Annotated in this window: 37 protein-coding genes, 1 other RNA gene and 2 pseudogenes; 29 read left to right on the top strand and 11 right to left on the bottom strand. The window is 32.4% G+C overall.

Annotated elements, in window-relative coordinates; translation table 11 throughout:
• Positions 1-480: 480 nt before the first annotated feature.
• The 3 genes from P8V03_RS19165 (at position 481) to P8V03_RS16380 (ending at position 1,377) form a co-directional block, all read left to right on the top strand.
• Entirely contained in the window at positions 481-702 is a 222-nt protein-coding gene (locus P8V03_RS19165) for a LemA family protein (protein WP_346432514.1), read from the top strand.
• Positions 696-929, top strand: a complete 234-nt coding sequence (locus P8V03_RS19160; RefSeq protein ID WP_346432513.1) for a LemA family protein — start codon at positions 696-698, stop codon at positions 927-929. The genes P8V03_RS19165 and P8V03_RS19160 overlap by 7 nt, the downstream gene beginning before the upstream one ends.
• 88 nt (positions 930-1,017) lie before the next feature.
• On the top strand, positions 1,018-1,377 hold the full coding sequence (locus tag P8V03_RS16380; protein WP_318799001.1) for a hypothetical protein: 360 nt from the start codon (positions 1,018-1,020) through the stop codon (positions 1,375-1,377).
• Here the strand turns inward: P8V03_RS16380 and P8V03_RS16375 are convergent.
• A complete protein-coding gene (locus tag P8V03_RS16375) occupies positions 1,321-2,010 on the bottom strand; it encodes a Crp/Fnr family transcriptional regulator (RefSeq protein WP_318799000.1) in 690 nt (229 codons plus the stop codon). The genes P8V03_RS16380 and P8V03_RS16375 overlap by 57 nt on opposite strands.
• A 133-nt stretch (positions 2,011-2,143) precedes the next feature.
• On the opposite strand from P8V03_RS16375, the gene P8V03_RS16370 reads away from it, so the two are divergent.
• The 3 genes from P8V03_RS16370 to P8V03_RS16360 all read left to right on the top strand — a co-directional run bounded on the left by P8V03_RS16370 (position 2,144) and on the right by P8V03_RS16360 (position 4,400).
• Positions 2,144-2,611, top strand: coding sequence for a DMT family transporter (locus P8V03_RS16370; RefSeq protein WP_318798999.1), 468 nt, complete (start codon positions 2,144-2,146; stop codon positions 2,609-2,611).
• 247 nt (positions 2,612-2,858) lie between these two features.
• The gene (locus P8V03_RS16365; RefSeq protein WP_318798998.1) at positions 2,859-3,458 is read left to right on the top strand and encodes a TetR/AcrR family transcriptional regulator; all 600 of its coding nucleotides are present in this window, start codon (positions 2,859-2,861) and stop codon (positions 3,456-3,458) included.
• Between the two features lie 54 nt (positions 3,459-3,512).
• Complete coding sequence (locus tag P8V03_RS16360) at positions 3,513-4,400, top strand: Mph(B) family macrolide 2'-phosphotransferase (RefSeq protein WP_318798997.1); 888 nt, start codon at positions 3,513-3,515, stop codon at positions 4,398-4,400.
• Between the two features lie 51 nt (positions 4,401-4,451).
• On the opposite strand, the gene P8V03_RS16355 is transcribed toward P8V03_RS16360, so the two are convergent.
• Positions 4,452-6,365 carry a cell wall-binding repeat-containing protein gene (locus P8V03_RS16355; protein ID WP_318798995.1) on the bottom strand — a complete coding sequence of 638 codons (1,914 nt, stop codon included), beginning with the start codon at positions 6,363-6,365 and terminating at the stop codon, positions 4,452-4,454.
• A gap of 246 nt (positions 6,366-6,611) precedes the next feature.
• On the opposite strand from P8V03_RS16355, the gene P8V03_RS16350 reads away from it, so the two are divergent.
• The 7 genes from P8V03_RS16350 (at position 6,612) to P8V03_RS16320 (ending at position 15,443) form a co-directional block, all read left to right on the top strand.
• Positions 6,612-7,028 carry an RrF2 family transcriptional regulator gene (locus P8V03_RS16350; RefSeq protein ID WP_261669814.1) on the top strand — a complete coding sequence of 139 codons (417 nt, stop codon included), beginning with the start codon at positions 6,612-6,614 and terminating at the stop codon, positions 7,026-7,028.
• Between the two features lie 223 nt (positions 7,029-7,251).
• Entirely contained in the window at positions 7,252-7,881 is a 630-nt protein-coding gene (locus P8V03_RS16345; RefSeq protein WP_318798994.1) for a class I SAM-dependent methyltransferase, read from the top strand.
• Between the two features lie 255 nt (positions 7,882-8,136).
• A complete protein-coding gene (locus P8V03_RS16340) occupies positions 8,137-9,183 on the top strand; it encodes an alpha/beta hydrolase (protein ID WP_318798993.1) in 1,047 nt (348 codons plus the stop codon).
• Positions 9,184-9,355: 172 nt separating this feature from the next.
• Positions 9,356-9,835 carry a UPF0158 family protein gene (locus P8V03_RS16335; protein WP_261669817.1) on the top strand — a complete coding sequence of 160 codons (480 nt, stop codon included), beginning with the start codon at positions 9,356-9,358 and terminating at the stop codon, positions 9,833-9,835.
• A 24-nt stretch (positions 9,836-9,859) separates the two neighbouring features.
• Positions 9,860-10,828 carry an aromatic acid exporter family protein gene (locus tag P8V03_RS16330; RefSeq protein ID WP_261669818.1) on the top strand — a complete coding sequence of 323 codons (969 nt, stop codon included), beginning with the start codon at positions 9,860-9,862 and terminating at the stop codon, positions 10,826-10,828.
• Positions 10,829-10,903: 75 nt separating this feature from the next.
• On the top strand, positions 10,904-11,119 hold the full coding sequence (locus P8V03_RS16325) for a hypothetical protein (RefSeq protein ID WP_261669819.1): 216 nt from the start codon (positions 10,904-10,906) through the stop codon (positions 11,117-11,119).
• Between the two features lie 127 nt (positions 11,120-11,246).
• Positions 11,247-15,443, top strand: a complete 4,197-nt coding sequence (locus tag P8V03_RS16320; protein ID WP_318798992.1) for a DUF445 family protein — start codon at positions 11,247-11,249, stop codon at positions 15,441-15,443.
• Positions 15,444-15,521: 78 nt separating this feature from the next.
• Here the strand turns inward: P8V03_RS16320 and P8V03_RS16315 are convergent, their stop codons facing one another.
• The 3 genes from P8V03_RS16315 to P8V03_RS16305 form a co-directional block, all read right to left on the bottom strand.
• A complete protein-coding gene (locus P8V03_RS16315) occupies positions 15,522-16,043 on the bottom strand; it encodes a site-2 protease family protein (protein WP_261669821.1) in 522 nt (173 codons plus the stop codon).
• Between the two features lie 123 nt (positions 16,044-16,166).
• Entirely contained in the window at positions 16,167-16,757 is a 591-nt protein-coding gene (locus tag P8V03_RS16310) for a 3'-5' exonuclease (RefSeq protein ID WP_261669822.1), read from the bottom strand.
• A gap of 74 nt (positions 16,758-16,831) precedes the next feature.
• Entirely contained in the window at positions 16,832-17,422 is a 591-nt protein-coding gene (locus P8V03_RS16305; RefSeq protein WP_261669823.1) for a protein kinase, read from the bottom strand.
• Positions 17,423-17,576: 154 nt separating this feature from the next.
• Here P8V03_RS16305 and P8V03_RS16300 point away from each other — a divergent pair, with 154 nt between their 5' ends.
• Positions 17,577-19,640, top strand: coding sequence for a sigma-54 interaction domain-containing protein (locus P8V03_RS16300; protein WP_261669824.1), 2,064 nt, complete (start codon positions 17,577-17,579; stop codon positions 19,638-19,640).
• Positions 19,641-19,764: 124 nt separating this feature from the next.
• On the opposite strand, the gene P8V03_RS16295 is transcribed toward P8V03_RS16300, so the two are convergent.
• Positions 19,765-20,571, bottom strand: coding sequence for a 3'-5' exonuclease (locus tag P8V03_RS16295; protein WP_318798991.1), 807 nt, complete (start codon positions 20,569-20,571; stop codon positions 19,765-19,767).
• A 148-nt stretch (positions 20,572-20,719) separates the two neighbouring features.
• Positions 20,720-20,911: non-coding RNA, 6S RNA (gene ssrS / locus P8V03_RS16290), on the bottom strand.
• Positions 20,912-21,230: 319 nt separating this feature from the next.
• On the opposite strand from ssrS, the gene buk reads away from it, so the two are divergent.
• From buk to P8V03_RS16225, 13 genes and pseudogenes are all read left to right on the top strand, one after another.
• On the top strand, positions 21,231-22,292 hold the full coding sequence (gene buk, locus P8V03_RS16285; protein WP_261669826.1) for a butyrate kinase: 1,062 nt from the start codon (positions 21,231-21,233) through the stop codon (positions 22,290-22,292).
• 77 nt (positions 22,293-22,369) lie between these two features.
• Positions 22,370-23,494, top strand: a complete 1,125-nt coding sequence (hisC, locus tag P8V03_RS16280; protein WP_261669827.1) for a histidinol-phosphate transaminase — start codon at positions 22,370-22,372, stop codon at positions 23,492-23,494.
• Positions 23,495-23,522: 28 nt separating this feature from the next.
• The gene (gene iorA / locus P8V03_RS16275) at positions 23,523-25,304 is read left to right on the top strand and encodes an indolepyruvate ferredoxin oxidoreductase subunit alpha (RefSeq protein WP_261669828.1); all 1,782 of its coding nucleotides are present in this window, start codon (positions 23,523-23,525) and stop codon (positions 25,302-25,304) included.
• Positions 25,305-25,306: 2 nt separating this feature from the next.
• The gene (locus tag P8V03_RS16270; RefSeq protein WP_261669829.1) at positions 25,307-25,882 is read left to right on the top strand and encodes an indolepyruvate oxidoreductase subunit beta; all 576 of its coding nucleotides are present in this window, start codon (positions 25,307-25,309) and stop codon (positions 25,880-25,882) included.
• A gap of 127 nt (positions 25,883-26,009) precedes the next feature.
• Positions 26,010-27,155: pseudogene (locus tag P8V03_RS16265) on the top strand (galactokinase); the annotation flags it as partial.
• A 21-nt stretch (positions 27,156-27,176) separates the two neighbouring features.
• Complete coding sequence (gene galT, locus P8V03_RS16260; protein WP_318799002.1) at positions 27,177-28,670, top strand: UDP-glucose--hexose-1-phosphate uridylyltransferase; 1,494 nt, start codon at positions 27,177-27,179, stop codon at positions 28,668-28,670.
• A gap of 152 nt (positions 28,671-28,822) precedes the next feature.
• The gene (locus P8V03_RS16255; protein ID WP_318798990.1) at positions 28,823-30,814 is read left to right on the top strand and encodes a methyl-accepting chemotaxis protein; all 1,992 of its coding nucleotides are present in this window, start codon (positions 28,823-28,825) and stop codon (positions 30,812-30,814) included.
• Between the two features lie 171 nt (positions 30,815-30,985).
• Positions 30,986-32,029: an aldose epimerase family protein gene (locus tag P8V03_RS16250; protein ID WP_318798989.1), complete on the top strand. Its 1,044-nt coding sequence runs from the start codon at positions 30,986-30,988 to the stop codon at positions 32,027-32,029.
• Between the two features lie 121 nt (positions 32,030-32,150).
• Positions 32,151-32,297, top strand: a complete 147-nt coding sequence (locus tag P8V03_RS16245) for a hypothetical protein (RefSeq protein ID WP_261669832.1) — start codon at positions 32,151-32,153, stop codon at positions 32,295-32,297.
• A 371-nt stretch (positions 32,298-32,668) separates the two neighbouring features.
• Positions 32,669-34,567: a ribosomal protection-like ABC-F family protein gene (abc-f, locus tag P8V03_RS16240; RefSeq protein ID WP_318798988.1), complete on the top strand. Its 1,899-nt coding sequence runs from the start codon at positions 32,669-32,671 to the stop codon at positions 34,565-34,567.
• A gap of 204 nt (positions 34,568-34,771) precedes the next feature.
• Positions 34,772-35,617, top strand: a complete 846-nt coding sequence (locus tag P8V03_RS16235) for an aldo/keto reductase (RefSeq protein ID WP_318798987.1) — start codon at positions 34,772-34,774, stop codon at positions 35,615-35,617.
• Between the two features lie 343 nt (positions 35,618-35,960).
• Positions 35,961-36,509 carry a sigma-70 family RNA polymerase sigma factor gene (locus P8V03_RS16230; protein ID WP_318798986.1) on the top strand — a complete coding sequence of 183 codons (549 nt, stop codon included), beginning with the start codon at positions 35,961-35,963 and terminating at the stop codon, positions 36,507-36,509.
• A complete protein-coding gene (locus P8V03_RS16225) occupies positions 36,502-37,881 on the top strand; it encodes a DUF4179 domain-containing protein (protein WP_318798985.1) in 1,380 nt (459 codons plus the stop codon). The genes P8V03_RS16230 and P8V03_RS16225 overlap by 8 nt, the downstream gene beginning before the upstream one ends.
• A 256-nt stretch (positions 37,882-38,137) precedes the next feature.
• Here the strand turns inward: P8V03_RS16225 and P8V03_RS16220 are convergent, their stop codons facing one another.
• Positions 38,138-38,593, bottom strand: coding sequence for an AraC family transcriptional regulator (locus P8V03_RS16220; RefSeq protein WP_318798984.1), 456 nt, complete (start codon positions 38,591-38,593; stop codon positions 38,138-38,140).
• Positions 38,594-38,912: 319 nt separating this feature from the next.
• Between P8V03_RS16220 and catA the strand changes: the two genes are divergently transcribed.
• Positions 38,913-39,572, top strand: a complete 660-nt coding sequence (gene catA / locus P8V03_RS16215) for a type A chloramphenicol O-acetyltransferase (protein ID WP_318798983.1) — start codon at positions 38,913-38,915, stop codon at positions 39,570-39,572.
• 321 nt (positions 39,573-39,893) lie between these two features.
• On the opposite strand, the gene P8V03_RS16210 is transcribed toward catA, so the two are convergent.
• Positions 39,894-40,541 carry a flavodoxin family protein gene (locus tag P8V03_RS16210; protein WP_318798982.1) on the bottom strand — a complete coding sequence of 216 codons (648 nt, stop codon included), beginning with the start codon at positions 40,539-40,541 and terminating at the stop codon, positions 39,894-39,896.
• A gap of 173 nt (positions 40,542-40,714) precedes the next feature.
• On the opposite strand from P8V03_RS16210, the pseudogene P8V03_RS16205 reads away from it, so the two are divergent.
• Positions 40,715-41,079 (top strand): annotated as a pseudogene (locus P8V03_RS16205) (winged helix-turn-helix transcriptional regulator).
• A 138-nt stretch (positions 41,080-41,217) separates the two neighbouring features.
• On the opposite strand, the gene P8V03_RS16200 reads toward P8V03_RS16205, so the two are convergent.
• Both P8V03_RS16200 and P8V03_RS16195 read right to left on the bottom strand, forming a co-directional pair.
• The gene (locus P8V03_RS16200) at positions 41,218-42,270 is read right to left on the bottom strand and encodes an FAD:protein FMN transferase (RefSeq protein ID WP_318798981.1); all 1,053 of its coding nucleotides are present in this window, start codon (positions 42,268-42,270) and stop codon (positions 41,218-41,220) included.
• Between the two features lie 203 nt (positions 42,271-42,473).
• On the bottom strand, positions 42,474-42,950 hold the full coding sequence (locus P8V03_RS16195; RefSeq protein ID WP_318798980.1) for a hypothetical protein: 477 nt from the start codon (positions 42,948-42,950) through the stop codon (positions 42,474-42,476).
• Positions 42,951-43,233: the final 283 nt, after the last annotated feature.

Raw genomic sequence — 43,233 nt, 5'->3', positions numbered from 1 at the left:
TATCAAACCGCTTTCCTTTTTCTAAGGCCGAAACCAACTCAAATCCGTTTGGAAAGACGGCGTATTCGCAGCTAAAATTTTTTGATACTCTATATAGGTTTATGAGTTGTACCATATTGGACAGCTCGTCAATATTGTCATCACAGACCGCAATCTGTATCATAAGCACCCCTCCATTTCCATGATATTCCACACTAAGTATACCATAAAAGTCGAATATCCAAAACTATGATTCATGCAGCAGACGGTTTTTGAGGGGGATTTTTGATATATTGAACTCAAGAAACGTTCCCTATACGCTACCCAACAGAAATGGATGATTTGAAATGAAAAAATTACTGGCACTTATGGAAAAAACGCAGATGGCAAAGACTGCCTAGTTCAAGTGGTAAATTGCCGAGTATACAAGTACAAAATGAGCAGACGGACAAAACTGTGGTCTGTCTGTCCATTCCAAAAATGAATAAGGAGGACTTTATTATGCTGACAACTTTCATCGCAATTGCTGCGGTCATTGTTCTATGGACAATCTCCACGCAGCGCAAACTGGTCGTGCTTGATGAGAATATCAGCAACGCCATGAGCCAGATCGGGGTGCAGCTGTCAAGCCGTTTTGACGCTCTAACGGCCCTTTTGGATTTGATAAAGGGCTACGCCAAGAAGGTATTATTTCCGAAGCCTTGGGCAGGATTGCCATGGTAACGGAGCAATACCCCGAATTAAAGGTAAACCAAACTTATATCAAAACCATGGATGCGGTGCAAACCTTTGAAAACATGGTGCGCACCAGCCGCCTGATTTACAACGACAGCGTGACTAAGCTGAACCGTGAAATCCGAATGTTCCCGGTCTCCGTGATTGCCGGGATGTTGGGCTTTAGGCAAAGAGACTATCTTGAGGAGCAGGCGGCGGAACAAGATAATGATTGATACTATATGGAGGGAATATTGCTAAGAAAGTGAGATAATCCAGTGTAGTATTTCTATACTGTTGATTATAAATAATAAAAAGAAAGGAATGGCATTTAACGATATTGTGTTGGATAATATTACCTCACCAGCACTAGTGAAAACAGCCACAGGACTTACTTGGACTGGAGATGTAGCACTTTCTGCTTTAGGTGTAGCAACTTGGGATGATGTAGCCAGTGAAGCTGGTTATGAAATTCTAATTTGGGTTTATGTTAATATATTAGACATAAATCTACCCCTTTTCTTTTTACAGCAAAGTTCCCATTTACTTATGGTGCTGTTCTCTGTATCAGTTACAAGTAAGGTTTGCCTAATAAATGTTCCTATGAATTTTGTTTCAAATAATATCTTAAAGTGGTTTTACATAAATATTTTTAGACAATTGCCTAAGCTTATCTACATCTAATATGTGTATTTTCTTATCATCACATTTTATAATTGATTCTGCTTCCATTTCTTTAAGTGTTCTGTTTAAATGTCTATATGTTGTACCTAAAAATTGTGCAATATCTATATATGATGAATTTAAAATCATGTAGTTCTCACCGGTTAAATGTTCAACTAAATAACTAGATAATCTATTAATAAGCGGGTATACAAAATTATATGAGCTGTTATTAATAGTTCCATAAAGCTTTTCACTTAAAGAATCCACCAAGTGATGCAAAAACTTTATATTATTAAAATATTTTTCTCTGAGTATTGCAGAAGGAATTGCTAATAAATAACTATCTTCTACTGCATCAATATTGCAAAGTATAGGAATGCCTTTAAAAAGTTCTAGATCCCCTACAGTATTAAAATCTTTATAAAATTTTAAAAGCATCGATTTCCCATTTTCAAAAGGATAATAAATCTTGATTTTACCCTCCACAAGTAAATAATAATATTCAAGAGTTTCTCCTGATTCTAATATATACTCTTCTTTTTCATAGAAATGAAGTTGTGCATATTTTAATACTTCATCATCAAATATCTTTTCTATATTGTGTTTTTTAATATACTTATTTAAAAGCTTATTATCCGAAATTTTTCTCATAAACTCTCCTAACCTGACCAATGTCATGTTCTAATCGTTATAAATATATTATTTTATTTATAACGACTTGTAAAGAGGTGAATCAATTTGAATAAATACGGAACCTTAGCTGTTTTATAAGGATGTGAATGTAATGTATATATTTTTTTCATTCTTTACAGGAATATTAATTGTTGTAAGCATGATGTTAAATCGAGAATTGTCTAAATGCATAGGAATGATAAATAGTATCTTTATAAACTATTTAACAGCTGCAATCTCTTCTCTTCTTTTATGCTTTTTTATGATAGATTCTATACCTAGCTATTCTTCCATATCAAATATTCCCTTAATTTATTTTTTGGGAGGAGCTATAGGCGTTTTAACAACTTATTTATTTAATGTTATAGTTCATAAAGTATCAACAGTATATACCGTTATACTTCGTTTTATAGGTCAAGTGCTTACAAGTGCAATTATAGACTACTGGTATTTAAATATTTTTTCTATGGGGAAGGTACTAGGATGTATTCTATTCTTGATAGGTATTATACTTAATGCAAAATCTAATGAAAACTATAAACAAAATCAACTTAATTGCCTAATAAAAGAGAGAGTGTAATTACTTAAGATTAGACTCTCTTATCTAGTTCTTAACTTAGATAGCTTTTCCCTTTCATAACTTACCTCCAATCACTTTTTACATTATAATAAGTGTATAGGATAATAAACTTATAGGTAATTGTCCAAGATATTTTCGGGACTTAAGAGAAACCTCATCTACTTGATTTTTATTTACCTCTATGATATCATGAAAACAAATAAACAATTTGTTTTTGTATTTATGATATATGGAGGTACTTTATGCTATGGCTAAATTTACAGAGTTAGAAAAAGAAAAAATTCGAGAAGAATTGCTTGAAGTTGCCTATCGTTTCTTTATAGATAAAGGTTTTAAGAGTACCTCTTTTGAGGATATTACTTCCTCAGTTGGCATTGCAAAGAGTTCTTTTTATCTATTTTTCCAGTCAAAAGAAATGTTATATATGGAATTGTTAGCACATGAGGGAGAGCAAATTGAAAAGGAGATTTGGCCAAAGGTTATGGCTGCTGAGGATATACGTTCAGCTATAAAGGCGTACTTAAATACGATGACTTTGGAACTAGAATCTAAGATTTTAACCCAAAGGCTGGTTTATGACCTTGAGGAGTACAAACTTGTATCTAGAAAGCTAAATCCAGAGTATGTTGGTTCAGAGAATCTAAGAAGCATTGTCCCTCTTATGGAGTTTATAAAGTCACGTCAAGAATCTAAGGAGATTATCGATGAAGACCCAGGCGTTATAGCTGGAGTTTTAAGATCAGCTTTATTAATAGGCTCTCAAAAGGGAGATTTACAGCAATATAATTATGAAAGAGTTAGAGAGTTATTATTTGAAGCTGTTGCTAATCAAATTGCTCGGACTTAATTGAGTCTAAGTAATGATATTATCAAATAAAAGTAGAAAAGTGGTGATAAGTTTATGAAACAAGTTATGGAAATAGCTAAAAAACATAGTCTTATTTTAAAGGAAGAAACAATGCAGTCTAATGAATCTGGACTTGATTTTCAAGTTGTATTTGCACAGGATGAAAGTGGAATTGATTGGGTTATTAGATTACCTAGGCGTCAAGATGTTATGCCCAGAACAAAGGTAGAAAAACAAGCATTAGATTTGATTAATCAGTATGGGAAATCTTTTCAGGCACCAAACTGGATCGTTTACACAGATGAGCTAATAGCATATAAGAAGTTAGATGGTGTGCCAGCAGGAACTATAGATCATAGTATAGGTAACTATGTTTGGGAGATAGATATTAACAATGTTCCAGAATCATTTCACAAGTCTCTTGGCAGAGTGTTAGCAGAGATTCATAGCATACCTAGTGATAAAGCTGCGGAACTTGGCCTAGTAGTGCAAACACCAGAAGAAGCAAGAATTTTAATGAAGCAGCGTATGGATAATGTAAAAGCAAAGTTTGGTGTAGGTGAGAAACTATGGAACAGATGGCAGGCATGGATTAATGATGAAGAAATGTGGCCTAAGAAAACTGGACTAATTCATGGAGATGTACATGCCGGACATACTATGATTGATAAAGAGGCTAATGTGACTGGATTAATCGACTGGACTGAAGCTAAGGTTGCAGATATTTCAAATGATTTTGTTTTCAACTATAAGGCCTTTGGAGAAGAGGGACTAAAAGCTTTGATTCTTGCTTATAAAGAAGCTGGTGGATATTATTGGCCTAAGATGGAAGAGCATATTATTGAACTGGTAGCTGCATATCCGGTTTCAATTGCTGAGTTTGCAATGGTATCTGGTATTGAGGAATATGTTCAGATGGCGAAGAAAGCACTGGAAGTATAAGAATGCTCTTTACTTTGACAATTATGTTATCAAAGTAAAGAGCATTTTCTGTTATTCTTGGTTTCCTACAGGAATATTGCTGTCTCCTATATAATATTGATTATTGTGGATTCTTAACTTATATATATCTATAGAATTATCTATTTTTATTTCATTAGAGCCATCAGTATCCATTCTAAAAAGCCCACTAATATTTTTTGTAAAATATATATATCCATCTTTTATAAAGTAATGTTCAGCAACTCCTACTTTTTCCTTATCTTTCCCATTAAATCTTACTCTATACAGGTTACTATCAAATAAAACTTTATAGTAAACCCATCCGTCCGTTACACTCAGATCAATAGCACAATCATAGCTATTGCTTTCCTTTTCTTTCGGTAATAAAAACTTGGATAAAGTTAATACATTACTACCATCTAAATTTGACCTGTTTAAAGTCCAGGTTTTTCCTGGAATACTATAATATATATAGTTTCCATCAATGGTAAAATCGAAGGCACTACCACTTATTAATTTCGTTAACTCTGTTCCATCTGTCTTTATTCTATAGATTCCAGTAATAGATGGCAATTTAGCTTCCGAGTCTACATCTGAAAAGTATATATAATCCTGAGCAACACGTATATCTCCAGAGACATTTTCTTTTAATTTTGTTCTATTAGTACCATCTGTTTTTATCTTATATAGTCCTAAATCTGTATTGTCGGCAGATGGTGAATTAGCCTTTTTAATATAGTATATCCAATCACCTACTATATTGAGGCTTGAAGTAGTATCATCGCAGAGTTTTATTTTTTCAGATCCATCTTTTTTAATTTTATAGATTCCTCTTAAGCCTGTCTCCATTGGAAGATCATACTGTCCAACATAAAGCCAGTCTCCACTGGAAGTTCCATATTCACTACTTACAAATTCACTATCACTATTAGAATAACTTAAATTAGAGTTATTTATATCTAAGTTGTAATTTAAGTCTTCTTCTACATCCTTAGATACAACACCTACTCCTCCTAAAATTATTCCTTTTTTTATCTTATTACTGTTAAGGTATTTTTTTCCTTCTTCAATATTTGTCCCATTTGTCAGTATTATAGGAGCATTTAATTTAGCAGCTAGTGCACTTCCTGATAAAGCATCTGGAAATAATTTTCCGTTTGCGAAGACCACATTGCTAGGGTATTCATCGAAGTATTTACATATGCTCATAGAAGTTTTATACCTATCATCACCATAAATCCTAATAAGGTTTGTGTCATCTAAGCTAGCTGCGGTTTTTATTCTAGACATTACCTCATCACTTACTACTCCATTTCCACCAATAACATATACTTTTGAAGGTTTAAGTTCAGAGATCTTATCTTCAGCTGACTTAGGCAGTTTTTTAGACTCAGTAAGTAAAATAGGGTAACCTTTATTAGCAGCAATACTAGATATACTCAATGCATCAGCAAAGTTTTCTCCATTTACAACAACTATAGGGGTTCCATTTGAGATATTCATACTATTAATTATAATCTTATTTGTATCGTATCTATCTTGGCCGCCCATTCTAAAAATATTAGTAAATCCTTGTTTTTTTAGGTACTCTATAAACTCATCACTAACAGATGAAGTTCCTCCTAATATATATATATTTCCATCCTTTTTTAAATGGTTTTTTATATAATCTAGAGGCGCTAGACTTGAATTTATAGATTTATCAACTAAAAGCATAGGTGCATTTAGTGATTTAGATAGTCCACTACCTGCAAGTGCATCAGCGAAACCGTTACCACTAGCTATAACCACATTGTCCAACTGTCCACTTGAATAGTAGTTTGCTATATTGACTGAGGTTCCGTATCTATCCTGACCATATAACCTGTCCAGGTTTCCTTGAGCATGAACAACAGGTGCCTTAATGAAAGAAATACCTACTGCAAAACCAATAACATACTTGACCATTGCATTTTTATTAAACATTAAGATTTACCCCCAATTTAGAATAGAATCAATCTATAATTAATTCTATAGCCTTTAAGTATAGCTGTAAACAAGAACTATTTTACATATTAATTAAAATTGTTAGCAGGAAATAATTTTTACTTGAATAGTATACTAAGGCTAAAGAAATTATATCTTTCTTTTTAAAGAATTGACAAAAGTAATTAACATCTATATAATTATAGATAAAGTCAGTCTGTAATATCTTTTAAAGGAGGGGTCACTTTGAAATATTCGAAAGCTACAAACTATGCACTACATACCGTTGCATATATGACTGCACATGATAAGACTGATAATTTAGGTTTACAAATGTTAGCAAGCCACTTCAATATATCAGCTACCTATCTTTCAAAGATTTTAACGCAGTTAGTAAAGGCCGGCTTGGTTCAATCAACTCCAGGTGTAAATGGCGGTTATGTTTTGCGTAAAAAGAAAGAGGACATTTCATTTATGGATGTAATCAAAGCAATTGAGGGGACTGGAGCATTATTTAATTGTGAACTCCATGAGGAAGATGGTAATTGCCGCATTCTCAAAGTAATGGCAGAAGCAGAAAATGTTATGGAGACATATCTTCAAAACAAGAAGATTTATGAAGTAGTTCAAAAGACAACAACGGATGAAATAGGTAAAGAATAACTTTTTACCTATATAGTCTATTATACAGTTTTTTATATTTTAATTATGGATATTATGTATCTTTAATATATATATTATAATCTGTGACATATGACCAACTACAGTACTGTAGGAAATAGCTAGTAACTTTCTCTGGCAAAGGGATAGGGTTTTGATTTGTTATAAATTAATAATTATGCTTACTGAGATACTATTAAAATAAAACATACGAGGAGAGATATATATGACCGAATTCTGGGAATCAAGTTTTATAGAAAAGCAAATGATGTGGGGACTTGAGCCTGCAGACTCCGCAATCCTAGCAAAGGACTTTTTCCTTGAGAAAAAGGCTAAGGACATATTAATTCCAGGTATTGGCTACGGTAGAAATGCAAAGATTTTTTTAGACAACGGAATTAATGTAACAGGTATTGAGATATCAAAAACAGCCATTGATTTGGCAAAGCAAATGGGACTTGATACTAAAATCTATCATGGTTCAGTAACTGATATGCCCTTTGATAACAAGCTTTATGATGGAATATTTTGCTTTGCACTCATCCATTTATTGAATAGTGATGAAAGGGAAAAATTAATTAAGGATTGTTATAATCAGCTAAAACCTAATGGGCATATGATTTTTACAGCTATTTCAAAAAAAGCGCCAATGTATGGAAAGGGAAAACAACTGAGTAAGGATCGATTTGAGATAATGGAAGGCGTAAAAATGTTTTTTTACGATTCTGACTCAGTAAAACAGGAATTTGGGAACTATGGACTAATAGAATTTGGAGAAATTGATGAGCCAGCTAAGAATAAGGAAAGTAAACCTCCATTGAAATTTACAATTATAAAATGTAAAAAAGAACTGTAAAAATAGCACTGCCGCAACTTCTTATTATTTATATAATATTTAGTGTTATTAAACAAAAATCACCATAGAAAATACCTTTCTATGGTAATTTTTTGATGTCAACATCAGGTTTACTTGTGAATTATTAAGATGTTTGTCACACTTAGAAATCGTCATTAGGCAGATTTAAGTATAGTAAAGCGGTCTTGGTATAAAATACATAATAAGATTTATATTTGTGATAGTTACATTCAGAATATATTGGAGGTTACCTAAATGAAAAACAAGAAAGGCATTTGGATATTTACAGTTATCGTTCTGGTTTTTATTATGGGAGGGTTTCTACTTATTAAAAACCTAGCAGCAACAAGTTATGGTAAGGTTAACACCAAGATTGCAACAGTATTAAAGGCTAATAAATATTTCAACCCTAACTCAATTAAGGGAAAACCAATGAATCAAATACGAGAAATTTTAAATAAGGATTCTATTTTATGGAGTGCAAAACCTATACCTTTTTCCAATATAAAAGATACCAATATAGAGATATCTTCCTTAAAGATACCTGTACGAATATATAGGCCTGAAGGAGGCAGTAAGCTTCCTATAGTTGTTTATTCCCATGGTGGCTTTTGGATTGCAGGAAACCCAGATACCAGTGACAATATTTGCAGGAAGCTTTCAAAAAATACAAAGGCAATAGTAATATCAGTAGGCTATCGTCTTGCACCGGAAAACCCTTTTCCTGCTGGAGTTGATGATGTGTACAATGTAGTTCAGTGGGCTCATAAAAATGCTGAAAGTATTAATGGAGATTCAAAACATATAGCCATTGCAGGAGATAGTTCCGGTGGAAATATTACAGCTGCAGTTTCTCAAATGATACGGGATAAAAATGGACCGGACATAACTTGTCAGGTATTGATATACTCATCTACAAACCTGTCTCAATTAAACAGTAACTCTTGGTCTCAGTTATCCAGTAAATTTAATATTTCTAAGGAAGATATGGAGAAATATATATCACTGTATATACCTAAGAAAGAAGATAAGAAAAACCCCTATGCATCTCCTTTATTAGCTAAAGATCTTAGGGGATTACCTAAAACCCTTATGGTAATAGCTGAAATTGATCCTTTACGAGATGAGGGAGAAGCCTATGGTAAAAAATTAAAGGAAGCTGGTAATGAGGTTGTTATTAGTAAATATAAAGGCTCTGTACATGGCTTTATTGCAATGGATAAGATTTCAACAGCAGGGGATAAGGCTTTAAATGAAATTTGTTCATATCTTCAAAAAGAGTTTCAGAAAGATAACATATAAGTGTTACTGCCTATATTGTATAAAAAACTATAAAGTGGTATATTATGATATATAAGCCCTAAGTTTAGAATATATTCCTAGACTTAGGGCTATTATAAGCTAAAAATTTAGACGTAATGTCTATATAAAGTCTCTTGCAACATTCAGGAGATATATGAAGGAGCAAATGAATATGAAAAAATTAAACATTGATTTAGAATTACTTTTTCAGTCCCTTTCCTTTGATGATGATACCCTAGGTTCTGAGTATTTAGACACTGAAACAGGAGACATAATGAACATTCCCTATGAAGTGACTAAGGTAGTTAAGGGAGAACTTGATGAAGAAGCTTTAGCAGACTGGCAAAAGGAACTATTAAAGGATGCCTATGCTATTGAAGAAGATTCTGAAGACCGTTATATAATGATACCTAATATTGATGATTCCTTTTTTTACGATGCAATGGTTCAGTTCTCAGAGTATGAAGTGGAATCGGAAATCTTAGGTGAGAAGCTCTTAGATGCTTTAAATGGAAGAAACCCTATGAGAAACTTTAAAAATGTAATATGTCAGTATCCAGAGGAATTAGATAAATGGTATGCTTATGAAGATCAAAAGGCTAAAGAATATGTAATTGACTGGCTCAGAGGCGAAGGAATTGAGCTTGAGTAAAATGAAATCTAGAAGGGGATCTCTATGAAATTTATTGGCTATAGAACATTAAAAACAGGAATTGGTGCAGCAGTTGCAATGATTATAGCTAAAGAACTGGGATTAGAATATTCCGTGTCAGCAGGTATAATCACTATTTTAAGTATTCAAAGTACAAAGAAGCAATCAGTTATAATTGCTGTTCAGAGAATAGGAGCCTTTATCTTAGCACTTTTCCTTTCAATAATTATTTTTAAACTGCTAGGGTATAATCCCTTGGCTTTCGGTGTGTTTTTATTAATTTTTATTCCTTTAACGGTAAGGTTTAACTTAGATCAGGGAATTGTTGTAAGCTCCGTACTTATAACTCACTTATTAGTTCAAAAATCCACTGAACTATTTTGGATATGGAACGAGTTAAGCTTAATGCTAATTGGAGTTGGGGTGGCATTACTGCTTAACCTCTACATGCCTAGTATAGAAGGAAAAATCAAAGAGGATCAAAATTACATAGAGGAAAAGATGAAGGAAATTCTCATCCACATGGCTGATACTCTAAAAAATAATGATTTTTCCATAAAAGAAGATGAGCTGGTTACTAGTCTTGAAAAAAGACTGCATAAAGGAAGAAACAGAGCCTATAATAATTTTAATAATTTTTTTCTTTTAGATACAAGCTATTATGTGCAGTATATGGAAATGAGAATTCAGCAATTTGAAACAATTAAAAGAATGAGAGAACATTTTCAAAGATTCTTTATGACCTATGAACAAACTATAATGATAGCTGACTTTACAGAAAATGTTGCGAATTCCATATATGAAGAAAACACTGCAGAGGGCCTTTTAAATCAATTAAATTTTTTAAGAGATGAGTTTAGAAAAATGGCTCTTCCTTCTACAAGAGAAGAGTTTGAAAACAGGGCAATGCTTTTTCAGTTTTTAAATGATCTTGAACAATTTTTGCTGATTAAACACAATTTTAAAAAAGATGTTATGAATGGTAATGAATAGCTTTATAAATAATAATCTTTAGATTAGACATAATAGGAATGTAGTCTAAATTATTTATGAAGGAGGACTTCCATTATGTTGTTAAAAAGCCATGTAGATAAAGATAAATTAGATAAAGTTCCAGTAGGACAGCCCTTTGTGTATAAAGATATAGTAGATGAAGCTTTTCCAGATGAGGAGCATACTAGTGATGGTAAAAGGTTTAAGGCAGAGGTTGAAAATGGTGTTTATGAAGGCGTAGAAGTAGTAAAAGATAACGATAAAAATCGTGTGTTGTATAAAAAACTATAAAATGGTATATTAAGATATAGGCCCTAGGTTTAGAATTACATTCCAGACTTAGGGCTGTTATATGCTTTTTGTCTACAATGACTTTGATATAAGCATTTGCTTATACTTTCATCAGGAGGGAAAATTAATGCAGTTTAATTTAATAAAAGAAATTTTAACTGGGGCAATAACAGGATATATAACTAATGCTTTGGCAATAAAAATGATTTTTAGAGAATATGGTATAGGAAAGCTTAAAGTAGGTGGTGTAGTAGTAAAGACGAGAGATGAATTTATTGAAAATGTAAGTTCATTGGTGGAAAGAGAAATTATTAACTACGACACTTTAAACGGTGTACTTGAGGAAGAAGCTTTTAAAACTAGCTTAGAAAAGTTAGTTGAAGACTTGTTAAATATTCATATTTATAACAATACAGATAACCTATCCTTAGGAGAACTTGAAGGCTTTTCTTCAACAGTAAATAAAACAGGAGAGTACATAAAAGCTTCTATTAATGAACATCTTCCAGAGGTTTTCAATACTATTTCACAAAAGCTTAATTTAAAAGACTTATTTGGTGAAAAACAGCTTCAGCACATAAGCGGAGAATTGTTTAATTTACTTTTAGATAAGTTAAATAATAGTGAGTTTATAGAAGAAGCTATAGAGGATTTTTATGAGGAAAATAAATCTTTAAGCTTTGGCGAAATTTTTGAAAGTAAGCTTACTGATGCTATAGGGGAGAATTTTAAAGAAAATACTAAAGGCTTACATTTAGAACTAAAAGATAAATTTGACAATGACATTCATAAGCTTTTAGAAAATACTATAGATACTTTAGAGATAGATAAAATATTAAAAGCATTGGAAGAAAAAATACTAGAAAAAAGAATAGTAGACTTTGCAAATGATAAAGATAGCAGTCAATTAGGAATAAAATTAAGAGAGGGAATTAAAGAATTTTTATTATCACAGGAAGGTAAGACATTATCAAACACTATAAGCAAAGAATTATTAAACCTTTTAAGGTCCATAGATAAGCCAGTTTTCCAAATGTTTTCCGGCAGTCTAGCAGAAAATATTGAAAGCTTTTTTAATGACAAGCTTCAGTATGTAATAAAAGAAATAATATTATGGATAGAAGATAACAAAAAGGACATAGAGGGATTAATTGAGGCGGCTATAGATGATACTATAGATTCTATGGACGGCAGCTTAAAAAAGAACGTTATGGGTTTAGTTAAGGAAAAGTTCTTAAATAATATTGGAGAAAAGTTTGATATAGTAGCTAAATTAACGGAATATCTAGAGGAAAATACAGATAAAGACTGGATAGCTAGAGATTTAACAGTTAAAATTACTAAATATATTAAAGAAGAGAATATATCTGCCATTATTGAAGACTTAGAAAAGAAAAATGTACTTACAGAGGAAGGACTAAGTAACTTTATAACTTATAATTTAACTAATTATATAGATTATATACCGGAAGATTATTTTTCTAAGCTTTTAAATAAAAAGCTAAAGGATATATTTAGTATAGATTTAATAGGAATCTTTGAAAGACAGGTTAAGGCTCCTTTAGTTTGTGCAATAAAGGATAAGTACATATATACAGAAAATATTACTAAGTTGGTAGCAGAAGAAGGAATTAGAAGTCTAGAAAAGGTAACTACTTCAACTTTCCAGCAGTTACTAACAACAGAGACAGTGGCTTTAGGCAGTGAAAAAATTAAAACCCTGTTGATAGAGGGATTAAATAGTAATAAAGATAATACAGTAGAGGGAATTTACAGGGAATTAAACAAAGCCATTGGCTCTCACAGCTTGCACAGTGGATTAGATGAAAAACTGAAAAGTTCTTTGTTAGAGGAGGCTGCAAAAAGAATAAAGGTAAGCACAGATAAGCTTCTTGAGGAAAGCAAAGGCTTAAAATTTAGAGAGATTACTGAAAGTGTAAATAGCATAAAGGATATAAATGGCAATCTGTCAGCCTTTATTCATTCCTCACTAAAGGATAACCTAGAAAATATTCTTCAAGGAAATATAAAAAAGACAGTAGCTATAAATCTATCTAACCTAAAGGATGAAGAGCTTCAGGTGATGGTAGAGGAATTCATGGGAAAAGAAATGAAGCCAATTACAGTAATAGGGGCAGTGCTAGGGGCAATTGCCGGTATTGGAACTTATTTCTTTAATGGAGCTATTTTACAATACAATCAAATTACTGCAGTTACTATAAGTGTAATAGTTTATGCTATAGTTGGATGGCTCACTAATGTGCAGGCACTGGCAATGCTTTTTAAACCTTATAATGAAAAGAGATTTTTAGGAATTAAAATACCTTTTACACCAGGGGTAATTGTAAGCAGAAAGCCAAGGTTTGCTAAGTCTATGGGTAACTTTATAGAAGAGGAGCTTTTAAATAAGAAAAGCATTGAAGAGTTATTTGATAAGAATAGAGCCGGTATAAAAACAGCTTTTGCAGACGGAATTTCAAAGGATGATTATAAGATAATAGGAGATTTTCTTTATAATCACCATCAGCTTATAGGTGACAAAGGCTATCAATATGGTAAGAAGCTTATAAACAAAAATAGGAGCAAGATTTCAAGTTCCTTAAGCTGTGCAGTAGGAGAGTTTACCTTTGAAAAAGTGGATTTTTCTAAGATAAAAGCTGCAGCGGAAAAGGAAAGCTTTGAAAGAATTAAGGCTTTTGACGAAACAATAGCATTTAAATTAAATGAAATACTTAAGTCAGAGGATGAAATAGTAAAAGTTATTCCAAAGGAGTTAATGGAGATAATTGAGAGCGGGTTAAAAGGTAAAACAGAGGACATAATTAATCTGTTATCCACCTATATTGATGATGAAGATAAAAGAGCTCAGCTTATAAATTCTCTTTCAGAGAGGTATGAAGAAATAGGAGATAAGTCTTTAAGAAACCTTCTTAGTGAAAAGGAGCTTACTAACTTAAGAGTGGCCTTAAACCGTTTTATAATAAACAAAATGACTTCAGAGGATAGCAGAGAAAAGGCAGTAAAGTGGCTGGAAAGCCTTGTTTCAAGAGAATTTACTTCTGATAAAAAGATAGGGCAAGTACTTAATGGTTTTGTTGTGAAACTGCTAGAAGATAACTTTAGCTATATAGTAGATAAGACAGTGAGGTCTTTAATAAAAGGAATAGCTAATAATCAGCAGGTTATAGCAGAGGTGGCTATAAGTACTACAAAGGAAAACTTAAATTTCTTTGAGATAATGGGATACAATATGCTTGGAGGAGACGAGATAATTTCTAATGTAGTAGATAACTTAGTGAATCATAAGCTGCCAGCTTATATTGAAGCTAAAAAAGGTGAGTTAGGCGGAGTATTAGTAGAATTTATAGATAATAAAATCTTCAACAGCTCTGTAAATCAGTTAGGAATAAGTCTTCAGCACAGTGAACTTACAGCGGTAATTGATAGATTTATCAATGATAAAGATAAGATTCTAGGGCTGAGCAGCAGCTTAATAATGGTTGCAGATAGTATATTTAACTGGATAACAAAGGTTAAAGTACAGCAGTGTCTTAAGGCACTATCTATTAGCAATATTGAAGACTTGGCCTATGTATTTAAAGAGGAAGGAAACTTTATACAAAAGGAACTAAAAGATAGTGTTAATAGGAATAAAGCAGCTTTAGCCGAAGAGTACAGTTCTTCCCTTTATAAAATTTTTCAAGATTTAATTCTATCTAAGAAGGTTAACCTGTTTACTAAAGGAATAGATGATAGTTATGCTGAAGATACAGCTAAGAGAATAGGCAGTTTGCTTTATAATAGTGATGGACTTAAGAAAAATCTTGGAGGCTTCATAGATAGCTTTACAGAGGAAAAGTTAAGAAAGAAAAATCTTGGACAGTTATTGGATTTAGTTGAATTTAATAACTCAATAGAAACTTCTTTGGCTAGACTTATGGAAGATGAACAGTTAAATAAAGAGGTAAGAGAAATATTAATTAGTATAGTTAGTGATATAACAGCAAATAATTTAGAAATTATAGATATAGACACAAAAGAAGCTGTTGTTGATATATTGATGAACTCTGCCTTAGATTCCTTAAAATATAACTTAGCAGATATTTTAAATAATGTTCATTTTAGAAGCATAGCAGAAAGACAGATAAACAATATGGAACCTAGAGAAATAGAGGACTTGTTCAATTCCTTTGCTAAAAAGTATTTTGACAGGTTAAAGTTATATGGTCTTTGGGGTGGAATTTTTGGACTTCACTGGCTTATTGGAATAATCGGTGTTGTAGCTTATGCAGGCTCTGCTGCAAAGGATAGTTTAAAGGAGTAAAATTATCTATTGCAGCAATGGATATGTTCACTGATAGCTTTATATAAAAATGAGATGGGGTTAAATCCCATCTCATTTTTATATAATTTCAAGTATATCTTTAACAACTTCACCGCCATCTAGAGGAGGTACCGGCATTAAGTTGCTGATGAAAAACATGAAGTTTGAAGCTATAAGCATTATAGAAAAGTCTTTTAAATTAAAGTTATCCTTTCCTATAAAGAGTTGTTGTAAATAACTTAGCATAGTTCCATTTTGGATAGAGCTAAGTAAAGCAATTAATCCTTCTGTTAAATTTCCATCTACATATATATAGAATAAAAAGATAAAGGCTATAAAATTAAAAGTAACACCACTTAAATTAAGAAGAAACTTCTTTAAAAAGCTAAGTTGTTTCGGCTTAAAAAAAGTATGTCCACCAAGAGGCAGTAAGCCTAAGATAAAATTCATATTCTTTCCTTTTACGGATAATATAGAAGGACCTACTCCAATAGCCAGCTCTGTAACAGTGATTTCACATAGTCCTCCTATCAAAAGGTGTCCTAACTCATGAATAAAGACTGCAGAGTAAAGGCACAAAACTAAAAATAAAAAACACACTTTAAGCGAACCTCCAAATGTTGACTATATGTATATAATATTAGCAAGGGTTAGCTGGTATAACTAAAATTTATGAAGACAGCCTAAAAACTTTCTAATATTGGCTGAAAAATTAAGCTCTGTTTATAGACTATATCCAAGCTTCTTGGCCTTATAGTAACAGGATACAAGAGCAGCTACATCATATCTGGCATCGTGAAAGTTTACGTCAGCACAGCCAAAAAGACGTTTTGCTCCTTTAAGTACTATGTTCTTGTCCACTTCAAGAAAATCCATTGTCTCCTCTAACCTAGGATTCTTCAGCCTTCCTGTTTTTGTTTTTGCTTGTACTATAGCTTTAAAATATTCCATAGTGCAAAAGAATTCTGAAGGAGTCCAGTCCATGGCCTCTAATCTATTAAATTCTGTATGGATAAATTTTTTATCGAAATTAGCATTGTGAGCTATAAAGATACCACCTTTTAAATCATTAGCAACTTCCTTAGCCACATCTTCAAAAGATTTTCCATCAGATAGAATCTTTAGAGTCCTAACATCAAAGCCATGGACTGCTTGAGCTGAGGGTTCAATATAATCTACGGTAAAAAAGAAATTCTTTGCAAAGGCTACCTTTTCTACTCCTCCAGCATTTGTATCGCATACACAATAGGTAAGTTGTATTATTTGCCCTGGCTCTATGCCAGTGGTCTCTGTATCTAAAAAAATTTTCTTCATAGGTAATTTAGTCTCCTTTGTAGCTTTGTCATAATATCAATATTATATTAAATTTGTCACTGTAAAGTCTAGTTTTAACTATGTTCATATCCCAATTCATCTAAATATTTATCTACTTTTCTATTCCATTGTTTATAAAATTGAGAGTTTTCCTCTCTGACTACAGACATAAAGAAGGGAAGCACCCCTAATTTATAAAGACCCTTTGATAGATGTCTAGGAAAATCTCTTTCTTTTGAGTAAAACTTTTTCGGATCAATTACCATTAAAGAGCCATTTGGCTGAATTATAATGTCCTTACACCTTATGTCTTGCTTTAGGAATCCTAATTTTTTAAACTCTTCTAACAGCTTGATAATCTTTACTGCAAGTTTCTTATCTAGGCCATGTTTTTTTATATAATCTTTTAGTATTATACCATCAACATAGTCTCTTATCATATAGTTTCCTGACATGCCGTAAACTCGAGGAAAGTATCTATTATTATTTACTCTGTTTAGGATATAGTACTCTTTTTGGCAGCTCTCAACGGTAAAACAAATTTTAATTACCTTTTCATCAGGAAGTAAATAGACTATGCCATTATTACCTCTGCCTAGAAGTTTACAATCTAAAAGATTAACATCAAAATTCTTAATATACCTTTCATATATACTTTTATTCAATTTAGCTCCCTTCCTAAAATTGCTATGGACTGTGGGATTTACCTTTAAACTAAAAAATAGTTTCATTTCATAATATGCTTCAAGTTATAGAAATGATCATAATTTATGCTATAATTTTTCTATAAGTATATAGTTGTAGAAAAGAGTGGAATAAATGGAGAAAAAACTAGCTATTATAAGTTACAGTCCATCAGTTATGGACACCTACCAAAAGCAAATTGTAAGTTTATTTTCAGATAAAGTTTTAGTAGACAAGTATTTTATAGGAAGTGAGGAAATTAGAAAAGGCATAGAGGCAGACTTAGTGTTGCTTCCTTCTTATAGTATATTTTTAGATATTAAACCCTATATAAACAAAAGCAGCGAGGTTATTGTCATTAACAGAACCATATCTCAAGAGGCTTTAGATACAATTATGAATATACCGGAGGGAACAGAAGGCATACTATTAGATGAGAGCTTAGAATTAGCTGTTCAAATGGTTTCTATAATATATGGATTAGGAGGCAGACATATAGAGCTTACGCCTGCTTCTGTTGAAAATCATGAAAATACTAAAGAAAAAACTGTAATTTCATTAGGGGAGTTGACATCTACCCTGGCACCAGGTACTGATATAATAAACCTTGGTAATGCTCTTTTGGATTTGGACACTATAGTGGATATAGGCGCTAAGCTTAATTTAATTCATGTTCTCCAAAGACAGGATATCAGAAAAAGCTATAAGGAAAGTGTAACTAGAAACTCTGGATTATCTAATATTATCAGGCAAACAAATCGCTTTGAAAGTGAGCTGGATATTCTCCTTCAAGTTTTAGATGATGGTATTATAGGAGTTAATTCTAAGGGGATAATATCTATTTTTAATGAAGGTGCAGAAAATATTATAGGTTATAAAAGAACTAAGATTGTAGGAGGACAAGCAGCTTATATCTTGCCACATCTTCCCTTTGAATATGTGCTTAAAAATCGTGAGCCCATAAAGGAAAAGCTTATTAATATTAATGGTTATGATGTGGTGGTATCTACTCACCCCATAATTCATTCAAATAGACTATATGGAGCAGTTGCTATTGTAAGAAAGTTTAGTGATATAGAGAAGAAACAGCATAAGCTTAGAGAACAGCTTATAGGTAAGGGACATAGAGCAAAATACAGCTTTGAGGATATATCCGGGGAAAGCGAAGAAATAAAAAAATGTATTGATATTGCGAAAAGAATGGCAAAATCAGACTCCTCCATACTGCTTACAGGGGAAAGTGGAACAGGAAAGGAACTCTTTGCCCAAGCTATACACAATGGCTCTAAAAGAAAAAATTATCAATTTGTAGCAGTAAACTGTGGTGCCCTGCCAGAAAGTCTTTTGGAAAGTGAATTGTTTGGATATGAGGAAGGTGCTTTTACAGGAGCTAGAAAAGGTGGAAAGCCAGGGCTTTTTGAATTAGCCCACAATGGAACTTTGTTTCTAGATGAAATTGGAGAAATGCCGCTAAATCTTCAGATGAGACTTTTAAGAGTTCTTCAGGAAAGAGAAGTAATGAGAATTGGCGGGGATAGGCTAATTAAAGTAAATATTAGAATAATTGTTGCAACTAATAGGGATCTGAAAACCATGGTTAAAAAGGGTGAGTTTAGAGAGGATTTATATTACAGATTGAAGGTACTGCCTTTGAAATTACCTTCTTTAAGGACAAGAAAAGAAGATATATTACCTTTAATTAATGAAATGGAAAAAACCTTTAACACTAATTTTGATTTAACAAAGGCTGCAAAGGAGGCACTGCTTGCCCACAGCTGGAAGGGGAATATAAGAGAACTTAAAAATTATGTAGAGTATTTTGCTAATCTAGGCCTTAGAGAAGTAGACGTAGAGGACTTGCCCTTTGATGAAGAAGAAGAATTCTACGAGGACACTTTAAATTCAGAAGAAGAAAGCCTAGTGAAGAAACTTTTGGAAATTGGTGAAGATAAAATTCAGAGATATTTGTTTGTATTAGAAGAATTGGAAAAAAGTTATACTGACAAAAGGAGACTAGGGAGAAGAACTCTATATTTAATAGCTCTAGAAAAGGGCTTTTTTTTAAGTGAGCAGGAGATTAGAACGATCTTAATCAATCTTGAAAAGCTTCTAATGGTGAAGATTTATACTGGAAGAAGCGGTACTGTAATAACAGATTTGGGAAGAAAGGTAATTAAGGAGCTGAAACAAAAATATTAACACTCTTTAAGTTTATAGACAAATACCTCAGAAAAGTTTAACCGGTATTTCAAATAGAGGTATAGTCAGTAGAAAGCTTTAGAAGGACTCTCTAGTGCTATACCTTAATAAAATATACCAGTATTCAGTGCTCTAAAGATTGCTCCCGAGCATTATCCTGATTTTTCTCGCTATCAGAGGTATCCACCTGAAACTGATTTGTTCTACCCATCATATAAGCAAGTTTAATTATTGATTTTTCTTCCTCCGTCATTTCCCTATTAAACATCTTTTCAAACTGACTGATAAGTTTATCGTTATCAATCTTTGGCTTAGAGTTATTTTGTCTCTTTGGAGCTATATAATCTTCTATATTATATTTTTTAGGTTTAATCTTCTTATTAAAGATTCTGTTAAAAACCTCTGCAGTATAATAGGCATCATTAATTGCATTATGAAATTCATAATTAGTAAGTATTCCATAGGACTCCACTGCTTTATGAAGACCGATGTTAGTTCCTTTGGGACAGTTTAGATATCTCGAAGCATACCTTTGGATATCTATATAATCCCTAGGTATCACAGAGAGGTCTAGTTTATGATAGTGCACATTTCTAAGCAGCTCTTTTATATCTGTCATTCCCCAGATACATAAAATATTCTTAGAGTCCTCAATAAAATTTATGAATTCTTCAAAAACATCCTTAAAAGGATTTGCATTATATAATTCTTCTGGATTTATATTAGTGAGATCTTTTATGAAGGGATTAAGCTCACTATATACTTCAGGCTTTACCAGTCTATCTAAAACTGAGGTTATTTTAAGGTTTTTGTCTAGCTTTATAGCACCAAGCTGGATTATTTCAAAGGGGCATAGGGGGTTTACATTGCTGCCTTCTTTATGAGAGTTATAGCTCTGGTTAAATTCTAGATCAAATACTATGTAACTCATATAATTATCCTCGAAAATTAATAATAATATTACTTAGTATATCACTGAATAATATAAAAAAATACTAAAATCATTCAAATAATTCTTAGTAAAAAAGTTAAAGCCAGTACTTAATGACTTAAGCACTGACTATAATTACATTTTTATAATTACATCCAAAATACCGGTACTCCTATTTTGACACCTATCTCTCGATAGGTGGGTAATCTCACAGATGGCTCTATCGCCTTCAATGCCATAAAAGGACTCACAAGAAAGTACATATCCACATCTAGATATTGATCTCCCGAAGCTTTAATGTAGGTTCAAAAAAGGAGCTTAACGAATATTTCAGAAATCACAATCTATATTAGCGTTATGGGGTACCACTAGGTACCTGTAAACTAGCTTAGATACTGAGTAAACAATGTTACTGTCCTTCGCTGAAATTATAATAACACATTTAATTTATCTATGCAAGAGCAAAAATAACCTAGATAAAAAATTTAATGGGTTGATTGGTGTTGAAAAAACATACCGATTAACCCATTGATTTCATTATGAATTGCAGGAGCTTAGTAAAATAAATAGATTAAAAGATGGACATTATTGGCATAATATTTGCTATATAAAAGGTTGAATACAGTTTTTAAAAAATTCTAACAAATTGGAGGGAATATATGTATAAAATATTAGCTATTAATCCAGGTTCTACTTCTACAAAGATAGCTCTTTACGAAGATACCAATGAATTATTTAAGAAAAATATAGAGCACTCTAATGAAGAAATAGCAAAATATAAAAATATTACAGACCAGTATGAAATGAGATATAAGGCCATAATGGACCTTTTAGAAGAAATGAATTTTGATGTTAAAGAGCTCTCTGCTGTAGTTGGAAGAGGGGGATTACTGCCACCAGTTAAGTCTGGAGCTTATAGAGTAAATGAGGCTATGGTGGAAAGATTAGCTAAAAGACCTTTAGTTGAACATGCATCAAATTTAGGAGCTATAATTGCTAATGAAATATCAAAGCCTTTACATATACCAGCATTTATATATGACTCCGTAGCGGTAGATGAGCTTCAGGATATTGCAAGAATATCTGGAATGGCAGATATAAAAAGAGAAAGCTTTGTTCATGCGCTAAACATGAGGGCAGTGGCTATGAAAGTAGCAGAAAAGATACAAAAACCTTATGAAGAGGTTAACTTTATTGTGGCTCACCTAGGTGGAGGTATATCCATAAGTGTTCACAATAAGGGCAAAATGATTGACATTGTGTCCGATGATGAAGGACCATTCTCACCGGAAAGGGCTGGAAGAGTGCCTTGTAAACGATTAATAGAGATGTGCTATAAAAACGATAAAAACGTTATGAAAAAGAAGCTAAGAGGAGAAGGTGGACTTATTTCCTACTTAGGAACTAATAGTGCCCTTGAAGTAGAAAAGAAAATATTAAGCGGGGATGAAGAAGCTAAGCTAGTTTATGAAGCTATGGCATATCAGATAGCAAAGGGAATAGGAGAGCTAGCTACAGTAGTAGATGGAGAAGTAGATGCAATAGTAATAACAGGAGGCATAGCCTACTCAAAAATGATAACAGAGTGGATACAAAAGAGAGTAAAGTTTATTGCCAATGTGGAAATCGTACCAGGAGAAAACGAACTAGAGGCTCTAGCTTTTGGAACTCTTAGAGTATTAAAAGGTGAAGAAAAGGCACATGAGTATGACTTAGATTAATAAAGGAAATGGATTTATAACTTTTAAGGGGAAGGCACAGGAATATGATTTAAATTAATATTAATAGGGGGAAAATCATGGGAAAGTGTTTATTTAGAAATGAAGTAAATTCAGTAAGGCCTTATGTTCCAGGTAAGCCTGTAGAGGAATTAAAGAGAGAATTAGGCTTAGAAGATATTGAAAAGCTTGCGTCTAACGAAAATCCATTAGGACCATCACCTAAAGCAATAGAGGCTATAAGAAAAGAAGCGGAGTACATTAATATATATCCAGAATCTAATGCTACAAAGGTAAAAGAAAAGCTAGCAGAAAAATATAATTTATCTGTTGATAACATCGTTACAGGTAATGGGGGAGAAGAACTTCTAAAATTAATAGCAGAAACCTTTATAAATTCTGGCGATGAAGCAATAATGGCTGATACTACCTTTGATAAGTATGCATCAGAAGTATCCTTTATGGGAGGAACAGCGGTAAAGCTTCCTTTAAAGAATTATAAACATGATTTTGAAGGTTTTATAGGCACTATAAATGATAATACAAAACTAATATTCATATGTAATCCAAATAATCCTACAGGAAATATAGCTACTAAAGATGAGTTAGATAGCTTTGTGAAAAATGTACCTGAGGATGTAGTAATAGTTTTAGATGAAGCTTATTATGACTATGCTGTTATGAATCCAGAGTATCCAGACAGCTTAGAAATATTAAAGAAGAGACCAAATACTATTATTCTGAGAACTTTTTCTAAGGTTGCTGGAATAGCTGCTGTTAGAATAGGATACCTTTTGACTTCTAAGGAAATTGCTGATGCTATGAATAAGATAAGACTAGTTTTTAGCGTAAATAGATTAGCACAGGCAGCAGCATTAGGAGCACTTGAGGATACAGAGCATATACAAAAAACTGTAGAATTAAACTACAAGTCACTAGGATTAATGGAAGAATATTTTAATAAAAGAAGTTTTGAATATATAAAGTCTAATGCAAACTTTATATTTGTTAATATAGGAGAAGACTCAAGAGTGGTCTTCAATGAATTATTGAAAAAGGGAATAATAATAAGACCAGGATATCTATGGGGTTGGGATAGCTGGCTCCGAATAAGCACAGGCACAATTGAGCAAACACAAAAGTTTGTAGATAAATTAGATGAAGTGTTAAATGAACTTTGTAAAAATGAATTAAGTTTAGCATAATAGGGTTAAAAAAGAAGGGGGAACATAAATGAAAAAGCTTATGACAGGTAATGAAGCAATTGCCAGAGGATTTTATGAAGCAGGGGGAAATGTAGCAGCAGCTTACCCAGGAACACCATCTACAGAAATACTTGAGAATATTTCAGAGTATAAGGAAATTTACTCAGAGTGGGCTCCAAATGAAAAGGTTGCAGTAGAAGTTGCAATAGGTGCTTCTATAGCAGGAGCAAGATCTCTATCAGCTATGAAGCACGTAGGAGTGAATGTAGCTGCAGATCCTTTCATGACTTATGCTTATGAGGGAGTAAATGGAGGCTTTATACTAGTTTCTGCAGATGATCCAGGAATGCATTCATCACAAAATGAACAGGATAATAGATATTATGCAAAGTTTGCTAAAATAGCTATGGTAGAGCCAAGTGACAGTCAGGAAGCAAAGGATTTTGTAAAAGATGCTTTAGAAATATCAGAGAACTTCGATACTCCAGTACTTTTTAGAGTTTCCACAAGAATATGTCACTCAAAGTCTTTAGTTGAACTAGGAGAAAGACAAGAGGTGGAAATGAAGCCTTATGTAAAAACACCAGATAAGTTCATTATTACACCAGCTCATGCTAAGAAACTTCACGTAGTTGTTGAAGATAGACTAAAAAAATTAGAGGAATTTAGTAATAATACTCCTCTAAACACAATTGAGTGGGCAGATAAGAAAATAGGTATAATAACTTCCGGTATATCTTATCAATATGCTAAAGAAGTATTCGGAGATAAGGCTTCCTATTTAAAATTAGGATTTACTCATCCACTTCCTTTTGCAAAGATAGAAGCTTTTGCTAAAGAAGTAGAAACTTTATATGTAATAGAAGAACTTGAGCCTTATATAGAAGAGCAGATAAAGGCTAGAGGAATAGCTTGTATAGGCAAAGATAAAATTACAAACATGGGAGAGTTAAATCCAGATGTAGTTGCTAGTGCTCTTGTAGCAGAGGAAGCTAAAGAAGAAGTAGCAAGCAGCCTTGAAGCACTACAACAGGGAGTTATTTCAAGACCACCTACTTTATGTGCAGGATGTCCACACAGAGGTCTATTCTACAGCTTATCAAAGAAAAAGAACATTATGATTACTGGAGATATAGGCTGTTATACTCTAGGTTCTGCAGAGCCTTTAAATGCAATGGATACTTGTATCTGCATGGGAGCTTCTGTAAGTGCTGGTCACGGAGCACAAAAGGTTTTCAACATGAGAGGGGAAAACAAAAAGGTAGTAGCTGTGCTAGGAGATTCAACTTTCTTCCATACAGGACTATCAAGCTTAATAGATGTAGTTTATAACAAAGGAAATTCTGTTACTATAGTTCTAGATAACAGAATAACTGGAATGACAGGACATCAGGAAAACCCAGGTACAGGCTATACTTTAATGGGAGAAAAGACTGAAGCTATAGATATAGAAAAGCTTTGTAGAGCTGTAGGAGTTAAGAATGTAAAGGTTGTAAACCCATTAAACCTAAAGGAAACAGATGAAGCAGTAAATGAAGCATTAAAAGCTGACGAACCTTCTGTTATCATTACAAAATGGCCATGCGTTCTTAAAAAGTTAAGTGTAGAAGATAAGCAGCAGTTTGATTGCAGCGTTAAGAGCTATGAAGTAAATGAAGATAAATGTAAAAAGTGTAAGATGTGTACTAAGACAGGATGTCCAGCTATATCAATGAAAGAATATTCAAGCATAGATAAGACTATGTGTGTAGGCTGTTCATTATGTGCACAAGTTTGTCCATTTGAAGCAATAGAAAGGGTAGGTGAATAGTAATGAGTGACGTAAAAAATATTCTTTTAGTTGGTGTTGGAGGACAGGGTACAATACTAGCTTCTAAAATACTTTGTGCTGGATTAATAGATGCAGGTTATGACGTAAAGATGTCAGAGGTTCATGGAATGGCTCAAAGAGGAGGAAGCGTTACAACACAGGTTAGATATGGTAAAAAGGTATATTCACCTATCATAGGAAAAGGTCAGGCAGATGTAATTGTTGCCTTTGAAAGAATAGAAGCTTTAAGATGGATAGAGTATTTAAAGCCAGATGGAAAAATAGTAGTAAATGATTATGCTATACCTTCTGCTACTGTGCTTTCAGGAAAGGAACAATATCCAGAGGATGTAGTAGACAGATTAAAGGGAGCTTTCAAAAATCTAACTATTATAAATGCATCAGGAGAAGCTTTAGAACTTGGAAACATTAAGGCACAGAACGTAGTTATGCTTGGAGGTCTTGTAAAGGCTCTAAACCTTCCAGAAGTAGACTGGGTTAAAGCAGTTCGTGAAAATGTAAAGGAAAAATTTGTTGACTTAAATATAGCTGCTCTTGAAAGAGGTATGGCTGTATAATGAATAAAAAACTGGCATATGTTTAAAAGCATGTGCCAGTTTTTTATTGAGTTCCTAGTGAAAAAGGAGTAAAATTTTAGTAAAATTTACTTTGTTTTAAAAGCACAGAACACAAGGGGGTATTCAAATGCTTAATGGCTGTGGGGATATTTTTAAAGATAAATTTGGGCAGGAAAATTATAGACTATTCTTTGCTCCAGGAAGAATTAATTTAATTGGAGAACACACAGATTATAATGGTGGACATGTTTTTCCTTGTGCAATCACTCTTGGCACATACGCTTTTGCTGAAAAAAATAATAAAAATGTAGTTCGTATGTATTCTATGAATTTTGAAGAAAAGGGAATAATAGAATTTTCCTTGAAGGATTTAGACTATAAAGGAGAGGATGCTTGGAGTAACTACCCAAAGGGAATAATCCGTTATTTTATCGAAGCAGGCTTTGATATTAATTCAGGAATGGATATTTTATTTTATGGAGAAATACCAAATGGTGCAGGACTATCTTCCTCTGCATCTATTGAGTTAGTGACAGCAGTACTATTAGAAGGGTTATTTAATTTAGATATAGATCCTATTGAGATGGTGAAGATAGGAAAAAGGGTGGAAAATGAATTTATAGGTGTAAACAGTGGTATAATGGACCAGTTTGCCATTAGAATGGGAAAAGAAGGCTATGGAGTTTTACTTGATTGTGAGACCTTAAACTATTCCTATGCACCAATAACCTTAGATAATCACAATATCATTATTATGAACACAAATAAACGTCGTTCACTAACAGACTCTAAGTACAATGAAAGAAGGGCAGAATGTGAAGAGGCCTTAAAAAGACTTCAGACAGTGACAAAGGTAAAATCCCTTGGTGAACTAGATGAAGAAAGCTTTGAAAGTCATAAAAAGGTCATTGGCGATGAAATATTAATAAAACGGGCAAAACATGCAGTTTATGAAAATCGTCGTACCATAAGGGCACTGGAAGAATTGAAAAAGGGAAAATTAATAGAGTTTGGGAAGCTAGTTAATGATTCTCACAATTCCCTTCGTTATGATTATGAAGTTACAGGAAAAGAATTAGATACCTTAGTGGAGTCAGCTTGGCAGCAAAAAGGAGTCTTAGGTTCCCGTATGATTGGGGCAGGCTTTGGAGGCTGTGCTATTGCTATTGTTGAAAAGGAATATACAGAAAAGTTTATTAAGGAGGTAGGAAAGAGATACAAAGAAATTATAGGATATGAGGCTTCCTTCTACACTGCAGATATTGGTGACGGAGCAAAAGAAATAAGGATAACTATAAATATATATGAAGTTATTAGAAAGTTAATTAATAAAGCAGTAGATGCAAGGCTTATTGAAAAAGAAGATGAAGTTTATGTATCAAACAGAATTATTGCTCTTTTAGGTATAGAGGAGATGAAAGCTGCAGAGACTGCTGGAGAAGTAAATAATGAAGATATACCAGAGTTATTAGAAAAAATAGTGAAGTACGGCTGTGAAAAGGGAATAATTGAAGATATTTTTGATGAAAGGGAAATACTGTCTAGCAGTATAATGGATTGCTTTATAGATAAGCCTTCTGTAATTAATAAGCATTTTTATGAAAGATATAAAGAAAATCCAGAAAGGGCAACGGAATACTTTTATGATTTAAGTAAAAACAGCAATTATATTCAAAGTAAGAGGATTGGAAAAAATATTAATTACAAGGCAAGTACAGAATATGGAGAACTTGATATTACTATAAATCTATCTAAACCAGAAAAAAATCCAAAGGATATCATAAAAGAAGGAAAGTTAAAAAGCACAAACTATCCTAAGTGTCTGTTGTGTATTGAAAATGAAGGATATGCAGGAAGAATAGGACACCCTGCCCGCGCTAATCATCGTATGATTAGAATAGATTTATTAAAGGAGCAGTGGTATTTACAATATTCTCCTTATTCCTACTACAATGAACACTGTATAGTACTTTCCAAAGAGCATAGAGATATGAAAATAGATCGCCAAAGCTTTTCTAGTCTGCTGGCTTTTGTAGAATTATTTCCACACTATTTTCTTGGCTCCAATGCGGACCTTCCAATTGTAGGAGGCTCCATACTATCCCATGATCATTATCAAGGTGGTAGATATGAATTTGCTATGGCAAAGGCAGAAGAAGAATGTAAATTTAAAATAGATAGGTTTCCAGAGGTTCAATGTGCTGTAATTAAATGGCCAATGTCTGTAATTCGCTTAAAAAGCGCAAATATAGCATCACTAGTAGATACAGCAGAACATATTTTAAACTCCTGGAGAAGATATAATGATGAGTCAGTAGATATATATGCCTATACAAAGGAGGTTCCACATAATACCATAACCCCTATAGCGAGAAAAAAGAACAACTTTTTTGAACTAGATCTTGTACTTAGAAATAACCGCACCAGTAAAGACCATCCTCTAGGTATTTTTCATCCTAGGGAAGATGTTCATCATATCAAAAAGGAAAATATAGGACTAATTGAAGTTATGGGACTAGCAGTCCTTCCAGCAAGACTTAAAACCGAGTTAAAAGATGTAGGAGAGTACTTGTTAGGGCATAAAGACAATATAGCAGAATACCATAAAAATTGGGCAGAGGAATTAAAAGAAAGATATAGAGAAAAATTAAATAGTGATAACTTAGAGGAAATAATAAGAAAAGAGACTGCAGCTAAATTTAAGAGAGTATTAGAGGATGCAGCAGTATTTAAGAGAGATGAAAGAGGCAGAAAGGCCTTTAAGAGATTTATAGAAAGCTTGAATTAATTAGTTTAGAAATAAGCAGAGAGATAGAGTGTAAATAAGATTTATATTCTATCTCTTTATTTATTTTAAGTTAAGGACAAGTTTAAAAATAGTACATATTATGTACTAGATAAAAACCATATTCACATATTTTTACGAGGGGGAGAAGTTAAGTGGTAAAAAGTATTAAAATAAAACTACTGATTTTCACGCTAGTATTATCCTTAATTCCGCTTTTAATTACTAATTCTTATCAGCTTTTAAGTTACAGCAGTAATCAAAACAAAGAAATAACCGCCCACCTGCAGGATCTTGCAGAGAGTAAAGCAGATGGAATAAACCTGTGGATGGAAGAAAAGATAGATTTGTTAGATGCAGTATACAAAAGTCACCCTGAAATACAAACAACTGATGAAAACAGTATTGTACCAATGTTAAAAAGTATTAAAGGACAGTATGCTGGTATTGATAGTGTGGTTTTTTCCGATGGCAAAGGTAATGCAGTAGATGACAAAGGGAAAAAGAGCAGTGTTATTGATAGAGAGTATTTCTTAAGGGCTCAAAAGGGGGACTCCATTATACTCAGTGATATAGTCACAAGCAAAAGTACTGGAAAGAATGTAATAGTATTTATAAAGCCTATAATAAAGGATGGAGGAGAATTTAAAGGTTTATTTATGCTGACAGTTGATGCAGAAAGAATGATTAAAACTGTGCAGGACATAAAAATAGGAGAAACAGGTTATGGATATTTAATAAATAAGAATACTACTGTATTTTTATTTCATCCAACAAAGGAGAATATAGGGAAAAAGTACGCCGAGGTAAATCCTGATAATGCTAAAGTCTTTCAGGAAACTGTATTTAAAAATCATAGCGGTAACTTGGAGTATATAGCCTTTGATAAGACAGAGAGATTAGGTTACTATCATGCAATAGATGCGGCAAATTGGCAGTTAGTTGTGACAGGAAAGACATCAGAAGTATTAGAGGGGTTAAATAAAAATACTAAGGTAGTTGTCTCTTTAGTAGCTATAACTGTCATTACCGTTATTTTGCTAAGCATAGTTATTGGTACTTCCTTTGTAAAACCAATAGAGAAAGTAACAGAGCTTTTAGTTAAAACAGAACAGCTGGATTTAGTTAAGGATGATGATATTGAAAAGATTTATAAGAAAAAAGATGAAACAGGAGTTATGGCTAAGGCCCTGGAAAACACAAGGAAGACCATGAGAGAAATAATAGAGAAGATACAGCAGACGTACCTTGTTATAGAAAAAAACATTAAAGAGCTATCCTCTACCTTGGGAGAAACAACAGGGTCAATTGAAAGTATAGCAAAGGCAATTGATGACATGGCACAAGGGTCTACTGAATTGGCTAAAAACACACAAATAAGTGCAGTTAAACTAGAAATGCTTTCTAAGGAAATTGAAGATGCCAATAATACCTCTTCACAAATAAGGGAGCTTATAGACGAAAGTAAAAAGGCTAAAGACAACGGAATAGAGGTTGCTGCTAAACTTCAAAGTGTAGTAGAGAAAAATAAAGCCGTTGCAAGCAGAGTTGGGGAAAAAGTAGTTATTCTTGATGAAAAATCAAGAAAAATCAGCGTAATTACTGAGACAATAAAAAATATAACCTCTCAAATTAATTTACTTTCACTTAACGCTGCCATAGAGTCAGCAAGGGCTGGAGAGGCAGGAAAGGGCTTTGCAGTAGTTTCAAATGAGATTAAAAAACTTGCTTCTGACACAGCAGCATCTACTGTAGAGATTGAAAATATTATAGAGGAATTTAAAGGAATAATTGAGAGTACGAAAGGAGAAATGATTGTTGCAGGAGAAACTATAGAAAATACAAGTGAAATGAGCAAGGTAACAGAGGAGGCCTTTGTTAGTATAGATAAGTCAGTTACAAATATCATTGAAAAAATTGATTCTTTAATTAAGGATATTGGACAAATGAGCAAGGATAAAGAAGAGGTTGTTAAGGCCATAGAAGATATATCTGCAGTGGTAGAAGAGGCTGCTTCTACAACAGAGGAAATTTCCGCATCTACTCAGCAGCAATCTGCCAGCATAGAGCAAATATCAAACTTTGCAGAAAAGTTATATAACATTGCTATAGAATTAGAAGATTTAATTACAAAGTTTAAGGTTTAAAATGATAAAGTGCTTGTTTTCACACAGGCACTTTGTTTTTTAGGGTAAAAAATGGTTCTATTCATATATTGACAGTTGCTGCAGTAAGGTTTAAGGTTGAATTAAGGTTTTAGGTATGTTTTTCCACATTGGACTTGGGGTTAATGTATATGAAAAAGGGGGATGAGAGGTATGAAGGTAACTAAAAAGCTTTTTGGAGAAATAAATTGGGAAAATGTATACGAATACACATTAAAAAATGATAAGGGGATAGAAATTAGTTGCTTAGATTATGGTTGTGTAATTACAAAGATAGTAACTCCAGACAGGCATGGAAAGTATGAAAATATTGTGTTGGGCTTTGAGGATATAGAAAGCTATAGGGAAAAGTCTCCTTATTTTGGAGCCGTTGTAGGAAGGGTAGCAGGGAGGATAAAAGGAGGAGAATTTGAACTAGAAGGAAGAACTTATACATTAGCAAATAACGATGGAAAGAACCATCTACATGGAGGGGTAAAAGGTTTTAATGATGTAATATGGGAGGCAGAAATTACAGAAGGGGAAGATGAGATTAAGATAGAATTTTCCTATACCAGTTTAGATGGAGAAGAAGGCTATCCAGGAAACCTTGATGTGAAAGTAGAATATATCCTTAACAATGATAATGAATTTATAATTCAATATAAGGCAGAAACAGATAAGACAACATTATTTAATCCAACAAACCATAGTTATTTTAATTTGAGCGGTAATTTAAAGAGAGATGTGTTAGAACACAGTTTGAAAGTAGATAGTAGTAAGTTCTTAGAAATAGATGAAGAATTACTGCCTACTGGAAAGGTTTTAGAGGTAAGTGATACAGTTTTTGATTTTAGAAAGGGAAGAAAAATAAAAGAGGGCGTTAGTTCTAATTATATTCAAAACAAAATAGTTGGACAGGGCTATGATCATACCTTTATATTAAACAGCAATAACTCTGAAATACTGCTGTGGGATGAGGAAAGCGGTCGTAAATTAGTAATGAATACAGATGCACCAGCAGTTGTACTTTATACCAGTAATCAATTAGAAGAAGGAATGGACCTTTATGGAGTAAGTTCTAGGAGCTACTTAGGGCTTTGTTTAGAAACTCAGATACCACCAGATGCAATTCATCATGAGAGTTTCCCTGATTGCATTTTAAGGCCAGAGGAGATTTTTATTTCAAGAACTAAGTATACTTTTTCACTTGAATAATTAAGTAGTTAAGCTATAGGGTATAATGACTTAAAAGAATATCTAAAAATAAATATTGATAATTAGTAGAATATATGGTAATTTTAATATGTTATATAAAAAAGTTATGGAGGTGAAAAAGATGGCTAAGGTCTTTTTAGTAAATACAATTTTAGATAGACTACCAATGTCATTATCTGGAATCACACATGTAGTTTGTGATTTTACGGGAGAAGTCTGTCCAAAATTAAATAGTATACTAAAAAGAAGTGAGTTATCTTTGCCTTAAATACATTATAATTTTGTTATTTGTAACCTAGGTAAGGAGTAGCTTACCTAGGTTTTAATTTTTATATTATGAAGTGGAAACTTGAATCAGATGGAGTTTCAACTCCATCTGATTCTTAGTTGAACGAATCCAGGACGCAGCCGCTCTAATACTCCCTCTTAGGGAAGAGGGAGTATTAGAGCGGGTAGTCATCGGATAAAGCTAGTTCTATATCTAGAGATGGTATTGATTTGTGCCGCCAGTATTTAGGTTATTTCTAGCCATTAATTTCTTTCCACAATTTTGTTTCAAAATATAAAAGCCTAGGTGAGTATTACTTACTTAGGTTTTATTATTTTGCAAAAAAACATAAACATAGGGAGGAGTTAACAGTGATACAGTTAGCATTAAAAGAAATAGAAAAATATTTTGGTGGCAATAGAATCTTTAGGAACATTAATTTTGAAGTTGAAAGTGGAGAAAGAGTTGGATTAATAGGAAGAAATGGTGCAGGTAAAACTACAATATTTAAAATTATTGCTGGTATTGAAAAACAGGATAAGGGTGATATTTTTATAAGAAAAAATGCTACTATAGGGTACCTAGATCAAATACCTAGCTATTCTGAAGAATTTAAAGTATTAGATGTTTTAAAAACTGCTTTTGAAATCCAATATGAAATAGGTAAAGAATTAAAGACATTAGAATTAGAGATGGCTACTTTAGAAGGTAGTAAATTAGAATATGCAATAAAAAAATATGGTGAGCTTAATGAACTTTATGAAGCAAAAGGTGGTTATGAAATAGAAGAAAATATGAGTAAGGTTTGTACTGGGTTAAAATTCAATGATGAATTTCTAAATAGAGAGTTCATAAGTTTAAGTGGTGGTGAAAAGACCATTGTAGTATTAGGTAAAATTCTATTGCAGAATCCAGATATACTCCTTCTTGATGAGCCTTCAAATCATTTAGATATGGCATCAATAGAATGGCTTGAAGGATATCTTAAAGGATATAAAGGAACAGTGATGGTTATTTCTCATGATAGATATTTCTTAGATAGAGTAGTGACAAAGATACTTGAAATTGAAGATGGAGAAAGTTCTTTATACAATGGTAATTACTCTTATTATATTAAGGAAAAGCAAAGAAGAGTTTTTGAGCAGTTTGAAGCTTATAAGGATCAACAGAAAAAAATAAAGGCTATGGAAAAAGCAATAAAACAATTAAGGCAATGGGCTGCCCAGGGAGATAATGAAAAGTTTTTTAAAAGAGCAGAAAGTATGCAAAAGAGGTTAGATAAAATACAAAAAATTGATAAACCTCTAATAGAGCAACCTAAAATTCAATTAGATTTTGTTGATGCAGACAGGTCTGGTAAAGAAGTAGTAATTATTAAAGACCTATGTAAAAGCTTTGAACAAAAAAAGCTGTTAGAGAATTTAAATTTATATGTTAGATATGGAGAGCGTACAGCTTTAATAGGTGATAATGGAAGCGGTAAATCAACTATTATAAAAATACTTTTAGGCGAAGTTGAGGCTGATTTTGGGGAAGCAAAGCTTGGAGCCAACACTAAAATAGGATACCTTCCTCAAAATATAACCTTTAGCAATGAAGAATTAACGGTTCTTGAAGCTTTTAGAGAGGATATGAATATTTTAGAAGGTTCAGCAAGGGGAATACTAGCCAAATTTTTATTCTATGGAGAAAGTGTTTTTAAAAAGGTTAAGAATCTCTCTGGAGGAGAAAAAAGCAGGCTTAAGCTTTGTAAGTTGATTCAAAATAATATAAATTTATTAATACTTGATGAACCAACTAATCACTTGGATATAGATTCTAGAGAAAATCTTGAAGATGCTTTAATGGAGTTTAGTGGAACTATTCTATTTGTATCCCATGATAGATTCTTTATAAATAAACTTTCACATAGAATATGTGAAATAGAAAATAAAAGAGTCGTAGATTACTATGGAAATTATGAATATTATAAAGAGAAGAAGGAGGAGTCCAGTAAAAATAAAATAGAACCTCTTAATAAAGAAAAAGAGAAAAAATTAAAGGGCAAAGCAAATACTAAAAAACAGCTGTCTAATAACAAGATAAAGGAAGCTGAAATGTTGGAAAAGACAGTAGGGGAACTTGAGGAAAAGTTAAAAGCTATAAATAATGAAATGATTAATAGTGGAAGTAACTATGATAAATTGTTGGAGCTAGAAAAAGAAAGAGCAGCAATTCAATCAGAATTAGATTTAACCCTTGAAAAGTGGGTGGAAATAGAAAGTTTATAGCATTTGTTGAAGTAAGTTAACTTTATACTGAAAATTTTTGCAGCACAGCATTGTTAATATCATAATAAAAACTTTTGATTTTAAGAAATCCTTTCAGTATAATTATAGGAAATGATAGTAAAAAATATAAATTGCTATGGAAATAAGCAATTTATGTTTTTGAGGATTTTTACAAATATATTGTATAAAGAAAGGACGATTATAATGGAAAACATAAATAGCTGCACCACATTAAATAATGGAGTGAAGATGCCATGGCTTGGTTTTGGTACTTATAAGATAGAAGATGGAAGTACAGTTACTGAATCAGTAAAGGAAGCTCTCAGGATAGGCTATAGACATATTGATACAGCTTCTCTTTATAATAATGAAGAGGGAATTGGAATCGCATTAAAGGAAAGTGGAATAGAAAGAAAAGAGATATTTTTAGTAAGTAAGGTTTGGAACTCAGACCAAGGCTATGAAAAAACTCTAAATGCTTTTGAAACTTCCCTTAAAAAGCTTCAAACAGACTATCTTGATTTATATTTAATTCACTGGCCTCAGCTTTTGAATAAAGAAACCTGGAGAGCCTTAGAAAAGCTTTATAAGGAAGGAAGGGTAAGGGCTATTGGAGTATGTAATTTCAAAGAAAGTCACTTAAGAGATTTAATGGAAGATGCTGAAATTCCACCAATGGTAAATCAAGTGGAGTTCCATCCTTACCTTATTCAAAATGACTTACTAGACTTCTGCAAAGATAATAACATACAGTTAGAAGCATGGTCACCATTGATGAGAGGTAATATCCTTAAAGTTGATTTATTACAAGAGCTTGCAAAGAAATATGGAAAAACAGTATCTCAAATTGTATTAAGGTGGGATTTGCAAAAGGGGATTGTTACAATTCCTAAGTCAACAACTCCTGCAAGAATAAAAGAAAATACAGATATATTTGATTTTGAACTAAGTGAAGAGGATATGGATAAAATTCAACAATTAGATCAAGGTCTAAGATTTGGAAAAGATCCAGATAATGTTTATGCAAATCCTGACATATTTAATAAATAAGGTGAGCTAATTTATCTTAGCATTATTATGGGACTCAAAGGTAGCCTAGTAATTAGACTTGGCAGCCTGTGTATAAGATGATGTTATACGTTGAGCATTAAATATTTTAGGCTATGTTTTAATATGATGTTAAAACATAGCCTAAAAAAATTCTAGGTGGGATTGTCAACCTAGAATACTCAATATTTCAAGAAGATGGCGAATTAACTTTGTCTAAACTCATTTCATTCCAAACACTTCCAGAATTACCGAACCGTTTTTATTGTATAATTTATTTATTCTCTCAATATTCGGGAACCTTTTGGAGTTATAAATCATCTATCATATGTATGGAGGTGGTGAATTGGAATTAGAAAATAGTACTACAGTAAATTCCAAAATAGAAGTTGTTAACTTTAAAACTCTAAGTAAGGATTCTTTTGCGGAACTTATTCTGGAGAATAAGGTTTCTCTCTATAGGCTCTCAAAAAGTATTTTAAAAACCGAAGCTGATGTTCAAGACGCTATAAGTGAAACTATTATTAAAGCCTATACGAATATACATAAGCTAAAAGCAATGAATAGCTTTAAACCTTGGATTATGAAAATACTTGTCAATGAATGTTACAGCATAATAAAAAAACACAAGAAAATAGAGCTTACAGATGATTTTACAGCCTATGAAGGAAGCTACGAAGATAAAACTGACGATAACCTTATGTTTTATGTTAACCAATTAAAGGAGGAGTTTAAGAGTGTAATCATTTTGTTTTACTATGATGATATAAGTATAAAGAATATCAGTAAGATTCTAAACCTCTCTGAAGGTACGGTAAAGTCCAGACTAAGCAGAGCCAAAGTAAAGCTTAAGGTAATGATGGAGGAAAACTCAGGAGGTGATAGTTTTGAATAAATTAGATAATTTTGATAAGCTGCTCAAAAAAAAGGCTCAAGAAGAAGTCTGTTATATACCAGAGAATTTAAATAGGAGTATTAATAACACGCTTGCTAACTTACCTAATAATAAAAAACATAAGAGGTCTATAAAAAAGATAGCCTTAGTTGCCGCATTGGTAGCTGCCATATCCTGTACTACTGTTCTGGCAAGTACCACTTCAACAATTAAAAATACATTAAGCGGAATTATATCACACTTTGATAATACAAAAGATACACGATATATTACTGATAAAACCAGCTTTGATAAATTTAATAAGTCAATAGGGGTTTCTGTTCAGGACAAAGGCATAAAATTTAAAGTAGAAAATATAGCGACAGATGATAACTTTATGAATATCTTTTATACTATAGAGAGTCAAAACTCAATAAATATGTTCCCTAATGACGATGATGCTAAGATTTTTGAGGCCTTTTTATCTACACCTTTTCTAAAACTTAAAATCAACGGAAAAGAGGCAAAGGAATCCAACCACAATGATATAGATGCTTACTTTCAGAGTGATAAGGTCTTAAAGGTAATGAGAAGATTTAATGTATCTCAAATTAACTTACCTGAGAAGTTTGATGTTGAAATATCTACAGATGAAATCTTCAAAACAAAAGGAAAATGGGTAATTACAGCTAGTGTAGACAAATCTGATGTTGCTGTTGAAACAAAAACAGTAAAGCCTAATATAAAGAAAACTATTGATTTAGGAGACTATAAACATAGTATTATAATAGATAAGGTATCTATTTCTCCCTTTGGAGACCAAATAGTTATAAGTGAAAAAACCTTGAATGACAGGCTCTTTGATATATTTGCTATCTTTGATGATAAGGGGAATAATTTAGATGTATTAAATACTGATATACAGGGCAGCCGCTTTGGTAAAGCAACGAATTCTTTTGAATTTATTAAAGGGAGTACCGGTATGAAATACATAAGCTTAGTACCAATAAAATTTACTGAGTCAGGTAAGGCAATTATTGAAAAGGTTGATATTCAGAAGCTGCCTATAACCTTTAAAACTAATAATGCCGGCAGTAGAATTGTTGATAAGATAGAGTTTGATAAAAACGTAATAAGAATTAAGTACCATAATGAAGGACTTCAATTATGGGATCCCGCATTTCTATTCTACGATGCCGCTGGAAACGATCTTGACCTCGGCGCTAATGGAAGCACTACGGCAGTTGATAGACAAACTGGAGAATTTACCCAGACGCTAACCTTTGGTAATAAAAATGTAGATTTTTCAAAGATAGCGAAGATTGGTACATTTACTGGAGTACAGAAAATTGATTTGCTTAAAGATCAGGCTATAAAAATTAATTTGCAATAGTTATATATCTAACTTCTTCTTTGTCAGTTTAGAGTTTATTTTTTAGAAAACCTATCGAATCTAATAGGTTTTCTAAAAAATTTCACTGAGAAGGTAATCTAATACTTATATTAGACCTATTCAAAATCATACATAAAGACATCAAATTTTCTCTCTATGAGATTTTGATTTATTAAGGGTTTAATAGCTTTCCTTTGACATATAGTAGTCTACTAAAGGTTTTGCGTAAATTCATAATTATAGTAAGCATAATTTATCATAATATTGGTACACAAATTTCACAATAATGCCTATTTATCATCTGCGCTGCATAGCGTTCAATAATAGGTCTTCTATCATCAAATTCATAGTTTCTTTTTGATAGTTCCCAAAATATCTCCATCCATGCTTTTTGTATAGCATCTACTGTGTGACTTATTTTAAATATGCAGTATTTTCCACCAACAGTTTTTCCGAAATTAATATACTTATTATCAACCTTAAATTCATCCGAAACAACTAAGCATGTATCATAACGACAATCTTTAGCTTCTGTGAATTGGGGGTTATCTTGGGCTATTCCTAATATAATTGAACTTTCGCTAAGCAAGTTTTTTTCTCTAGCCCAACTTTTTAATTGTTCCATTATTTGCACATTCTCTGAACCGTAAGGACCTGTTCTTCGTATATAAGCAATTTTATATGATGGTATTATTTCAATACTAATGTCCATAATTTAACTTCCTTTTCAATAGAGTACATCGATGTCTGAATTCATCATATAATGCTTTAAAATGTATTTCAACTTATTTTTTAAAATTATCAGAGCTAATACCAAAGTATCTGTGAGGACTATATATAGGGATATTGATATTGTTTCACAACTCGCTTATTTATAGGCCATATTTTAGATAGATGCGGATTATTGATACATTATAGCACATATGCTATAATACAAACCATAAGTACAGCTTTGGAGGTTGTAAAGTGATTATCGCAATTAAGATAGCCTTCTAAAATAAGTCAACGAAACTTTTTAGGAGGCTAAAACTATGAAATTTAATTTAATAGATATTGAACATTGGACCAGAAAACCATATTTTGAACACTATTTGAATTCTGTTAGGTGCACTTATAGCATGACAGCAAATATAGAAATAACAAATTTATTGCATGATATTAAACTTAAAAAACTTAAACTGTATCCAACACTTATTTATATCATTGCAACTGTGGTTAATAATCATAAGGAATTCCGCACTTGTTTTGATGAAAACGGTAATTTAGGATACTGGGATAGTATGAGTCCGAGCTATACTATCTTTCATAAGGATAACGAAACATTTTCAAGTATCTGGACAGAATACGATGAAAATTTTCCGTGTTTTTACAGTAAGTATTTTGATGATATTAAAAACTATGGGGACATTATGAGGTTTACTCCGAAATTGAATGAGCCAGCTAATACATTTCCTATATCCTGCATACCTTGGGTGAGTTTTACTGGGTTTAATTTGAATATATATAATGATGGAAGATATTTAGTTCCTATTTTTACTATTGGTAAGTATTTCGAACAGAATAATAAAATATTTATTCCTATGTCCATACAGGTTCACCATGCAGTTTGTGATGGTTACCATACCAGCAGATTTATTAATGAGGTACAAGAATTAGCAGTAAATTCTCAAACATGGTTAAGACATAAATAGACTATACTATTCTTATCTTATAAACTAAAATAAGGGAAGTCGGATGGCTTCCCTTAAAAATTGATTTATTTTAAATACTACTCTAAAACATATCCTATTGAACGTATGAAAGATCCGATGACAGCCGCAAAGCGCTCCGGCTGTTTAAGTGGACACTGTGGTCAGCTTCCCGGATTTGTTCTGCCTGAAGTCTTGGATTAAGACGTTGCAGCTCTTCGGCAATAACAGACGAAACCACGCCTTTATCGCCAAATATAATAAGTTTCAATTTACCTATACTTTTCAATAGTTTCAGCATATTGCAACTTCTTTCGCAACTCGTTAGGCATTCGTGGCAAACCTTACCCCCATATCAAAGGCTTTTTGACAATCAACAGGAAATTGCTCTGATTTTTGTTTTGCCTTCGCCTCTTCTGAAAAAATGGAGGACTCATATTTCTCATAATTAGAAAATTGGTAGGTATCATAACTGTACAATAATTCCACGGGTTTTCCTAACATTCTTGTAATGAAATCCTGATGAGGCTTTAAACTTAGCTTATATCCAGACTCTTCAATATATTTTTCTGTTGCATTCATAGTATAAATAAACCCTGTCTGGATTTTTTTAGGATAAATCGTTGGTATTTCCGAACTATATATACTATGTGAATATAAAAGACGCTCTAAAAGGGCAGTCATTCCAGCTGTTATGTTCATGTAATAAATAGGAGAACCGAAAATAATGGCATCTGCTGTTTCAAGTCTTTCAAGAATATTTGTTAAATCATCTTTCATCGCACATTTACCATGCTGACCATCTTTTCTTTTACAGGCAAAGCAACTGATACATCCCCTGTATTTCAAGTCATAAAGATTTATCAATTCAATTTCTGCTCCTTGTGAAGCGGCTCCCTCAAGAGCCTTATTTAACAAAGTTGCTGTATTCCAATTTTTTCGTGGACTACCGTTAATTGCAATAAGTTTCATTAGTTTTCCCATCCTTTTCTAATCACCAGTATAATTTCTATACTATTGGTTATTTTAACTTTTACTTTATGTTTGTTTTCTATGATATAATTATATTACTAAATCAAAATAATAATAGTACGCAATTTATTTTGATTAGGTATCTTTTTATTGACTAAAGGAGCCTATTTATTATGAAAAATGAAAAGAAGAACATTGCTGAGTATACAAACTCCCCTGTAATATATTCACTACAAATAATTGGAGGTAAGTGGAAATTGCCTATATTATGTGTGCTAAGCAAAAAAATATAGTGCGTTTTAATGAGCTAAAGAGAGAACTAGATGGTATTACTAATATGTCTCTGACTAATTGCTTGCAAGAATTGGAATACTATAAAATAATTAATCGTGTTCAATATTTAGAAATGCCACCCCGTGTAGAGTATTCTTTAACTGAAAATGGGAAAAAACTTATTCCATCTTTAAAGGCTTTTCAAGAGTGGGCAAAAGATCAGATAAAAATTCGTGATGAAAACCTAAATATTAAAAATGACTAATAATTGATTGTGATATTGAGGTGTATATATTTAAGCATAAACCAAGTCTAAATTACTTGTAAATGCTTAAGTATATGCTATTTTTTACTCTCAACATCGCAATCAAGTCAACTTAAAATGCGATGAAAAAATACTGTATTATTGTCGATTTGCCATTGTAAATTCAGGGTTTAGATTATCTAGTTGTATCTTCCAACCTGATGATTTATAGATTTTATAGTCTGTAGTTACAGCCATGCATGAAACACCTGGTAAACTGTCTATAACTTTTAAACCTTTGTCTATGCCAGATACAAAAACAGTTTTAGTAAGAATATCGGCAAGCATATTACCGTCAGGAATATTACTATCTATAACTATAGTATCACTCATCACTCCATTGTCTGTTGGGTAGCCAGTGGCTGGATTTAATATATGATGATACCTCTTACCATCTTTTATAAAAAATCTCTCATAATCGCCAGATGTAGAGAGCGCCTGTTCTGACAAATTAATTATACCTAGGTAGTTTTGCTTATTATCCTTTCTTGGGTGCTGAATTCCAATTGTCCAAGGTGTACCATCTGGTTTCTTGCCAAGAGTATGTATAGAACTTCCACCAAGACTTATGAGGGCACTGTTAACACCGTATTTTTCAAAAACTTTTATAACCTCATCGGCAGCAAATCCCTTGGCTATGCCACCTAAATCTATTGACATACCTTCCTTTAGTAGTTTAACACTATTATTCCCATCCATTATGCTGATATTACTGTATCCTACCAATGGTAATTTTGACTTAATTTCTGCATCTGTAGGTATTCTCTCATTATCAGTACCTATTCCCCAAAGTTTTATAAGCGGTCCTACAGTTATGTCAAAGGCTCCATTACTTAATTTAGAATATTTCACTGCGGTTTTAAGCATTTTAATAACTTCAGGATGTACCTTTACATACTCCTTACCTGCGGCCTGATTAATTTTACTTATGTCACTAGTCACTATGTTTGCACTAGCCATTTGTTCAATTTCATCCATTCTTGTAAAAGCTGCGTCTATAGCTTCACTAGCGTTGGGACCATAGGCTTTTATTTGGATAACAGTATCCATTTTTAAGGATGTCCTGTTAATTTCTTGATCTTTTTTTGAACATCCAGCAAAGAAAAGTGTTAACATAATGAACGTCATCATTATAGATATTCTTTTTATCATTCGTAATCCTCCATGAGATACTTTAAGAAATTCGATAGCTTATCTAATTATTTTATCTTATTTTTTATTAATTTCATAGAATGTTTTTAATATCTTGCAGAGCTAAAGCTTGAAATGAGAAGATTGATATATAAAGTCACTATAAAAGTTAAACTTATAATAGTTATTACACAGATAGATATGAAGACTCTAAATTTACTTATCTACATGACATTTATTTTGAATACATAAGTAACGGAACGGCCTTCCTCCCACCATCCAAAGATTGAATAGGTATATTCTCCATTTTCTACTGGGGCATTAAAAGAATTTTTATTTACCACTTGTTTAACTAAATTAGGATATAGGGGACCGTCCTTACCTGCTACTACTAGGTCTACAGCAGTTTTGTTTGGCTGTTTCCACGAAGTATCAAAATCAAATTTTATTTCTTCACCTTTTTTTACAGAAACAGTTTTAAGGTTTTTCGTTAAATCAAGTGGATTATCACCCATATGTGTAGCTCCTCCATTAGGTTTATCACACCAAGTATATTCATTTTTTATAGTTTCAATTTTGCTCTGATTATATGTAACCCTAATCTCAGGTGGTGACAACGGAATATGCTTTTTCGTAAGTCTAGGCCAAAACAATACAGAGACTAGCACTACTATTGTTGCAACAGTAAAATACTTTTTCAAAGTAGACTCCCCCTCAATTTCACTTTAAACTATCAGATTCATCAATAAAACACTCTGCTGAAATAGTTACTATGCATAGTAATATTTCCATCTTCCCTAGCTAAACCTTCTCTTGTCTCTATTTTAAGGTGCTCTGCTTTTCTTGTCTACAATATTATACTAGCATCAGTCTAGGAGAAGGGATCTATGTTTAGTCTGTATTAAATATTGTAGTTTTTTATTCCCTTGATATATAATTGAATAAATGGGCACTTGTTATAAAGAAACAGATAAGCAGAAATAT

Source organism: Clostridium tanneri (assembly GCF_033659955.1).
Lineage (GTDB): Bacteria > Bacillota > Clostridia > Clostridiales > Clostridiaceae > Clostridium_AM > Clostridium_AM tanneri.
This window is presented reverse-complemented; position numbering and strand designations above follow the sequence as displayed.

What these genes read in the sequence shown, in the direction of transcription:
- P8V03_RS19165 (WP_346432514.1), top strand. Translation starts at nt 481, where the DNA reads ATGCTGACAACTTTCATCGCAATTGCTGCGGTCATTGTTCTATGGACA.
- P8V03_RS19160 (WP_346432513.1), top strand. Translation starts at nt 696, where the DNA reads ATGGTAACGGAGCAATACCCCGAATTAAAGGTAAACCAAACTTATATC.
- P8V03_RS16380 (WP_318799001.1), top strand. Translation starts at nt 1,018, where the DNA reads ATGGCATTTAACGATATTGTGTTGGATAATATTACCTCACCAGCACTA.
- P8V03_RS16375 (WP_318799000.1), bottom strand. Translation starts at nt 2,010, where the DNA reads ATGAGAAAAATTTCGGATAATAAGCTTTTAAATAAGTATATTAAAAAA.
- P8V03_RS16370 (WP_318798999.1), top strand. Translation starts at nt 2,144, where the DNA reads ATGTATATATTTTTTTCATTCTTTACAGGAATATTAATTGTTGTAAGC.
- P8V03_RS16365 (WP_318798998.1), top strand. Translation starts at nt 2,859, where the DNA reads ATGGCTAAATTTACAGAGTTAGAAAAAGAAAAAATTCGAGAAGAATTG.
- P8V03_RS16360 (WP_318798997.1), top strand. Translation starts at nt 3,513, where the DNA reads ATGAAACAAGTTATGGAAATAGCTAAAAAACATAGTCTTATTTTAAAG.
- P8V03_RS16355 (WP_318798995.1), bottom strand. Translation starts at nt 6,365, where the DNA reads ATGTTTAATAAAAATGCAATGGTCAAGTATGTTATTGGTTTTGCAGTA.
- P8V03_RS16345 (WP_318798994.1), top strand. Translation starts at nt 7,252, where the DNA reads ATGACCGAATTCTGGGAATCAAGTTTTATAGAAAAGCAAATGATGTGG.
- P8V03_RS16340 (WP_318798993.1), top strand. Translation starts at nt 8,137, where the DNA reads ATGAAAAACAAGAAAGGCATTTGGATATTTACAGTTATCGTTCTGGTT.
- P8V03_RS16335 (WP_261669817.1), top strand. Translation starts at nt 9,356, where the DNA reads ATGAAAAAATTAAACATTGATTTAGAATTACTTTTTCAGTCCCTTTCC.
- P8V03_RS16330 (WP_261669818.1), top strand. Translation starts at nt 9,860, where the DNA reads ATGAAATTTATTGGCTATAGAACATTAAAAACAGGAATTGGTGCAGCA.
- P8V03_RS16325 (WP_261669819.1), top strand. Translation starts at nt 10,904, where the DNA reads ATGTTGTTAAAAAGCCATGTAGATAAAGATAAATTAGATAAAGTTCCA.
- P8V03_RS16320 (WP_318798992.1), top strand. Translation starts at nt 11,247, where the DNA reads ATGCAGTTTAATTTAATAAAAGAAATTTTAACTGGGGCAATAACAGGA.
- P8V03_RS16310 (WP_261669822.1), bottom strand. Translation starts at nt 16,757, where the DNA reads ATGAAGAAAATTTTTTTAGATACAGAGACCACTGGCATAGAGCCAGGG.
- P8V03_RS16300 (WP_261669824.1), top strand. Translation starts at nt 17,577, where the DNA reads ATGGAGAAAAAACTAGCTATTATAAGTTACAGTCCATCAGTTATGGAC.
- P8V03_RS16295 (WP_318798991.1), bottom strand. Translation starts at nt 20,571, where the DNA reads ATGAGTTACATAGTATTTGATCTAGAATTTAACCAGAGCTATAACTCT.
- buk (WP_261669826.1), top strand. Translation starts at nt 21,231, where the DNA reads ATGTATAAAATATTAGCTATTAATCCAGGTTCTACTTCTACAAAGATA.
- hisC (WP_261669827.1), top strand. Translation starts at nt 22,370, where the DNA reads ATGGGAAAGTGTTTATTTAGAAATGAAGTAAATTCAGTAAGGCCTTAT.
- iorA (WP_261669828.1), top strand. Translation starts at nt 23,523, where the DNA reads ATGAAAAAGCTTATGACAGGTAATGAAGCAATTGCCAGAGGATTTTAT.
- P8V03_RS16270 (WP_261669829.1), top strand. Translation starts at nt 25,307, where the DNA reads ATGAGTGACGTAAAAAATATTCTTTTAGTTGGTGTTGGAGGACAGGGT.
- P8V03_RS16250 (WP_318798989.1), top strand. Translation starts at nt 30,986, where the DNA reads ATGAAGGTAACTAAAAAGCTTTTTGGAGAAATAAATTGGGAAAATGTA.
- P8V03_RS16245 (WP_261669832.1), top strand. Translation starts at nt 32,151, where the DNA reads ATGGCTAAGGTCTTTTTAGTAAATACAATTTTAGATAGACTACCAATG.
- P8V03_RS16235 (WP_318798987.1), top strand. Translation starts at nt 34,772, where the DNA reads ATGGAAAACATAAATAGCTGCACCACATTAAATAATGGAGTGAAGATG.
- P8V03_RS16220 (WP_318798984.1), bottom strand. Translation starts at nt 38,593, where the DNA reads ATGGACATTAGTATTGAAATAATACCATCATATAAAATTGCTTATATA.
- catA (WP_318798983.1), top strand. Translation starts at nt 38,913, where the DNA reads ATGAAATTTAATTTAATAGATATTGAACATTGGACCAGAAAACCATAT.
- P8V03_RS16210 (WP_318798982.1), bottom strand. Translation starts at nt 40,541, where the DNA reads ATGAAACTTATTGCAATTAACGGTAGTCCACGAAAAAATTGGAATACA.
- P8V03_RS16200 (WP_318798981.1), bottom strand. Translation starts at nt 42,270, where the DNA reads ATGATAAAAAGAATATCTATAATGATGACGTTCATTATGTTAACACTT.